The organism is Glaesserella sp. (genome assembly GCF_041817755.1).
Lineage (GTDB): Bacteria > Pseudomonadota > Gammaproteobacteria > Enterobacterales > Pasteurellaceae > Glaesserella.
The window spans coordinates 1-57,671 of sequence record NZ_JBGYBX010000056.1; the positions used below are offsets into that span (position 1 = coordinate 1).

Annotated in this window: 52 protein-coding genes, 1 tRNA gene and 1 pseudogene (1 of these 54 running past the window's edge); 19 read left to right on the forward strand and 35 right to left on the reverse strand. The window is 43.9% G+C overall.

Going from position 1 to position 57,671, the window contains the following annotated elements; translation table 11 throughout:
• Positions 1-158: 158 nt before the first annotated feature.
• From ACEYKX_RS08540 to ACEYKX_RS08570, 7 genes are all read right to left on the reverse strand, one after another.
• Complete coding sequence (locus ACEYKX_RS08540; protein WP_373768181.1) at positions 159-5,888, reverse strand: alpha-2-macroglobulin; 5,730 nt, start codon at positions 5,886-5,888, stop codon at positions 159-161.
• 116 nt (positions 5,889-6,004) lie between these two features.
• Complete coding sequence (rlmKL, locus tag ACEYKX_RS08545) at positions 6,005-8,182, reverse strand: bifunctional 23S rRNA (guanine(2069)-N(7))-methyltransferase RlmK/23S rRNA (guanine(2445)-N(2))-methyltransferase RlmL (RefSeq protein ID WP_373768182.1); 2,178 nt, start codon at positions 8,180-8,182, stop codon at positions 6,005-6,007.
• Between the two features lie 132 nt (positions 8,183-8,314).
• Positions 8,315-8,956, reverse strand: coding sequence for a glutaredoxin 2 (gene grxB / locus ACEYKX_RS08550; protein ID WP_373768183.1), 642 nt, complete (start codon positions 8,954-8,956; stop codon positions 8,315-8,317).
• A gap of 33 nt (positions 8,957-8,989) precedes the next feature.
• On the reverse strand, positions 8,990-10,108 hold the full coding sequence (locus ACEYKX_RS08555) for a Fic family protein (RefSeq protein ID WP_373768236.1): 1,119 nt from the start codon (positions 10,106-10,108) through the stop codon (positions 8,990-8,992).
• Between the two features lie 72 nt (positions 10,109-10,180).
• Positions 10,181-12,016 carry an excinuclease ABC subunit UvrC gene (gene uvrC / locus ACEYKX_RS08560; RefSeq protein ID WP_373768184.1) on the reverse strand — a complete coding sequence of 612 codons (1,836 nt, stop codon included), beginning with the start codon at positions 12,014-12,016 and terminating at the stop codon, positions 10,181-10,183.
• 42 nt (positions 12,017-12,058) lie between these two features.
• The gene (gene pgsA, locus ACEYKX_RS08565) at positions 12,059-12,607 is read right to left on the reverse strand and encodes a CDP-diacylglycerol--glycerol-3-phosphate 3-phosphatidyltransferase (protein WP_373768185.1); all 549 of its coding nucleotides are present in this window, start codon (positions 12,605-12,607) and stop codon (positions 12,059-12,061) included.
• A 135-nt stretch (positions 12,608-12,742) separates the two neighbouring features.
• Positions 12,743-13,267, reverse strand: coding sequence for a hypothetical protein (locus ACEYKX_RS08570; protein ID WP_373768186.1), 525 nt, complete (start codon positions 13,265-13,267; stop codon positions 12,743-12,745).
• A 90-nt stretch (positions 13,268-13,357) separates the two neighbouring features.
• On the opposite strand from ACEYKX_RS08570, the gene ACEYKX_RS08575 reads away from it, so the two are divergent.
• The 6 genes from ACEYKX_RS08575 (at position 13,358) to ACEYKX_RS08600 (ending at position 20,173) form a co-directional block, all read left to right on the forward strand.
• Positions 13,358-14,209, forward strand: coding sequence for a thymidylate synthase (locus ACEYKX_RS08575; protein WP_373768187.1), 852 nt, complete (start codon positions 13,358-13,360; stop codon positions 14,207-14,209).
• A gap of 159 nt (positions 14,210-14,368) precedes the next feature.
• Complete coding sequence (locus ACEYKX_RS08580; protein WP_373768188.1) at positions 14,369-15,952, forward strand: ABC transporter substrate-binding protein; 1,584 nt, start codon at positions 14,369-14,371, stop codon at positions 15,950-15,952.
• Positions 15,953-16,110: 158 nt separating this feature from the next.
• The gene (locus ACEYKX_RS08585) at positions 16,111-17,055 is read left to right on the forward strand and encodes an ABC transporter permease (protein WP_373768189.1); all 945 of its coding nucleotides are present in this window, start codon (positions 16,111-16,113) and stop codon (positions 17,053-17,055) included.
• Positions 17,052-17,834, forward strand: coding sequence for an ABC transporter permease (locus tag ACEYKX_RS08590; protein ID WP_373768190.1), 783 nt, complete (start codon positions 17,052-17,054; stop codon positions 17,832-17,834). The genes ACEYKX_RS08585 and ACEYKX_RS08590 overlap by 4 nt, the downstream gene beginning before the upstream one ends.
• A gap of 211 nt (positions 17,835-18,045) precedes the next feature.
• Positions 18,046-19,455, forward strand: coding sequence for an ABC transporter ATP-binding protein (locus ACEYKX_RS08595; RefSeq protein WP_373768191.1), 1,410 nt, complete (start codon positions 18,046-18,048; stop codon positions 19,453-19,455).
• Positions 19,456-19,465: 10 nt separating this feature from the next.
• Positions 19,466-20,173 carry a YwiC-like family protein gene (locus tag ACEYKX_RS08600; protein WP_373768192.1) on the forward strand — a complete coding sequence of 236 codons (708 nt, stop codon included), beginning with the start codon at positions 19,466-19,468 and terminating at the stop codon, positions 20,171-20,173.
• A gap of 39 nt (positions 20,174-20,212) precedes the next feature.
• On the opposite strand, the gene rluD is transcribed toward ACEYKX_RS08600, so the two are convergent.
• Positions 20,213-21,190, reverse strand: coding sequence for a 23S rRNA pseudouridine(1911/1915/1917) synthase RluD (rluD, locus tag ACEYKX_RS08605; RefSeq protein ID WP_135673027.1), 978 nt, complete (start codon positions 21,188-21,190; stop codon positions 20,213-20,215).
• 142 nt (positions 21,191-21,332) lie between these two features.
• Between rluD and bamD the strand changes: the two genes are divergently transcribed.
• Positions 21,333-22,115: an outer membrane protein assembly factor BamD gene (gene bamD, locus ACEYKX_RS08610; protein WP_373768237.1), complete on the forward strand. Its 783-nt coding sequence runs from the start codon at positions 21,333-21,335 to the stop codon at positions 22,113-22,115.
• A gap of 85 nt (positions 22,116-22,200) precedes the next feature.
• Entirely contained in the window at positions 22,201-23,235 is a 1,035-nt protein-coding gene (gene tsaD, locus ACEYKX_RS08615) for a tRNA (adenosine(37)-N6)-threonylcarbamoyltransferase complex transferase subunit TsaD (protein ID WP_373768193.1), read from the forward strand.
• A gap of 41 nt (positions 23,236-23,276) precedes the next feature.
• On the opposite strand, the gene ACEYKX_RS08620 is transcribed toward tsaD, so the two are convergent.
• From ACEYKX_RS08620 to rsxA, 11 genes are all read right to left on the reverse strand, one after another.
• Positions 23,277-24,560, reverse strand: coding sequence for an NAD(P)/FAD-dependent oxidoreductase (locus tag ACEYKX_RS08620; RefSeq protein ID WP_373768194.1), 1,284 nt, complete (start codon positions 24,558-24,560; stop codon positions 23,277-23,279).
• 343 nt (positions 24,561-24,903) lie between these two features.
• Positions 24,904-25,653, reverse strand: a complete 750-nt coding sequence (locus tag ACEYKX_RS08625) for a class I SAM-dependent methyltransferase (protein ID WP_373768195.1) — start codon at positions 25,651-25,653, stop codon at positions 24,904-24,906.
• Positions 25,654-25,674: 21 nt separating this feature from the next.
• Positions 25,675-26,625: a lauroyl-Kdo(2)-lipid IV(A) myristoyltransferase gene (gene lpxM / locus ACEYKX_RS08630; RefSeq protein ID WP_373768196.1), complete on the reverse strand. Its 951-nt coding sequence runs from the start codon at positions 26,623-26,625 to the stop codon at positions 25,675-25,677.
• Between the two features lie 9 nt (positions 26,626-26,634).
• A complete protein-coding gene (locus ACEYKX_RS08635; protein ID WP_373768197.1) occupies positions 26,635-27,327 on the reverse strand; it encodes an electron transport complex subunit E in 693 nt (230 codons plus the stop codon).
• A gap of 5 nt (positions 27,328-27,332) precedes the next feature.
• Positions 27,333-27,932 carry a sugar O-acetyltransferase gene (locus tag ACEYKX_RS08640; RefSeq protein ID WP_373768198.1) on the reverse strand — a complete coding sequence of 200 codons (600 nt, stop codon included), beginning with the start codon at positions 27,930-27,932 and terminating at the stop codon, positions 27,333-27,335.
• Positions 27,932-28,564: an electron transport complex subunit RsxG gene (gene rsxG, locus ACEYKX_RS08645; protein WP_373768199.1), complete on the reverse strand. Its 633-nt coding sequence runs from the start codon at positions 28,562-28,564 to the stop codon at positions 27,932-27,934. The genes ACEYKX_RS08640 and rsxG overlap by 1 nt, the downstream gene beginning before the upstream one ends.
• Positions 28,561-29,628 carry an electron transport complex subunit RsxD gene (rsxD, locus tag ACEYKX_RS08650; RefSeq protein ID WP_373768200.1) on the reverse strand — a complete coding sequence of 356 codons (1,068 nt, stop codon included), beginning with the start codon at positions 29,626-29,628 and terminating at the stop codon, positions 28,561-28,563. The genes rsxG and rsxD overlap by 4 nt, the downstream gene beginning before the upstream one ends.
• Positions 29,629-29,658: 30 nt before the next feature.
• The gene (locus tag ACEYKX_RS08655; RefSeq protein WP_373768201.1) at positions 29,659-30,291 is read right to left on the reverse strand and encodes a trimeric intracellular cation channel family protein; all 633 of its coding nucleotides are present in this window, start codon (positions 30,289-30,291) and stop codon (positions 29,659-29,661) included.
• 17 nt (positions 30,292-30,308) lie between these two features.
• On the reverse strand, positions 30,309-32,522 hold the full coding sequence (rsxC, locus tag ACEYKX_RS08660; RefSeq protein WP_373768202.1) for an electron transport complex subunit RsxC: 2,214 nt from the start codon (positions 32,520-32,522) through the stop codon (positions 30,309-30,311).
• On the reverse strand, positions 32,512-33,120 hold the full coding sequence (gene rsxB / locus ACEYKX_RS08665; RefSeq protein ID WP_373768203.1) for an electron transport complex subunit RsxB: 609 nt from the start codon (positions 33,118-33,120) through the stop codon (positions 32,512-32,514). Before rsxB ends, rsxC begins: the two co-directional genes overlap by 11 nt.
• Positions 33,120-33,701: an electron transport complex subunit RsxA gene (gene rsxA, locus ACEYKX_RS08670; protein WP_373768204.1), complete on the reverse strand. Its 582-nt coding sequence runs from the start codon at positions 33,699-33,701 to the stop codon at positions 33,120-33,122. Before rsxA ends, rsxB begins: the two co-directional genes overlap by 1 nt.
• A 148-nt stretch (positions 33,702-33,849) precedes the next feature.
• Between rsxA and ACEYKX_RS08675 the strand changes: the two genes are divergently transcribed.
• Positions 33,850-34,125 carry an acylphosphatase gene (locus ACEYKX_RS08675; RefSeq protein WP_373768205.1) on the forward strand — a complete coding sequence of 92 codons (276 nt, stop codon included), beginning with the start codon at positions 33,850-33,852 and terminating at the stop codon, positions 34,123-34,125.
• 113 nt (positions 34,126-34,238) lie between these two features.
• Here ACEYKX_RS08675 and ACEYKX_RS08680 read toward each other — a convergent pair whose 3' ends face one another.
• The 10 genes from ACEYKX_RS08680 to rng form a co-directional block, all read right to left on the reverse strand.
• The gene (locus ACEYKX_RS08680; RefSeq protein WP_373768206.1) at positions 34,239-34,814 is read right to left on the reverse strand and encodes a lipoprotein HlpB; all 576 of its coding nucleotides are present in this window, start codon (positions 34,812-34,814) and stop codon (positions 34,239-34,241) included.
• Between the two features lie 148 nt (positions 34,815-34,962).
• A complete protein-coding gene (locus ACEYKX_RS08685) occupies positions 34,963-36,147 on the reverse strand; it encodes an FAD-dependent monooxygenase (RefSeq protein WP_373768207.1) in 1,185 nt (394 codons plus the stop codon).
• Between the two features lies 1 nt (position 36,148).
• Positions 36,149-37,009: an RNase adapter RapZ gene (rapZ, locus tag ACEYKX_RS08690; RefSeq protein WP_373768208.1), complete on the reverse strand. Its 861-nt coding sequence runs from the start codon at positions 37,007-37,009 to the stop codon at positions 36,149-36,151.
• 2 nt (positions 37,010-37,011) lie between these two features.
• Entirely contained in the window at positions 37,012-37,551 is a 540-nt protein-coding gene (locus tag ACEYKX_RS08695) for a PTS sugar transporter subunit IIA (RefSeq protein ID WP_373768209.1), read from the reverse strand.
• Positions 37,552-37,613: 62 nt separating this feature from the next.
• On the reverse strand, positions 37,614-38,339 hold the full coding sequence (lptB, locus tag ACEYKX_RS08700; protein ID WP_373768210.1) for an LPS export ABC transporter ATP-binding protein: 726 nt from the start codon (positions 38,337-38,339) through the stop codon (positions 37,614-37,616).
• A 7-nt stretch (positions 38,340-38,346) separates the two neighbouring features.
• A complete protein-coding gene (gene lptA, locus ACEYKX_RS08705; protein ID WP_373768211.1) occupies positions 38,347-38,847 on the reverse strand; it encodes a lipopolysaccharide transport periplasmic protein LptA in 501 nt (166 codons plus the stop codon).
• A gap of 9 nt (positions 38,848-38,856) precedes the next feature.
• Positions 38,857-39,459, reverse strand: coding sequence for an LPS export ABC transporter periplasmic protein LptC (lptC, locus tag ACEYKX_RS08710; RefSeq protein ID WP_373768212.1), 603 nt, complete (start codon positions 39,457-39,459; stop codon positions 38,857-38,859).
• A gap of 128 nt (positions 39,460-39,587) precedes the next feature.
• Complete coding sequence (locus tag ACEYKX_RS08715) at positions 39,588-40,598, reverse strand: extracellular solute-binding protein (RefSeq protein ID WP_373768238.1); 1,011 nt, start codon at positions 40,596-40,598, stop codon at positions 39,588-39,590.
• Between the two features lie 207 nt (positions 40,599-40,805).
• Positions 40,806-41,846: an extracellular solute-binding protein gene (locus ACEYKX_RS08720; RefSeq protein WP_373768213.1), complete on the reverse strand. Its 1,041-nt coding sequence runs from the start codon at positions 41,844-41,846 to the stop codon at positions 40,806-40,808.
• 160 nt (positions 41,847-42,006) lie between these two features.
• Positions 42,007-43,482, reverse strand: coding sequence for a ribonuclease G (gene rng, locus ACEYKX_RS08725; RefSeq protein WP_373768214.1), 1,476 nt, complete (start codon positions 43,480-43,482; stop codon positions 42,007-42,009).
• A gap of 149 nt (positions 43,483-43,631) precedes the next feature.
• Here rng and ycaO point away from each other — a divergent pair.
• Together ycaO and ACEYKX_RS08735 are read left to right on the forward strand one after the other, a co-directional pair.
• Positions 43,632-45,378 (forward strand): annotated as a pseudogene (ycaO, locus tag ACEYKX_RS08730) (30S ribosomal protein S12 methylthiotransferase accessory factor YcaO).
• 65 nt (positions 45,379-45,443) lie between these two features.
• On the forward strand, positions 45,444-46,103 hold the full coding sequence (locus ACEYKX_RS08735) for a tetratricopeptide repeat protein (RefSeq protein ID WP_373768216.1): 660 nt from the start codon (positions 45,444-45,446) through the stop codon (positions 46,101-46,103).
• A gap of 66 nt (positions 46,104-46,169) precedes the next feature.
• On the opposite strand, the gene ACEYKX_RS08740 is transcribed toward ACEYKX_RS08735, so the two are convergent.
• Positions 46,170-46,544 carry a helix-turn-helix domain-containing protein gene (locus ACEYKX_RS08740; RefSeq protein WP_373768217.1) on the reverse strand — a complete coding sequence of 125 codons (375 nt, stop codon included), beginning with the start codon at positions 46,542-46,544 and terminating at the stop codon, positions 46,170-46,172.
• Between the two features lie 152 nt (positions 46,545-46,696).
• Here ACEYKX_RS08740 and ACEYKX_RS08745 point away from each other — a divergent pair, with 152 nt between their 5' ends.
• The 4 genes from ACEYKX_RS08745 to ACEYKX_RS08760 all read left to right on the forward strand — a co-directional run bounded on the left by ACEYKX_RS08745 (position 46,697) and on the right by ACEYKX_RS08760 (position 49,216).
• Positions 46,697-47,317, forward strand: coding sequence for a transferrin-binding protein-like solute binding protein (locus ACEYKX_RS08745; protein ID WP_373768218.1), 621 nt, complete (start codon positions 46,697-46,699; stop codon positions 47,315-47,317).
• 26 nt (positions 47,318-47,343) lie between these two features.
• A complete protein-coding gene (locus ACEYKX_RS08750; RefSeq protein ID WP_373768219.1) occupies positions 47,344-47,754 on the forward strand; it encodes a hypothetical protein in 411 nt (136 codons plus the stop codon).
• Positions 47,755-47,906: 152 nt separating this feature from the next.
• The gene (locus ACEYKX_RS08755) at positions 47,907-48,485 is read left to right on the forward strand and encodes a hypothetical protein (RefSeq protein WP_373768220.1); all 579 of its coding nucleotides are present in this window, start codon (positions 47,907-47,909) and stop codon (positions 48,483-48,485) included.
• 128 nt (positions 48,486-48,613) lie between these two features.
• Entirely contained in the window at positions 48,614-49,216 is a 603-nt protein-coding gene (locus ACEYKX_RS08760) for a Slam-dependent surface lipoprotein (RefSeq protein ID WP_373768221.1), read from the forward strand.
• A gap of 509 nt (positions 49,217-49,725) precedes the next feature.
• Here the strand turns inward: ACEYKX_RS08760 and apbC are convergent.
• From apbC to ACEYKX_RS08775, 3 genes are read right to left on the reverse strand one after another with little or no spacing between them, the layout of a single operon-like run.
• Complete coding sequence (gene apbC / locus ACEYKX_RS08765; RefSeq protein ID WP_373768222.1) at positions 49,726-50,823, reverse strand: iron-sulfur cluster carrier protein ApbC; 1,098 nt, start codon at positions 50,821-50,823, stop codon at positions 49,726-49,728.
• A gap of 9 nt (positions 50,824-50,832) precedes the next feature.
• Positions 50,833-52,350 carry a peptide ABC transporter substrate-binding protein gene (locus tag ACEYKX_RS08770; protein WP_373768223.1) on the reverse strand — a complete coding sequence of 506 codons (1,518 nt, stop codon included), beginning with the start codon at positions 52,348-52,350 and terminating at the stop codon, positions 50,833-50,835.
• Positions 52,351-52,354: 4 nt separating this feature from the next.
• Positions 52,355-53,008 carry a YchE family NAAT transporter gene (locus ACEYKX_RS08775; protein ID WP_373768224.1) on the reverse strand — a complete coding sequence of 218 codons (654 nt, stop codon included), beginning with the start codon at positions 53,006-53,008 and terminating at the stop codon, positions 52,355-52,357.
• A 133-nt stretch (positions 53,009-53,141) separates the two neighbouring features.
• Between ACEYKX_RS08775 and rsuA the strand changes: the two genes are divergently transcribed.
• The 4 genes from rsuA to leuD all read left to right on the forward strand — a co-directional run bounded on the left by rsuA (position 53,142) and on the right by leuD (position 57,323).
• Positions 53,142-53,837, forward strand: coding sequence for a 16S rRNA pseudouridine(516) synthase RsuA (gene rsuA, locus ACEYKX_RS08780; protein ID WP_373768225.1), 696 nt, complete (start codon positions 53,142-53,144; stop codon positions 53,835-53,837).
• Positions 53,834-55,051, forward strand: a complete 1,218-nt coding sequence (locus tag ACEYKX_RS08785) for a Bcr/CflA family multidrug efflux MFS transporter (RefSeq protein ID WP_373768226.1) — start codon at positions 53,834-53,836, stop codon at positions 55,049-55,051. The genes rsuA and ACEYKX_RS08785 overlap by 4 nt, the downstream gene beginning before the upstream one ends.
• Positions 55,052-55,300: 249 nt before the next feature.
• Positions 55,301-56,710 (forward strand): 3-isopropylmalate dehydratase large subunit, encoded by a 1,410-nt coding sequence (gene leuC, locus ACEYKX_RS08790; RefSeq protein ID WP_373768227.1) that lies wholly within the window; start codon positions 55,301-55,303, stop codon positions 56,708-56,710.
• Between the two features lie 10 nt (positions 56,711-56,720).
• Positions 56,721-57,323 (forward strand): 3-isopropylmalate dehydratase small subunit, encoded by a 603-nt coding sequence (gene leuD / locus ACEYKX_RS08795; protein WP_373768228.1) that lies wholly within the window; start codon positions 56,721-56,723, stop codon positions 57,321-57,323.
• 149 nt (positions 57,324-57,472) lie between these two features.
• Here leuD and ACEYKX_RS08800 read toward each other — a convergent pair.
• Both ACEYKX_RS08800 and ubiA read right to left on the reverse strand, forming a co-directional pair.
• A tRNA-Leu gene (locus tag ACEYKX_RS08800) sits at positions 57,473-57,559 on the reverse strand.
• An 87-nt stretch (positions 57,560-57,646) separates the two neighbouring features.
• Positions 57,647-57,671, reverse strand: the final stretch of a protein-coding gene (gene ubiA, locus ACEYKX_RS08805; RefSeq protein WP_373768229.1) for a 4-hydroxybenzoate octaprenyltransferase. Its footprint extends 848 nt past the window's final position; the window shows 25 of its 873 coding nt (coding positions 849-873); the start codon falls outside the window, past its right edge; its stop codon occupies positions 57,647-57,649.

Below are 57,671 nucleotides of genomic sequence, written 5' to 3' on the forward strand. Positions count from 1 at the left end.
AATATGATGAAGTTTTGCCACCTCGCGGATACCAACATCCTGCTCGATGACCAATTTGATAATGTCTAAACGAAATTGATAAGGATGGGACATAATCTGCACCTCAAATTAGGTGTCCAAGTTTTGGGGTGCAGATCATGTTGCGGTCGGTATATTCTCTAGCGGACGATTTTAATCGTACCCTGCGGTACATATTGCGCTTTAACCGTCCGGTTATACATGCTTTCCGCATAAATTGCCGGCAAATGATATTGTCCGACATTCACGGCTTTCAGCTGATAGGTCAATATCATACTTTTTTCTGTTGCCGTACCGTAATTCAACAAACGATCTTCACGAACATCCGTATGTATCGGATCCCAACGCAATAGCGGCATGATTTCATCCGGTTCACCGTTATCCGGTTCATCGTCATCCGTTTTCACTTTATTTTGCCAAATAACCTCAAAGCCGCTCGGGAAGAGATCCGTTACCACGACATCCGGCTGTATGCCGTTTAATGCACGCAACGAAACGGTCACATTGATCACATCTCCCAATTTGACTTCACTGATCTCCTGTCCGTTTTCATCCGTATAACGGCGGTGGATTTCTAATCCTTCCGATTGGGTTGAAGCTTGTTTCGGATAACCCGTTTGGCTTATTGCAAACCAGGCATTAGCCGGGCTGTTATTTTCAAAACGTACCGTACTCTCCTCGTTCAACTCGGCACAGCTGAATAACTCACTGCAACTGCTCGATAGTGTTTGACCGTTCGGTGTATTGATCGCCAATTGATGAATGCTGCCGTCATCATGTCGGGCATAGCTGTCTAACGCCAACAACATCATTGCCGAGGACAGCGTGTTATAACGTTGCGCATTCACATCTTCACGGATACGGTTCAAGACATTTTCAGAAACAGCATCCCATTGCTGCGGGAAATGACGTGCGATCAAATATAACGCCGCACTGTCTTGAATCATCGGATCACTAAAGTCGGCATATTGCCATTCGGCTTTACGCGGTTGATTCAAGCGCCGAATCACCGGATTCATCAACTGTGTTGCTTCATTTTCCTGTTTGACCAAATGATAAGCGCCCGCCAACCATGCGCTGACGATATCGCTTTGCCACTCCTCCGCTTTAACGTGTTGAGATAACTGCGAACGAATAGACATTAATGCGTTTGACGGAACCTGTCCCAAACGGGCAAGTAAGTAGGCGGAATACGCCCGCTGACGTAACATCGCCAAACTGTCACCGTCCTGAGGCATGCTTTGTTGTTCAAGCGCCGAAACTGCATTATGGTACAACCCGCCGTGACTTAACCATGCACTCGGTAATGCGATATTGTGTTCTTGCGCCTCCAATAGGAAATGAACGGTGTACGCCGTTAAGAAAAGATCGCCTTCGTCGACGTTATTCCACATCCCGAAACGACCGTCTTCCAATTGTCTGTTCGGCAACAAGCCGAATACTTTTTGCAGTGCGGCTGCGGTATCCGAATCCTCGGCTTGCGCCAATGCGTTGTTTCCTGCAGACAATACGTTGATCAACGGTTTGTAAGCCGGTTTATCCGCAAACAACAACGTTGGCATTGCCGCACTGAGAATCTGTTCCGTACAGCTATTGTCATAGTCGATCAAATAGGTGGAAACGCCTTGTACCAACGCCAATGGTGTCGGAGAGAAAAGCGCCGTTTGATAACGTGCTTGAGGATACAACTGAGTCGGAAGATCTTGATTCACCGATTCGCCCGCTTTTACCTTGCCGATACGGGTAAAGAACTGTTTAACCGCAATCGGACGCACGGATACACTCACGTTTCGAACCGTTACATCAGGTTGTTGCTGACTGTTTTGGTAAGCCGCACTAATGCGTAAATTGGCTTCGCCCAAGACATCCTTCGCTTTCACTTCAAACGTGACCGCTTTCTCACTCATTGCCGGAATATCCACGGTTTTTTCCGTTTCTCCGCTTATTTCAAGTTGAGGGTTCGCCGTTACACTGACCTTCACTTGTCGGCTTTGTCTCGTCGTGTTAGAGATGTTCACGCTGACTTGACTTTGATCATTCGGTGCAAGGGTAAGCGGTACCGTTGGCGATAAAATGAGTTCGTTTTGCACCAAGGTATTCGTTTGAGCGATACCGACCGTATCACTGTCGTCACTCACGGCAATTGCCATTACTTTCAAATTACCATTGAAGGATTCCGGAACGGTATAACTCACCGACGTTTTACCGTTCACTTCAATAATGTCGGACCAATAAGCCACCGGTTTTTCCGCTTTACGTTTAAACGGATTAGTGTTTTTACTTAACATCGCCCTTGCATATTCCGCCAGCATCATGTCGCCGCCGGTTTGGGCATATTGCATAATCAGGCTGAATTCAGGCAATACCAAATCTAAAATTTGCGACGTGCCGACTTCTAGCGCCCGTTTCGGGAAGAAGTAGCTTAACGGATCATCCTGCTTATAACGGGCCACCTGTAAGATGCCTTCATTCACCGCATAAATAATAGCTTTACCCGGTTTATCGGTTTGCAGGGAAAATTCCACCGTTTCCCCGGATTTTACCTGCTTCGGCGCTTGCAAATCCAAGGTTAAACGATGGTTATCCACATTCACGCTAAACGGTACGACACCGTAACTGAGCGGGCTGGTAAAAATATCTTTCGAATGCAAATCCCGTGAGAATTGTACGTTCACATAGCCGCTGCCTTCAAAATTCGGCGGTAATGTAATACGCTGAACGGATTGATTCGTCTCGGCTTTAAACCATTGATGCGCATAGACGCGATCCGCTTCGATCGTAATCAAGCCGCTGCCCGTATACGGCGCTTGAACGGCGATTTCAATCGTCTCGCCTTGTTGATAGGCTTTTTTATTCAAACGCAGTTTCAATTCGGTATTGCGATCCATCTCCGTACTGACGTTTTGGTTACCCACTACCGTATACGGGATTCGGCTGACTTCTTGTTCATGCTGATTGTAAATAATCAGCACAAAGTCACCACTTGTCGAGGTATCCAACGGTAGCGTGACGCCTTCAGGACGAATGGCTAACGGCTGTCGACTTTTTTCCGTTTCAACCCGTTTGCTTTCATATTGATACGCCCCGGAGTCTTGTTGTGTCAGAACGGAAACGTATTTACGCTCCATCAGCGTTGCCGTCAAATTTTCCACCGCCACTTTTTCCAACTGCGGATTAATTGCGATCAGCTCCGCTTGAGCCGTACCGTTTTGTTGCAAATACGCCAAATCTTGCCCGCTACGGTAGCCGATTAACCACGGTTGGGCGGATACCATCACCGATTGCATAGTCGATACGCTACGCCCGCTGTTCCCTTCAAAACCGTCCGCCGTGAAATACAACATTTGGACGGTATTGGTCGCATACTGATTTAAATCCAATTTAAATGTGGCTTGCCCTTGTTCATCGGTTTGTCGGCTGTCCAAATTCGTTTCATATAAAATCGGTGAATTATTACGTTGATTGTCAAAGAAGTGATAATCCGCATACTCACTGAATGTCGGCAAGGCAGAATGTAGCGCAAGCTCCGCATCGACTTGTCGTTGCTGTGCCGGTGTACCGAATAAATTGGTCAAGACCACATGAGCTTCCAAATCTTGCGGAGATAACCACGCCGATTTTTCCTGTTGATTAAAACGGGTGTTGATCTTCAATGTGTCCGGCTGGAACTCTTGAACTTGGAAGGTGGAAGAACCAATCGGCTCACCGTCTCGGGCGACATAAAGCAAGACCTCCCATTCACCGGTTTCCGCATTTTCAGGAAGCGTATAATTCAAACTGTTCAGTCCGCTTGCATCCAATTGAATGGTTTTTTCCTGCATCGGCTTACCGCTTGGTGAAATAATCATGGAATAGATAGGAATTTGAGCGACTTTATGTTGCCAATCCGCCGCTTTGATGACCATACCGATATGCACCGGTTCATTCGGACGATAAATACCGCGATCATTAAACAAATACGCTTTCAATGCAGCACGATCTTTCTCCGCCGATTGTCCGCTGACATCAAAGCGGGAATAATCCAACATCCGATCTCGATTACCTATCGGTAAAAACGATTGGTCGCCGTTAAAATCCACCAAATACATTACCGGTTCGAGCTCTTGCGAATAATGCTCCAAGTTCGGGAATAACGCCATGCCCGTTGCATCCGTTTGCATCTGCTCAATCACGGAACCGTTACGGCTGATAACTTGTATACGCGCATGCTCAATCGGTTGACCCGTTGCAACGGACTGTACAAAGACCGAGCGGGAACCGTCTGCCGCAGTTTTCGCAATAATGCCTAAATCCGTCAACACGACCAAGCGGTAATCATCAAATTGATTCAATTCATTATTACGCCAATCTTCATCCGATGAAGTATCTTTATTGCGCGAATTATTATCACCAGCCGACACTTTCACCCAAAAAATCCCTTTCTCGGACACCAATTTATCGAGTGGAATACTGTGATAATGAGATTTCCGCGGATCCGTATTGAATACATCGATGATTTGCGTTGTAAAATCGGCAATATCATCAAATTTCAACCGCCCCAGTTCCGGCTTTTGGAAATTTCCATAGTTTAAATTGGCGACATGGCGAAGCTGTTCACCTTGAACGCGTCCGACATCTACCCGAATCTGATCCAAATTGCGCGAAAGCACCGTTAATTTCTTTTCGCCGCTTAACGCCAATAACGAACCATCTCCGATAAAGCCGACATATTTCGGATAATCATAGGCGCAAAGCAGGTTGCCCTGTCGGTCTTTCAGTTGGTAGCCTCCTTGAGCGCTGAATTGATTATCCAACATGACATACGCACAGCGTTGCGGCGGAATATTGACGCGGAAATTCTGCTGTTTGGCATACGCCGTTTCCGTCGGAATTAACTCGGTTTTCAGTAATGCCGCCCGATCTAAATCCGCTTGACCGATCTTGGACACAGACCACCCTGCTTCTTGCTCGGGCAATAGATAAAGTTGTAGCCCTTTTTCAATGTCAGTCCCTTTCACCGGGTGGTTAAATGAGAAACCTAATAATTGATCAAGCGTATTATTCGACGTGTTGACATAAGAAAGCTCGTTTCGATCCACGCTTAAACTGAATTTCGTCGGTACCGCCACATCTGCCGTCAAGGCACTCTCTAAGCGGTTTGCACCGAGATAACCGCTTACCGTCGGTTGAACGGTGGTTTGAATAGACTGATTATTACCGGCTGCCAAACTGACGCTGTCGGAATTAATCCACGCCGATAAATCATTGTCGGCATAGCGAATATTAAAATTAAGCGGTGTAATGGTTTCCTGCGTATTATCCTGATGTTTTCGGACTAATTTCACCTCAATGGCTTTTTCAAATTGTTTACGATCCACCGGATGGGAAAAACGGACTTCAACCATCGATTGACGGACATGCGCCTGAACGGGATCTTGATAAAAGCGTTGTGATTGAATCTTCGCCGTAAATGCGGGAGTGGTAAAATTTTGTGTCGAAGTGACCGCTTGTGTGTAGCTTAATTTGTCGTTCAAAGCGGATTTATCCAATTTGACGCTATACTGCTGCCCCGCCACCCAGTCATCCGCCGGCGTAAACGTCAAGGTACTGTCGGTTTTCCACTCCCAACGTCCGTTCAAATTCGGTGTAATGCTCGCGCCTTCTTTCAATGGTTGTTTAACCGCTCCAATCCGCGCCGCCGCACCGCTGAATTCAATCGTCAGCGGATAAACCTTTTTGGGCGTATCAAGATAATTGGTCGGTTCTACCGCATTTAATTTCATGGTGATCGCCTGCGGATCGTCACCTTTCTGTGTGTAATACCAATAACTGCCTACGGCAACGATACCAATCCCCGCTAAGGAAATTAAAGGAAGATAAGACTTTTTCATGTAAATCACCTCACTTCATCCGAATTTGCATATTTTTGCTATTATCATACCGCTTGTTACTCTCGGCAAGACATGAATACAAAAACAGCTCTCGCAATACGAGAGCCTGTGTTTGATTAATCCCGATGTTTCACAATCCAACAATTGTGAATATGCGGATTACGCTCAAAATCCAACGGCAAGGTTTTGTGCGAAATGTTTTCCGCCGTTAATCCTAATTCAGCCAAGCCGTCAAAATCCATTTTAAAGCCACGTTTGTTGTTCGAGAACACAATCGTGCCGTTTGCCGTTAAAATGCGTTTCAACTGTTTCATTAAGGCAATATGATCACGTTGCACGTCCCAACTGTTTTCCATTCGTTTTGAATTAGAAAAGGTCGGTGGATCGACGAAAATCAGTTCAAAACGCTCACGGCAATCCGCTAACCATTGCAAGCAATCAGCCTGATGCAAGCGGTGATTTCGTAGTGAAATATTGTTTAGTTCAAGATTTTGTTCCGCCCAGTTGAGATAAGTATTTGACATATCCACAGTGGTAGTCGATTTTGCCCCATTTAATGCGGCGTGGACTGTTGCTGAACCCGTGTAGGCAAACAGATTTAAGAACGTTTTTCCCTTCGCCATTTTACCGACCATCTTACGCGTTAAGCGGTGGTCAAGGAACAAGCCTGTATCAAGGTAATCCGTCAAGTTTACCCATAGCTTCGCCCCATATTCATTCACGAAGAAATAGTCGCCTTTATTCGCCAGTTTCTCGTATTGATTAGTTCCTTTTTGACGTTGGCGAACTTTTAAGACTAATTTATTCGTTTCAACACCAGTGACATACAAAGTCGCAGATACCGCATCAAGCAAGCGTTGGCGAGCTTTGTTTTCATCAATATTTTTCGGTGCGGCATACTCTTGCACCACAATATGATCGCCATATCTATCTACCGCCAAATTATACTCAGGCAGATCCGCATCATATAAACGATAGGCATCAAGCCCTTGCTGTTTCGCCCATTTTTCGATCTTTTTGATATTTTTGGTTAAGCGATTAGCAAAATCAGGGGCAACCTGTGCGTTTTGGCTAAATTGCAGATTTTCGTCAAGATCTGACCGCTTGTCTGCATTTTCACTGATCAAATAGTTCTTCTGCACACACTCAAGCGGTCCGTTTTTGGCTTTAAATTGACGAGCCGAACGAAGGCGTAAGCAGTTCAGCAATTCAGGTTCACCACTAAAAATGGACGCATTCCAACCTGCAAACTGCTGTTTTAACCGTTGTCCAAAGACGGAATACAACGCAATTAACGCAGGGGTTGTACCTAATCGCTCACCATAAGGCGGATTACAAATTACCGTTCCCACCTGCTCTGTAATCGGATTTTTCAACGCCGACACATCGCCTTGTTGCCATTGAATTAAATCTGCCACCCCTGCATTTTTCGCATTCTGTTTTGCTTTTTGTAGCACTCGGTGATCGAGATCAAAACCGAAGAACAGCACATTGCTTCCCTCCCCCTGCTCGCGGGGGGAGGTGCCGAAGGCGGAGGGGGGCAAGATCTCACTTTCCTTAGCTTCCTGCCAAACTGTTTTCCACAGTTCGATCTGATGCCCTTTCCAACTATCAAATCCCCAGTGTATACGGTTAATTTGTGGGGCAATATTCGCTTGCATTTGAGCCGCTTCAATCAATAAAGTCCCCGAACCACACATCGGATCGACAAGTGGCGTGCCTTTTTGCCAGCCTGAACGCAACACAATCGCCGCCGCCAAGGTTTCACGTAACGGTGCTTTCCCCGTTTCTTCACGATAACCACGCATATGTAAGGCTTCACCGCTTAAGTCCAAAGAAATAATCAGCTCTTCACGGTTTAAATAGGCGTGTAAACGAATATCCGGGCGGATTTTATCCACAGTCGGACGAGCAAAACCTTTACGCTCAAAATAATCGACAATGCCGTCTTTCACTCGCATTGCACCGAATTGCGTGTTGCGAATTTCACGGTTTGTGCCGTTAAAATCCACGAAAAAGGTATCTCTTGGATCGAAAATGCTCTGCCAGTCGTAAGCAACCACAGAGGCATACAAATCGCTGTCGCTAAAAATTTTCGTATTGATTAAGGGTAATAAAATACGGGAAGCCAAGCGACTATGTAATAACGCTTGATACGCCCCTTTTAAATCAGTGGTGAAATGCACACCGCCTTGAGCCACTTTGCATTGTGCGTGCGTAATCTGCTCAAGTTCGGTTTTTAACATTTCTTCAAAACCACGTGCCGCGGTGGCGAAATAGGTTGTTTGGGTCATTGTGTTGTTGTACTGGAAAAAATTGGCAGAATTATAGCGGAAGAATGCTACAAGCGGTGAGATTTCAGCAGAAATTTGCAAAAGTTACACAAAAAGCAAACAGGATAACCGCTGGCTATCCTGTCTATTGGACTATACTGGACTGTATAAATTCACTTGGCTTAACTCCGCCATTTTCTCTACGTAGTTTTTCACCTTCGGCGGGAAGGTTAATCCTTTCACACAAGTTAAATTGCGTAGCATTGGGAATAGTACAATATCTTCTAAAGAGAGTTTGCCGTTTACGGCTTCAGGCGAAACGATAAGGTTTTCCAAAGCGGTCAGATCTTGCGTTAATTTTGCAATATATTCTGCTGAACGAGCGAGATTTTCAGCGAAATCACCGATAAATTCGGTTTTCTTCGCCACAAAATAGTCAATCGCACTTTGGGTTTTGTACTCATCTAACCCCAACTGTACAAAACGTGGCAATAATAGATGATTATAGTAACTGCCGACTTGCTTAATCCACTCATTGATTTCAGGGCGAATGTCGTCTGCAAGCAGTTTGTCACCGTAGTTTTCATCCACATATTTCACAATATCCAGACTTTCAGGCATTGCTGAGCCACCTTCTTTAACTAAAATCGGTACGACTTTTTTTCCGACTAAGCCAATAGGGGTCGGTTCATCGTCATTCAATAGGGTGATAAATTCGACATCTAGCTTTTTCAAACCGAAAATCATTCTTGCGCGGACGCAATATGGGCAATGATCGTAAATATAAAGTTTCATAGGTTTTCCTTTGTTTTTACTGTTTTGAATAGATTACAATGGTGAGATAACATAAGCAACACTACGACCGCCTTTTTCCGTTCTTTGTAAAATACCTTTGTCAACCAAGTCATTAATATCTCGAAGGGCGGTATCTCTAGAGACTTTGGTTAAACTTGCCCATTTTTGATTAGTAAGATGGCCTTCAAAATGATCTAATAATCTGTTCAGTACCTTACGTTGTCGCTCATTGAGCTCAATGGTTCGCCATGCTTGCCAATAACGATTTTTTACCAGAACTTTATCTAAGGTTTTATGGGAAGATTTTATCGCCTCGATGATCATTTGTAAAAACCAACTCAGCCAAGCGGTCAGATCACAGAGCCCTTTTTGTGTATCTTCTAACATTTCATAATAGGATGAACGATGCTGTTGAATCTGTGCGGATAAACTATAAAAACGTTGGCGGCTACTATCGGCTTTTGCTAATTGCATATCTGCAATGGCTCTTGCAATGCGTCCATTACCATCTTCAAAAGGATGTAGCGTTAAAAACCAAAGATGTGCAATCGCTGCTTTTAAGAAAGGATCGAGAGGTTGTTCTTGGTTAATCCAGTTTAGGAAACGGGTTATTTCCGTTTCTAAACATTCGGCTGGGGGGGCTTGAAAATGAACTTTTTCCTTTCCATAGCTTCCGTATACGACTTGCATCACTCCCTCACCATCATCTCTAAATTGCCCTACGCAAATTTTTCTGATACCGCTGTAACCTGTTGGGAAAAGTGCCGCATGCCAACCAAATAGACGAGTTTTATTTAATGGCTCCTGATAGGAAGTGACGGCATCAAGTAACATTTCTACGACACCTTCCACATGGCGATCTGCTGGGGGTAAAGCTCCGCTCTCTATACCTAAACGTTTTGCCAAAGATGAACGAACTGATTGTACATTAAGTATTTCGCCTTCTATTTCGCTGCTTTTTACAATACTTTCAGTTAAAAATTGCAGATTGGTTTGCTCACGCTCTAACATACCTAGATCTAACATTCTGCCAAGTAATAATCCTTGTTGATAATGAGCTTCTGTCAGTAAAGGGGAAAGTGTGTGAAGATCAAACCGCCAGTTCGTCCAATCAGGCTGCTGCCAAATGTAAGTGTAGTTTAAGTGATTCATCAGGCGATTACCTTGCTTATTTGCCTTAAAAATTAAGGCGAATAATAGCATTATTCGCCTGATGGGTGCAATTTAACCATTATGTAATGTATCAAAAATCGTTTCCGCAAGGGAAGCGGAAATCCCCGGTACAGACTGAATTTCTTCTAAAGTCGCGGCTTTCACCCCTTGCATACCGCCAAGATATTTCAGCAAGGCTTGGCGGCGTTTGGCTCCAACGCCGGCGATTGACTCTAAACCGCTTTCGGTAAAGGCTTTTTGCCGTTTTTTACGGTGTCCGCTAATGGCGTGGTTATGGGATTCATCACGGATATGCTGAATTAAATGTAACGCAGGGCTGTCAGGCGGTAAGTGGATTTCCTTGTCCCATTTGCTGATCAGTAAGGTTTCTAACCCTGCTTTACGTTCTACGCCTTTTGCCACACCGATAAGTAACGGTTTGGATTTATCCCATTCCACCTTGAGATTGGCAAAGGTGTCTAACGCTCGGTTTAACTGCCCTTTTCCGCCGTCAATAAAGATAATATCGGGGATTTTTTCAGGCGGAAGCGGTTTATCGTAACGTTTGAGCAGGGCTTGTTCCATTGCGGCATAATCATCGCCCCCTGTAATCCCTTCAATATTGAAACGGCGATAGTCGGATTTTAGCGGTCCGTTTTCATCAAATACTACACAAGAAGCGACCGTTTGTTCGCCCATCGTGTGACTGATGTCAAAACATTCCATTCTTGCAATTTTTGGTAAAGAAAGCACCGCTTGTAAGGCTTCATAACGGGTTTGAATACGAGCATCTTGCTTGAGTTGTAAGGTCAATGCTGCCATTGCATTCGTTTTGGCAAGCGCAAGATAACGGCTTTTTTCACCACGCACCTTATCGGTAATACTCACTTTATGCCCTGCTTGTTCCGACAATACCTTTTCTAAGGCTTCCACTTCGCTCACAGGGTGATCGATAATGATTTGGTGCGGAATGGTGCGATGTTGGTTCATCTGCAAATAAAACTGCCCGATAAAAGTGTCGCTCAATTCGGCAAGTTCCGTATGGTTCGGTACTTTGGGGAAGTAGCTTCGACTACCTAACACTTTTCCTTGTCGCACAAACAGAATATGTACGCAAGCAATACCGTGTTGATAGGCAATCGAAATAATATCGAGATCGTCCAAACGTTCGTTCGAGACAAATTGCTTTTCAGTGACCGCTCGCACCTGCTGAATTTGATCTCGAAAACGGGCAGCCGCTTCAAAATCCAACTCTTCCGCAGCCTTTTCCATTTTATTGATCAAATGTTCGATCACTTGCTGATCTTTTCCTTGTAAGAACAAGCGGACATATTCCACCTGTTGATCGTATTCTTGTTGGGAATAAACCCCTTCAACGCAAGGGGCAAGGCAACGCCCGATTTGATATTGTAAACAAGGACGAGAACGATTTTTGTAGTAGCTGTCTTCACATTGGCGGATCGGAAACAGTTTTTGTAGCAGATTTAAGGTTTCTCGCACCGCCCCAGCATTTGGGTAAGGTCCAAAATATTCCCCTGCAATTTTTTTGCTCCCCCGAAAACTGGCTAAACGTGGGTGTTGGTGTTGGGTGAGCAAAATATAAGGGTAAGATTTATCATCACGAAGCAATACATTATATTTTGGCTGATTTTCCTTAATGTAATTATGTTCCAATAGTAAGGCTTCGGTTTCCGAATGGGTAATGGTGGTATCAATATGAGCAATTTGCGACACCAAGGCTTCGGTTTTTCGGCTGGCAAGATTGCTACGAAAATAGCTGGACAGGCGTTTTTTTAAATCTTTTGCTTTGCCGACATAGATAATCGTGCCCTTCTCGTCATACATACGATAAACACCGGGGTTATGTGGTGTATCGGCAAGAAATTGTTTGGAATCGAATTTTGACATAATCAACATTTCCCCCTTTGAAAAAGGGGGAGTAAGGGGGATTTAAGATTTTAATAAGCTGCCTTTAGATGCTTTCAAATATTGCAACATCGACCAAATGGTTAAAATCGCAGCGATATAAAGCAAGGCAAACGCAGTATATTCCATCCACGGTGCTTGTCGCCATAACAAACCGCCCAACGCCAACATCTGTGCAGTGGTTTTCACTTTCCCCCAAATAGACACCGCAACACTTGCACGTTCACCTAACTCAGCCATCCATTCACGCAACGCCGAAATAATAATTTCACGCGCAATCATGATGCCTGCCGGAATACTGATCCACCAAGTATGGTAATATTCGACCACAGACACCAATGCAATCGCAACTAAGACTTTATCTGCCACAGGATCTAAAAATGCCCCTAGGCGGGTAGTTTGGTTTAATTTTCTGGCAAGAAAACCATCAAACCAATCCGTAATGGACGCAATAAAAAAAATGAAGGTCGTAATTTCGGGAGAATATTGAATCGGTAAGTAAAACGACACGATAAAGAGCGGAATGAGCGCAACTCTGAATAGCGTCAAATAAGTGGGGATATTGAGTTTCATTTTGTACGTCTGCTGAAGGAAAACCTGAGCGCATTTTATTAAATGCCGATTGAATAAGAAAGAGACAAGCGGTCGGATCCAAAGAATTTTTTGCAAAATTTTTTCCTAAACCGACCGCTTGTTATGTGAGCTCAATTATTTCTTCGCTTTTTTCGCATCTTGCTCAACTTGTTTCACGCATAAATGCAAAATCTGCTCCGCGCCGTCACTGATGTATTTATCATCACGTACCTTGCCTTTTTGTAAATCCAGCATAGCATCGTGAATACCTTGCGTGATACTGACGGAATGCACAAAAGACCAACAAGACGGGCTTAAGCGGTTGGCGTTCGCTTGTAATTCCGCCGCATAAAGTACGCCGCTGTAATAAGCGTAAACATCATGATCCAACATCCGATTCAACAAGCTTGCCCGAATTTGTTCAATCGGTAAATTCACTTTCTTATTAAACCAGTCGTCCACACCGTGCATAAAAGAATCGATGTCATAGCTTTCATTTACTCTGTCTAAATAAGTTTGCGCTGTGGCACCATATCCGATAGCATAGGATTTTTGATCGACTTCAGCATCCGGAATACGCTTCCAGCCGCCTTTGCTGCTACAAGATGCAATAACAAATAATGCGGAAACGATAAAAAGAGATTTTAGTAACGATTTCATGATGTACTCCTTCTTTCTCTTCGTGATAAAAATTTAGTACAATTTTATCAAATAACGCACTAAATTACTTCAAACATTTTAAGGATCACCATGAAACAATATCTTAATCTATGTCAACGTATTGTCGAACAAGGAAAATGGATCGAAAACGAACGCACTGGTAAGCGTTGTTTGACCGTGATTAACGCCGATTTAACCTACGATGTGGCAAAGGGTGAATTTCCCCTTGTGACTACACGCAAAAGTTTTTGGAAAGCGGCGATTGCGGAATTACTTGGTTATATCCGTGGTTATGATAATGCTGCGGATTTCCGTCAGCTTGGTACAAAATCGTGGGATGCAAATGCCAATGAAAATGCGGCTTGGCTGGCGAATCCACATCGCAAAGGCGAAGATGATATGGGACTGGTTTATGGTGCGGTCGGACGAAACTTCCCGAAAGTTGGCGGTGGTAGCGTCGATTTATTGCGTCAAATCGTTGATGATCTGAAACGTGGTGTCGATAATCGTGGTGAGATTTATACTTTCTATCACCCTGGGGCTTTCCATTTAGGCTGCCTACGCCCGTGTTTACACAGTCATCATTTTTCATTGCTGGACGGCACGCTTTATTTGAACAGTACACAACGTTCTGCCGATGTGCCACTCGGTTTAAACTGGAATATGATCCAATGTTACACTTTTCTTGCGTTAATGGCACAAATTACAGGACACCAAGCAGGACAAGCGTTCCATAAAATTGTGAATGCGCATATTTATGAAGATCAGCTGGAATTGATGCGAGATGTGCAACTAAAACGTACTCCGTTTAAAGCCCCGACACTCAAAATCAATCCGGATATTAAATCTCTAGAAGATTTGGAAACTTGGGTGACATTGGCGGATTTTGAAGTCGAAGGCTACGAATTTCATCCAAGTATTCAATATCCTTTCTCAGTATAATTCACTCGGGGCAAATCGTAATTTGCCCCTTTCTTTTACTGCAAGCGGTCTATTTTTTCACTTTTTTTGCAAAATTGTTAATATCCCACTATTTTTTTATGGAATTTATGGCACAATACACGCCTTTTTAAAAACCATTATTATTTTAAGGATATAACAATGAAAAAATTCCTCACCCCATTTTTAGTCGGCGGCATTGTCGCCCTTGCAGTACATTACTTTCAAGCTGATAAAGCGACTGCTGCTGAAACGGCAAAACCTACCGAACCTGTCACTCAAGCAAAGCAAAATGAGGAATTAACTCTTGCAACCGTTGTTGCCCCTTGGGAAATCAATAGCCTTGATCCGAACCAGACAGGGGTGATTTTTCAACGTATGAATTTAGCGGAAACCTTAGTGGAAGCGAATTTACAAGGGGAACTCGTTGCAGGGTTGGCGACAGAATGGAATAGCAATGATGATGCAACCCTTTGGACCTTTAAACTCCGTCCGAATGTCACTTTCCACAATGGGCAACCTTTGACGGCACAAGCGGTGGCAAACAGCTTAAATATTGCATTGGCTAAACCGGGAATGTTGCAAAAAGCCTTTATTAAAGATATTCAAGCGGTCAGCCCGACAGAAATTCAAATTGGTTTAACCAAATCTTTTGTGCCGTTTCCATCTTTTTTAACACACTACACTGCGATTATTCTTGCCCCTGAAAGTTATAACGACAAAGGGGAAGTGACCCAAGTGATCGGCACGGGGGCGTTTAAAGCGACCAAAATTGAAGCACCACAAAAATTGGAAGCGGTACGTTTTGAGCAGTATTGGGGCAATAAGCCGAAACTGGCTCAAGCGAACTACCTTGCAAGTAGCCGTAGTGAAACCCGAATGTTAATGGCACAAAGCGATAAATCTGCGTTGGTGTTTAACCTTGATACCGCCAGTGTTGAGCGTTTGAAAACCGATCCGAATTTGAATTTAACCAGTGTATCTATTGCTCGTACAATTCAGCTTAAAATGGACGTGGCAAAACCGTTCTTTAATGATTTAGCGGTGCGTAAAGCCTTAAGTGAAGCAATTGATCGTAAAGCGATTGCGGAATATGTGTTAAAAATCGAAGGGGGCGAAGCGGATCAAATTCTGCCGAAAGCCTTTGCGGAATGGCGAATTGATACAACAACGGCAAAACCTGATCTTGCAAAAATCAAAGCAGATCTGACCGCTCGTGGTTATGAATTTAATAGCGAAGGTAAGCTGACCAAAGACGGCAAACCGTTTAGTTTCACCTTACGCACTTTCTCTGATCGCCCTGAATTGCCGATGATTGCGACGATTTTGCAAGCCCAGTGGAAACAGATTGGCGTTGATGTGAATGTGTCCGTCGGTAACTTCAGTGAAATCCCTGCCGGACATCAAGACGGCAGTTTAGAGATGGCTCTTTATGCGTTAAATTATGGCAAAACCTTAGATCCTTTTGGCGTGATCGTGCAGGATTATGCCAAAACAGGAAGCGATTGGGGTGTGATGAATTGGCAAAATGCGACATTAGACAATGCCTTAACCCAGCTTGAAACAGAACGTGATCCGCAAAAAGCGAAAGCGTTAAAACAAACCGTGAGTCAAATTATCCACGATGAACTGCCGATTATTCCTGTGGTGTACTATCAACAAAATGTGGTGGCACATAAAGACGTGAAAAATGTGACACTAGATCCTTTTGAAAGACGCTTCTTTTTGGAATTGTTGAGTAAGTAGATAGTTGGTCTCGGGTTTATCTTGCTGCTGGCGCGAGCGTCTCGCTCGTGCCAACTTACAAGCGCTCCGATTTTAATAAAATTTTGCAAATTGAGGCACGAGCGAGACGCTCGCGCCAGCAAAATATCAATGAATACCATAATATAAAAAGGATCCCCGTGCTTTCTATTTTATTCAGACGACTATCCCAAATCCTGTTGGTGATTTGGTCGGTCGGGACTTTGACTTTTATTTTAACTCGGCAGCTGTCGGGCGATATGGCATATCGTATTGCGGCAAGTCGCTATGGTTATGATCAAACCGATGCTGCTGCAGCAGAAATGGTGCGAGCAGAACTTGGGTTGGATCAACCTTGGTGGCAAACCTACGGCAGTTGGTTAGCGGATTTAGTGCAGTTTAACTTAGGTAAATCGTTAGTCACAGGCGACAGCGTTTGGCACGAAATTGAACATCAATTCGGGCATACTTTTAGTCTCGCCGTGATAGCCTTACTGTTAGCCTTGCTGATCGGCCCCACCTTAGGCGTATTGTCGGCGCGTAAACCAAACGGCGTATTTGACCGCTTGACCTTAGTCTTAAGCAGTCTATTCCGTGCCGTGCCGGCTTTTATCATTGCGATTGGGTTGATTACGCTCTTTTCTGTTCAGTTGAAATGGCTACCTGCAGGCGGATACGGCACGGCATTGCATTTTGTCTTGCCTGCACTTACTTTGGCGATAGGGTTAAGTGCCGTTTCGGTGCGTGTGACACGTCAAGCGATGGTGCAGGTGATGCAATCCGATTACTATCAATTTGCTCAACTCAAAGGTTTAAGTCGTTGGCAGACCTTTGTGCGACACGGGATCCCGAATATCGCCGTGCCGGTGATTGCTTATCATAGTGTACAACTGGTTTACCTGGTTGAAGGAGTGGTGATTGTCGAAAGCCTTTTTGCTTGGCCGGGAAGCGGACACGCCTTAGTTCACGCCATCATTGCACGAGATGTGCCGATGATACAAGGTACGGCATTAGTGATGGGGGGATTATTTGTGGTACTCAATATGCTCGCCGATCTACTTAATGCGTGGATTGATCCGCGTATTCGTGAAGGGGGAACAGTATGAAATTAACCGTTGGACAACGTTGCGGAGCCTTGTTACTGCTACTGTTACTCGCCACTGCATTTTTACAGCCTTATTTCTACCCGATGGATATTGGTTTTCAAGATCTCAGCAATATGTTGGCAAGCCCTGACGCAGAAAGTTGGTTTGGCACCGATCATTTAGGGCGAGATATGTTTGCCCGTCTTGCCTCTGCCATTCGCCTTTCATTCGGTTTATCGCTGTTTAGCGTCGCTTGTGCATTGGTGGCAGGCTTGTTATTCGGTATTCTGGCTGGATTATTCGGTGGTTGGTTAGATCGCCTGTTTAGCTTTATCTGCGATTTGGTGATGGCATTACCGGGTTTATTGCTGATTTTGTTGTTTGCTTCGCTTTCCCCTGGTTCATTTTGGACACTCTATTTAGGCATTGCCTTAGTGATTTGGGTTGAATTTTTCCGTGTTATTAGGGCGATCACCAGTACCCTTGCCTCCAGCTCAGAACTGCAATCTTCTCGTTTGATGGGAATGCCTTGGTTTTATTGCATTAAACGTCACCTATTTCCCCGTTTATTGCCGATGGTTGCCACATTAACCGCATTTTCAATCGGCAATGCGATTTTAGCCCTTGCAACACTCGGCTTTGTCAGCGTGGGATTGCGACCGCCTACGGCTGAATTAGGGCTGATGATGACGGAGCTGTTCCCCTATTACTATCAAGCCCCACTGATTTTCCTGCAACCTGTGATTGCTGTGTTCCTATTGGTATTTAGCTTGCAGTTGTTGGCGGGGAAGGTGAAGTAAGGAAGTGTTCCCCTCTTTAGCAAAGAGGGGTTAGGGGAGATTTGGCAGACGATAAATCAAGTGAGAGAGTTATTAGAGGCACTTGTATGCTTCTACTATCTTCTGAATTACTTATTTTCTTCGCTATAACTTCTGACAAATCTCCCCCTGCCCCTCTTTACTAAAGAGGGGAGATGTTTTATTAACACCCAACATAAAAAAGAGATATACCGTGTCATTACTCAAAATAACCAACGTCACTGTTCAAACACTCGATGGCATTGAGCTGGTCGAGCCGATCAGCTTTTGTCTTGAACGTGGCAAAAACATCACCATTTTAGGCGAAACAGGATCAGGAAAAAGCCTGTTAATTCAAGCGATTATGGGAGCTTTACCGCAAGGCTTAACCGCAAGCGGTGAGATTGTGGTGGAAAATTGCAAAATAGACGGGCAATCCGACCGCTTGCAATCTCTTTGGGGCAAAACCTTAGTGATGCTCCCCCAAGAACCACGCCGTTCATTAAATCCACTGATGCGAATTAGCCGACAACTGTGGGAAAGTTTTCGTTTTGTCGCTGGTTTAAGCCAAAAAAATGCGGAAAAAGCGAGCGAGATTTCTTTAACTCAACTGGGTTTATCTCAAGCTCAACAACGCTATCCACACCAACTTTCGGGCGGTATGGCACAAAGAGCTTCCTTTGCGATAGCGACCGCATCAGGAGGGAAAATTCTGCTTGCCGATGAACCAACTAAAGGACTTGATCCGAATAGCAAAGCGGAAGTGATTAACTTGCTGAAACAAGCCTATGAAACAGGCGGTGGCTTACTGACGATCACTCACGATATTGAAGTGGCGACCGCTCTCGGTGGCTATATTTTTGTTATGAAAAAAGGCAAATTGATCGAACAAGGCGAAGCGGAACAACTGCTGAGCCAACCGCAAGATCCTTATACTCAAGCCTTAATCGGTGCAGATCCGCAACATTGGCAACCTTTGGCTGATTTGCAACATTCTACGCCCAAAACACCGCTTGTTTCTGTCAAAAATTTAACGGTCGCACGGGGAACAAGAACGCTGTTCAAACAGCTTTCCTTTGATTTACACCAAGGCGAAATTTTAGGCATTGTCGGATACAGTGGCATAGGCAAAAGCACCCTTGCCGACGTACTTTGCGGACTACTTAAACCGCAATCCGGCGAAGTGATTTGGCATAGCCACAGCCATAAAAAACATCAAGTGCTGAAATTGTATCAAGATCCGCCCGAAGCCTTTGCACCGAATGTGAGCTTACAACAACTATTGGACGATGTGATCGAGCATCATCAGCTCGACCGTTCACAAATTCCAGCGTTATTAACACAGCTCGCACTGTCGCCTGACATTCTGCAACGCAACGCCGATAACGTATCGGGTGGCGAGTTGCAACGGGTTGCAATTTTGCGTGCCTTGTTACTTGAGCCTGTGCTACTGTTTGCCGATGAAGTGACTTCTCGTTTAGATCCGATCACCCAACAAGAAACGATCAAATTGCTGATTGAACAATGTAGAGCGAGAAACTGCGGGTTAATTATTGTCAGCCACGATCCGTTTTTGATTGAACGAAGTTGTGATAAAGTGATTAATCTTGAAAACTATCTCTAAATCACTGACTATGTTCAAAGAAAAACCGATCATTTCAAATCAGCACGGCGCTTTAGTCATGGCGTTCGCGCCTTTTCTTTACGGCATTTTTGAAAGCCATTGGGTAACGGCACATCTTTGGCTAGGGCTAAGCTGGCTGTTTATTTATCTCTTTTCTTATCCGTTTTTAGCCATTTTCAGTAAGAAAAATAACGAGAAATATAAACGTTGGACGCTAATTTATGCGCTCATCAGTGCCCTTTTTGCCTTTCCTCTGCTATTAACTCAATTTTCCGTTTTGCAATTTTTATTGCCGATCTTACCGCTTGTTGCGGTGCAAATTCATTATGCAAAACAGAAAGATGAACGCAATTTAATGAACGACATCGCCGGAATTTTAACCTTCGGCGTAATCGGTATGGCAAGTTTCTATTTGGCAACTCAACAATATAATTTTGCAATCCTACTCCACCCTACGCTGTTTTTTATTGCGACAACCTTCTATGTTAAAAGCGTAGCAAGGGAGAGGAAAAATCCCCGTTATCGCCAACTCAGTTTAGCCGTGCATATTGTCTTGGGGTTAAGCTATGTGGCAATGGGCGATTACGGCATTGCCTTTGCTTATTTGATTGGCTTGCTACGCGCCGTGATTGTGCCGAAGCAAAATTTAAACATTAAACAGGTGGGGATGTTGGAATTTGCAGTTGTGGCTGTCTTTGTACTGGGGCTTTGTGTTTAAAGGCGGACACAACAGTCCGCCCTACAAGCACATTTAATTTTAGTAATCCAACTCGTCTTTATGCAACTGATAGTCTGCTTTGAGCGCATGGATTAATTCGACAAAATCATCCGGTAACGGCGCATGCCATTCCATTAATTCACCGGTAATCGGATGATGCAAACGCAACATAGCGGCGTGTAACGCTTGGCGTTTGAAATTACGCAATACGTCCAAAAACTCCGGTGTTGCCCCTTTCGGTGGGCGTGGGCGACCTCCATACAGTTGATCGCCTAACAACGGATGGGCAATATGCGCCATGTGAACACGAATCTGGTGAGTTCTGCCCGTTTCCAAACGCAAGCGCAAACGCGTGTAATTACGGAAACGTTCCATAATGCGATAATGGGTGACGGCAGGCTTACCCATTGGGTGTACCGCCATGGCTGTACGTTTGGTCGGATGGCGCGCCATCGGTTCGTCCACTTTTCCGCCTTGGGTCATAATGCCGCTGGCAACCGCTTCATATTCACGGGTAATTTCACGTTTTTGTAACGCAGTCACTAAATGGGTTTGTGCCGGAATCGTTTTAGCCACCACCATTAACCCCGTCGTGTCTTTGTCTAAACGATGCACAATACCCGCACGTGGCACTTCTGCTATTTGCGGATAATGATGTAATAAGGCATTCAGCACCGTGCCGTCAGGATTGCCCGCCCCAGGGTGAACCACTAAATCTACTGGCTTATTGATCACTAAAATATCATCATCTTCATAGACAATATTTAACGGAATGTCTTGCGGTTCAAATCGCACCTCCTCTTCGACTTCCGCCTGAATTTCGATCAATTCTCCGCCAAAGACTTTTTCACGTGCTTTGTTCACAATTTTGCCGTTCACGGACACCTGATCATTTTCGATCCAAACTTTGATGCGTGAACGGGAATAGTCAGGGAATAATTGCGCAAGGGCTTGGTCTAATCTTGCCCCTAATAAATCTGAAGTCACTTCAGTTTGTAAAGTAATTTGTTGAGTCATTAATGATAAAATTCCAAATTATGTTTTCTTATTGATTGATGTCCTATAAAATAGCACCATTTTTTGCATGAACTTTGCAAACGGTGCCGAGTCGAAAGGCATTGTACATGAATTCGCAACACTTTTTACAGGTAAAATCATTATGCGTAAATTAACATCTCTTGCTTCAGTTATTTTAGCAAGCCTTATTCTTGCCGGTTGTTCCAACTCTTCTAAGAAAAGCGAATTTGACGGCATTCCTGCGCAAGATCTTTATAATCAAGGACAAACCTATTTACAAAAAGGTGATTACAATAATGCTATCCGTCACTTGGAAGCGGTTGATACCCGCGCTCAAGACGGTACTTACGGTGAACAAATTCAACTCAGCTTGATTTATGCCCAATATAAATTGGGCGAATATTACAAAGCATTGGATGCCGCCGAACGTTTTGCTCGCGCCTATCCTGACAGTACCAGTATGGATTATGTTTTTTACCTTGCTGCACTCAGCAATACCCGTTTGGCAGATAACTGGATCCAAGATTTCTTTGGCGTTAACGATGCCGGCAGAGCGGTTGAAAATGTGCGTAATGCTTATGGTAACTTCCAAACCATTGTTCAACGTTATCCGTACAGCCAATATGCTCAAGACGCACAACATTGGATGGTATATCTGAAAGATCGTCTTGCCAGACATGAATTGGGCATTGCCGAGTTCTACATGGAACGCGATGCCTATGTTGCCGTAGTAAACCGCGTGGAAGAAATGCTTCGCTTCCATCCTGACAGCCAAGCCACCAATAATGCGTTACCGCTTTTAAAACAGTCTTTCGAGGCTATGGGGATTCAAAGCTCCGCACAAAAAGTCGCCGCATTGATTGAAGCAAACAAAGACAAAACCTTCCCTGAAATTAACAAACCGTCGTACGGCGAACAATTCTGACAAGCGGTCTGTTTTAGGCAAAATTTTACCATTTTTTGAAGGGGCGGAATTCGCCCCTTTCCCATTTTATGTTGAGTACGGCATTATGCGAATTTTAGGAATCGAAACCTCTTGCGATGAAACCGGTGTGGCGATTTATGACGAAACAAAAGGACTCATTGCCAACCAACTTTACAGCCAAATTGATATGCACGCCGATTACGGCGGTGTCGTGCCGGAACTGGCTTCCCGCGATCATATCCGTAAAACCTTACCGCTGATTCAAGCGGCATTAAAAGAAGCGAATTTGACGACCGCCGATATCGACGGTGTCGCTTATACGGCAGGCCCGGGGCTGGTGGGCGCATTATTGGTCGGATCGACTATTGCCCGCTCTTTAGCTTATGCGTGGAATGTACCGGCACTGGGCGTCCATCACATGGAGGGGCACTTACTTGCCCCGATGTTAGAAGAAAATGCCCCTGAATTTCCGTTTGTGGCATTACTCATATCCGGAGGGCATACCCAGCTCGTGGATGTAAAAAATATCGGCGAATATGAATTATTAGGCGAATCAATTGATGATGCAGCGGGTGAAGCCTTTGATAAAACCGCCAAATTACTTGGTTTGGATTATCCGGGCGGAGCGGCTTTAGCAAAACTTGCCGAAAACGGCACGCCGAACCGTTTTGTGTTTCCCCGACCGATGACAGATCGCCCGGGATTGGATTTCAGTTTTTCCGGGCTCAAAACGTTTGCGGCAAATACGATTAACGCTAGTTTAAACGCACAAGGCGAGCTTGATCAACAAACCCGTTGTGATATTGCCCATGCTTTCCAACAAGCGGTGATTGAAACGCTTATCATCAAATGTCGCAGAGCATTGCAGCAAACCGGCTATAAACGCTTGGTTATCGCCGGTGGCGTGAGTGCCAATAAACAACTTCGTCATGATTTAGCCGAATTGATGAAACAAATCGGCGGTGAGGTATTCTATCCGCGACCACAATTCTGCACCGATAACGGCGCCATGATTGCCTATGCAGGATTTCTCCGTTTGAAAAACGGCGAACACACCGATTTATCCATCAGTGTGAAGCCACGTTGGCCAATGACGGAACTTCCGCCTATAGCTCGATAAGATAAACAAAAGGCGGAATAACTATCCGCCTTTTTTCTTGATTAATGCAACTTCATTGTTGGTCTTAAGAAGCGATTGATACGCCCTACCAGCATAATCAAACCGGTTTTCACGCAGCCGTGCAATGCGACCTGGTGCATCCGATATAATGAAAGGTATGCCATACGTGCAATCGATCCCTCAATAAACATGGAGCCTTTGGTTAAATTTCCCATTAGACTACCGACCGTACCGAAGCGGGAAAACGACACTAATGATCCTTTATCGTCAAAGACGAAACGTTTCAACGGTTTGCCTTCCAATTGCGCAATTAAATTTTTACCGCACACGGTCGCCATTTGATGTGCCGACTGGGCACGAGGCGGAACCGGTTTACCGTTTGCCTGCATTAAAAAAGCGCAATCACCGATAACATAAACGGAATCGTCCGTTAAGGTTTGAAGCGTATCTCTCACCGCAATTTGGTTGATTCGATTCGTCTCAAAGCCGAAATTTTTCGTTATTTCGGGCGCTTTGACTCCCGCCGCCCATACCATTAAATCCGCTTTGAAATTCTCATCATATTTGGTTACTAACCCGTCTGCCGTTGCCCGGATAACCGGCGTATTCGTCAGCACATCCACACCCAATGCTCGCAATTCCTTAATTGCCGACGCAGAAACACGCTCCGGCAGCGCAGGTAATAAACGCTCTCCCGCTTCCAATAAGGTCACTTTCAAACTGGTATTATCCAATTTACCGTAACCGTAAGAATTTAAATGTTTCACTGCATTATACAACTCGGCTGACAATTCAATCCCCGTTGCACCGCCGCCTACTACGGCAATATGCACTTCTTTTTCGTTGTTGTTGGAGAATTTTAAGAATAATTCCATCATGCGCTCATGAAATAGTTTCGCTTGCTCCGAGCTATCGAGAAAAATGCAATGCTCCGCTACTCCCGGTGTATTGAAATCATTAGAGCGGCTACCAATCGCAATAACCAATTTGTCGTAGTGAATTTTACGCTCCGCCACCAACAATTCATTTTCCGCGTTGTAAATCGGTGCCAAAACAACCGTCTTTGCATCAGGGTTGACGGCGGTCAGAGTGCCTTGCTGATATTCAAAATGGTGGTTCTTGGCGTGCGCACGATAGCTTAATGCATCCGTACCATCATCTAATGAACCGGTTGCCACTTCGTGTAACAACGGCTTCCATAAATGGCTAATATTTTTATCAATTAAGATAATATGCGCTTTCTGTTTTTTACCGAGTTTGTTACCTAAATATGTCGCTAATTCCAAGCCACCGGCACCACTTCCGACAATCACGATCGTTTCCATAATTTTCCCCGAAAAGTTGACTAAGATCAAAATAATCACAGTGAATTGTAGAGTGTTAACGTAGAAAGTCTAGCGAATTTAGAAATTATTTTTAATACAAAAAAAATAGCCGATTTGAGAAGTTTTGCACAGGCTGACATTGTCAATAGATAAAATCGAAAAAAATTCAATTTTTTTTCTTTAAAATCCCTAGAAAAAACATAACACATTGATTTTATTGAATAAGTTATTTTATATCCAATTGTAAAGGAGAGCGGAAAACCCCATGTATCATCAAGGTTTTCGAATGTTTAAAAAAAGTAATCCACAAAGTTATCCACAGGCTGTGTGGATAGAAAAAGCCTTATTTTTTCACTGATTTTATGAACAGTAATGAGGGGCGGTGGCGAAGATCTTTAAACTCGTCGTACCATTCCGGTTGACCGGCAAGCATAGGTTCTTCCACTTGCTCAATAGTGAAATTGCCTTGAATAAGGGTATTTAAAATCGTGGCGGTAGTGCGGTGGTAAGTTTTAAAGGATTGCTGAAACCAATTACGATCACGCTCACCTTCATCACGGTAATAATTTAAGCGATATGCGACTTGTTGTTTATTGATTTTTTCCCAACGCTCACCTTCTTTAAAACAGGTCACAATCGGGTGTTCTTGCGAGAAAATCAGTTGTCCTTGTGGTTTCAATTTTGCAGAAATCTGCGTTAATAAGGCGGATAAATCTTTTATGTAATGAAAAGCAAAAGAGCTGGTGACTAGATCAAAATCGCTTTCTGCTATGCTGGATAGGGCTTCCATCGGCAAGCAATAAAAGCGGTAAGCGGTCGGATCAACCCCGTTTTTTGCAAAATCTTTTTCAGCTTGTTCAAGCATAGATTGAGATAAATCTAAGCCTACAACCTGTTTCGCACCCAGTGCCATATAATGCAACAAATGCCCACCAGCCCCACAACCTAAATCCAGCACTTTTTTTCCGTTCAGATCAGGTAAAAGCGAAAACATCGTGGGCTTTTCCACCACTTCATTTAGGCTTATCGGGTTTTCACGCAGTTTAAGATAGCGTTCAAAGAAAATCGGGTTGTCGTAAATACTAGCCGTCATTTGCAAAAAATCTCTCAAATCCTACCGCTTGTAAATATCTTCACCATCACGGCGGGTTTTTAAAATACGCAAGATCCAGACATATTGCTCCGGATTCTTCGGCACAAAGTACTCAATCACTTCATTCATTTGTCGAGCGGATTGCAGTTCATCACCAGCAAATTCAAGAGGGGGTAAAATTTCAATTTGATATACGCCTTTTTCCGCATTGTAAATCGGGAACATTGGGATCACGACCGCATTTGCCACACGAGCCATTTTCGCCAACCCCGGCAATGTCGCTTTTTCGGTCGCAAAAAACGGTACATACACGCTTAACTCTTCACCAAAATCTTCATCGGGTAAAAAATAACCTAAATTACCTTTACGCACATCATTTAAAAACGGTTTAATCCCATTTTGACGGGTGTGCATTTTACCGCCGAAGCGTTCGCGGGTACGATTCCAAAGCCAATCGACAAGGGGATTATGATGCGGGTGATACATTGATACCATCGGCATTCCATAGGTATGCATAATAATCCCCGACGCATCAATCGACCACGTGTGGGGCACAAGTAAAATCACGTTTTTACCGTTCGCTCTCGCTTCTCGTACAATATCCAAACCTGAAAATTCACTGCGCTTTTGAATATGATCGACGGGACGTAAGGCAATTTCACCAATGCCTAACATCGTTTGAGCTACGGTAATAAACATTTTTTCAATCACATCTGACCGCTTTTCTTCCGACCAATCAGGAAAACAGTAGCGTAAATTAGTATCCGCTCGATGATATTGCTTTTTCCCTTTCAGTTTTTTAGTGACAATTTTTCCGACCCAAGTCGCCAACTTATCACGCCAACGAAATGGCACATAAGCCAAAATCACTAATCCCAAAATACCCAGCCAAATTCCCCAATATTTCGGGTGTAAAAAGGCTTTTTGGAACTGATGTTGATAACCTACTCGATATGTTTCTCGCTCTGACATTCTTTTGCCCTATTTCTTACGGTCGATAATATTTTTCACTGCCAAAATCAAACCCAAGCCAATAAACGCCCCCGGCGGTAAAATAGCTAATAGCAAGCCTGAATCTAAATGAAGCAGATCCATTCTTAACGATTTTGCCCAACTGCCTAGCAATAAATCCAAGCCGTCAAACAGTGTGCCGTTACCGATAATTTCTCGTATCGCCCCAAGCACCACAAGGCTTAACGTCATCCCCAGCCCCATTGCAAAACCGTCAAAAGCCGAATGGGCGACACTGTTTTTTGACGCAAAGGCTTCCGCCCGACCAATCACGATACAGTTTGTCACAATCAACGGGACGAAAATCCCCAACGATTGATATACCGGAAACGCAAAGGCATTCATTAACAACTGAATGGTTGTCACCGCCGTAGCAATAATCATTACATAAATCGGGATACGAATATCGTGCGGAATCACCTTGCGGAATATCGACACGATGGTATTCGTTATCGTCAATACCAATAACGTTGCCAAGCCTAAACCTAACGCATTGGTAACATTATTGGATACCGCCAACAAGGGACACAGACCAAGTAACTGAACTAATGTTGAGTTATTTGTCCATAGCCCTTGCATAAAAAGGGTTTTCCAAATCGAAGGCGCTTCCGCTCTTGATTCAGTATCGATTTGGATAATCGGAATTTGCTGTTCTGTTGCCATAATTATTACTCAAATCGTTTTTCTTTAAAGTAAAATATATTGTCCCGCTCATCAATCTCACGCAGCACCCGACAAGGGTTGCCGACGGCGATGCAATTATCGGGAATGTCTTTTGTTACCACACTTCCCGCACCGATCACGACATTGTTACCAATGGTTACATTCGGCATCACAACGGAATTCCCCCCGATCCAAACATTATTTCCAATGGTAATCGGCATTGCAAATTCAATGCCACTATTGCGTTTTTCCGCATCAATCGGGTGAGTTGCCGTGAATAATGAAACATTAGGGGCAAACATCACATTATCACCAATGGTAATCTTGGCACAATCCAACATCGTACAGTTATAATTCGCATAGAAATGCTTTCCTAACGAAATGTTATAACCATAATCACAACGGAAAGGCATCTCAATATGAAAATCGTCCTGCTCACGACGAAATAACTGTTTTAACAGTAATATCCGTTCTGCAAGCCTACTTGGTTTAAGTTGAGCTAACTCAAAACATAAATCCTGTGCAGTTATTCTATCTTGTTTCAATTTTGGGTCAGCAGGATCATAAAGTTGTCCGCTAATCATTTTTTGATATTCACTTTGCATTATCGACAACTCTCAAATTGTTCAAGCATCTCTGGCTTTTGCTTTAACTGAGTAATCACCCATTTTGCACTTTGGCGAACATTATTCACCACTGCTCTAGGCGTAATGGTCGCACCTGTAAACTGATCGAAGGTACCGCCGTCTTTTTTTACCGCCCATTCACCTTCATTCTCTAAGCTAAATTTGCGGTTGGTAAAGCTGTAAATCCAATCATCAATTCGGGTTTCAATTTTATCCCCCAGCCCAGGGGTTTCTTTATGGGCAAGGGTTCGCACGCCTAATACCGTTCCGTCAGGTTGAATACCCATCAACAGCACGATATTGCCCGAATAGCCGTCCGGGGCGGTGGCTTGAATAGCGTAAGCGGTCAGATCCGAGCCTTTTTTTGCCATATAGATTTTATTTAAAAACGGGGCTTCAGGAAGTTTAACCACTTTGCAGGTTGCCAATAAATCATTATCAAAATGCACTTGTGGCACAACTTCTATCAATAATTGTCGTTGCTGTTCTGCCGTAACCGCATCAATTCGACTTTTAGTCAGCAGATAAACGCCCGTTGAAACCGCCGTACAGAGTAACGCTATTGCCCCTAAAATCAGGGCGTAACGTGTGGTAATCACTGATGTTTTCATTGTTTCCGTCCTAATTTTGTACCGTATAAACGGGGTTGAGTATAGTGGTCGATTAACGGCACACAGATGTTTGCCAACAAGACCGCAAACGCCACGCCGTCAGGATAATTGCCATAATAACGGATTAAATAAACCAACAAACCGACCAACGCCCCGAAAATCAGTTTACCTTTTGGCGTAATCGAAGCGGTGACAGGATCAGTCGCAATAAAAAACGCACCGAACATCATCGCCCCACTAAATAACTGTGCTTGAGCCGTCCAACGAGCCGTTTCCGACACAAAATCTGTCGCAAAGCTCAATACAGCAAAAGTCCCTAACATTGCCATAGGAATTTGCCAATGAATAATTCGCTTATAAATCAATAACAAACCGCCAAGCAAAAAGGCTAAATTCACTTGCCCCCAACCGCCGATCAGCACATCAGCAAAGAGTTTCTCTAACTGAATACCTAAGGTCACATTATCTTTAATGCTATTCATCGCCTGTTTTGAGCCGTCTAACACCGTGGCAGACGACACACCATCGACACTTTGAATAAGTTGATGAACACTAAAACCGTCCGTGGTGACATTCGCAAAAATCAGCGAAAAACTATCCGCTAACGTTGGCGGTTCGTTCAACAACGCCAACGGTGGCAACCACGCCGTCATCTGCACAGGGAATGAAACCAACAACAACGCATAGCCAATCATCGCAGGGTTAAATAAATTCTGCCCCAAACCGCCATAAACGTGCTTTGCCAGCAACAACGCCACAATCACGCCAATCACAATCACCCAATAAGGTGCATAAGGCGGAATTGCCATTGCTAAAATCAATGCGGTTAAAATCCCCGACAAATCCGCCAAATAGAAAGCGGTCGCTTTACCACGCAATTTTGCAACGGCAATTTCAATCACCACCGCCAAGCCAATCGCCAAGATCGCCTGAATTAACACCCCATAACCAAAGAAATACCACTGTACTACCAACGCAGGCAACATCGCCCCAATCACCCACAGCATAAAATTTGCCGTCAGGTTGTTGGAGTGCGTATGGGGGGAACTGATCATTTTAAACATCAAATGTTTCCTTTATATCGTCTAAATTTGCTAAATCTTCGGCAAATGCATATTAAATTTAATCGTGAGCATTCGGATTGCAATTACCGTCGTTACCGTTGCCACATCAATCCAATTACTTTCAAACCCGGCATCACGGAACAAAATAAAAATAATACCGCCAACAAGACTTGCGGTTACATACACTTCTTTTTGTAAAATAATCGGCACTTCGTTGCGTAAAATATCCCGAATAAGCCCACCAAAACAGCCTGTCACACCACCTAAGGCGACACAAATTAACGGGTGCAAACCAAAATCCAGCCCTTTTTGCACACCAATTACGGTAAATACGCCCAAGCCAATCGCATCAAAAATCAACAAGCCTTTTTTCCAATAATCACGGTCGATCTGATTTCTCAAAATCGCCACAATCACCACCGCCACCGAAATCATCAACACATAAATCGGCTGTTTCATCCAAAACACAGGGGTACTGCCGATCATCACATCTCGCAAAGTTCCACCGCCCACGCCCGTTACAAAAGCTAACACAAACATACCGAAAATATCCATTTTGTGCTGGCGTGCCGCAATCGCCCCTGAAATCGCAAAAACAATCGTACCAATCAAGTCTTGAATAAACAAAAACGACCACGGAAATGGGGGGAATAATTCGTTCATTTATGTTCCTTTTATGATTATAGGTTTTGTTGTTGAGCCTCTTTTTTCGCTTTTGCCCTTGCAATTGCCGCTGCAACTGCTGCCTTGCGTGGATCTTCTACAACTTCAACTTTTGCAAAATTTTCGTCAGAAGTGACCGTTTGTTGTGCTTCTTTTTTGGCTTTTGCTCTCGCTAGCGCTGCCGCGACTGCCGCTTTGCGTGGATCTTCTGCGACTTCAGCTTTTGCAGAATTTTCTTCTGAAGTCACCGCTTGTTGAGCTTCTTTCTTCGCTTTTGCTCTGGCTAAGGCTGCTGCAACAGCCGCTTTTCTTGGGTCTTCTGCAACTTCAGATTTTGCAATATTTTCATCGGAAACCGCCGCTTGTTGAGCTTCTTTCTTCGCTTTTGCTCTGGCTAAGGCTGCTGCAACAGCCGCTTTTCTAGGATCTTCCGCAACTTCAGCTTTTGCAACATTTTCATCGGAAACCGTCGCTTGTTGAGCGTCTTTCTTCGCTTTCGCTCTGGCTAAGGCTGCTGCAACAGCCGCTTTTCTAGGATCTTCCGCAACTTCAGCTTTTGCAACATTTTCATCGGAAACCGCCGCTTGCTGTGCGTCTTCTGCCTGTTTTGCTAACCGTCTTGCCTTACGTTGTGCCATCAATTCGCGGTTATCCGGTTCACCGTTGGCTTTGGTTTGAACAGGGGTAGTCGCTTCTGCTTTTTTCGCTTTTAAGCGTTCAAGTGCCGCTTTAACCGGGTCTTCACCTTGACTATTTGCCACTTCTTCACGACGTTTTTCTGCGGCTTGTTGAATACGTGCCGTGCGAGCTTCTTTCTCTTTATTTAAACGTGCTTCACGCGCTTCAAAACGGATCTTCGCTTCTTCCGCCTGTTTTGCTTTTTGATCGACTTCTTTGATCTTGGCTTTTTCTTGGCGGAAATATTGGATTAGCGGAATATAACTCGGACAAACATAGGCACACACACCGCACTCTATACAAGCATCTAAATGGTATTCCTTTGATTTATCATGATCTTCCGCACGGGCAAACCAATAAAGTTGTTGCGGTAACAAACCCACAGGGCAAACATCAGAACAGCTTGAACAGCGAATACAGTTTCGCTCTGGTTCTGGCGGTGCATATTCAAAGTGATCAGGGGCGATAATACAGTTTGCCGTTTTGGTTATCGGCGATTGTAGTGACGGCAGAATAAAGCCCATCATCGGTCCGCCCAAAAAGACAGGGAAACGTTCGTCCGCTTGATAATCCACCTGTTCAAGCAAATGCAAAATCGGCGTACCGAGCCTTGCCCACACGTTGCCTTTGTTGCGAATTTTATCGCCCGTCAGCGTCACCACTCGCTCAATTAACGGCTCATCATCCATTACCGCACGTTTTACGGCAAAGGCTGTGCCGACATTGTGCATCACAATGCCCATCTCGATAGTCCGTTTGCCTTGCGGAATTTCCAGCCCTGTCAGTACTTGCACCAACTGATCGCTTGCCCCCGACGGATATTTAGTTGGGATAACACGCAGGCTAATGTCATTCGCTCCTTTTAATGCTTTTTCAATGGCTTTAATTGCTTTCGATTTATTATCTTCAATGGCGATCACCACTTCTTCAGGGCGAAGCACATAGCGTAAAATCCGCACACCTTCGATCATCTCATCGGCGTAATCTTGCATTAAACGATCATCACAAGTGATATAAGGCTCGCACTCTGCACCGTTAATAATCAATAACTTACAGCGTTTATCGGCAAAATGTAATTTATGTGATGTCGGGAATACCGCACCGCCTAAACCTGCGATCCCGGCTTGGTAAACTTTCTGAATAATCTGATCGCTTGTTAGGCTTAAAAAATCATCAATCGGCTGACGCTCGATCCACTTATCTTCGCCGTCCGTTTCAATCACAATGGTTAATTCAGGTAAGCCCGATGGGTGTGACGAAACGTGGGGCTGAATAGCGACCACTTTTCCCGAAGTCGGGCTGTGAACAGGCAGTTGGCGATAGTTATCCCCTTTCGTCAGGGCTTGCCCTTTCAGCACCAAATCCCCTTGCTGAACAATCACTTCCCCAGCTGTTCCCGAATGTTGCAATACAGGAACATAGAAAAATTTTGGCAGATGTAACGAACGGATCGGCTTTTGGTTCGACTGCTTTTTCATTTCAGGCGGGTGGATACCACCGGGGAAATCCCATAATTTCCCTTCACGAATACGGCTTAATACATCAGCTTGCATTACTTCCCCCAACCACAATTTTCTTTTCAACTTCAGTGGTATTCACAATCGGGATCACCAAATTCGCATCAAATTTCCAGTTCCAGTTTTGTGTCGTTTGTTTCACTTTTATCATTTCAATACAATCAGTCGGGCAAGGGGCAACACAGAGTTCGCACCCTGTACAAAAATCGGCAATCACCGTGTGCATCGCTTTGTTTGTCCCGATAATCGCATCAACAGGGCAAGCGGCGATACATTTGGTACAACCGATACACAGTTCTTCGTGAATATACGCCACCTTCGCCACAGGCTCTTCGCCTGATGTTTCAGGCACATCAACCCCAAGTAACTCAGCGATTTTCACCACCGTCGCTTGCCCACCCGGGATACATTTCGTAATGTCGTCGCCGTTCGCCACCGCTTCCGCATAGGGCTTACAACCAGGGTAGCCACATTGCCCGCATTGGCTTTGTGGTAACAAGGCATCGATCTGTTCAACAATTGGATCGGCTTCAACTTTCAACTTAACCGACGAATAGCCCAACATCGCCCCAAAAACCAAGGCAATCGCTGCAATCGCAAGTAAAATATAGAGAATAATGGAATGATCGAACATTAGATTTTTACCAAACCTGTAAAGCCCATAAAGGCTAACGACATCAACCCTGCGGTAATTAACGCAATGGACGCACCTTGAAAGGCTCTAGGCACATCTGCCGCTACTAACCGTTCACGCAAAGCTGAAAAAAGCACTAAAACTAATGAAAACCCTGCCGCCGCACCGAAGCCGTAAAGCACAGACTGCACAAGATTATTAGATAAATTCACATTCAACAACGCCACCCCTAATACCGCACAGTTGGTAGTAATCAGTGGCAAATAGATACCCAGTAAACGATAAAGAGTCGGGCTGGTTTTATGTACGATCATTTCGGTTAATTGCACAATCACCGCAATCACCAAAATAAAGACCAAGGTGCGTAAAAACTGAGCTTCAAGGGGAACAAGCAGATAGCTTTCCACTAAATAAGCGGCAAGGGAAGCGACCGTCAAAACAAAGGTCGTCGCCATACCCATACCGATAGCCGTTTCAACCTTTTTCGACACGCCCATAAACGGACAAAGCCCCAAGAATTTCACAAGCACAAAGTTATTGATTAACGCCGTACTGATAATTAACAGAATATGCTCAACCATTTAACCCACGAATTTATCATCAGAAAATCTAAAAAATGTCGTGTATTATCGGCTTTTTTGCTGTAATGAACAACCGAATTTCGTTAACATAGGTTACAAGCGGTCTGATTTTCCTAAAAATTTGCAAACAGCTATCGAAGGAGGAACAATGCAATCCAAACAATTTTTTATCTACGGCTTAGTGCAAGGTGTCGGCTTTCGTTTTTTCACTTGGCAAACAGCCAATAAAATCGGCGTGGTCGGTTCGGTACGAAATTGCAGTGACGGCAGTGTCGAAGTGATCGCCCAAGGTTCGGAAGAACAAATCGCAAGATTGCGTGAATGGTTACAACATGGTCCCCGCTCGGCAAGGGTGGAACGAGTGATTGAAATGGATTATAAAGGTGATAAAGTTTTTGAAGATTTTGATGTATACCACTATTAACCATGAAATAAGCTTAGTAGACAAAATATCTTTTGTCCACTAAACCACCTATTTGGATATTTAAAAAGGTTAGTATTTTTCCCCACTAACCTTTTTACATTCATCACAAGAAATTATTTTTGACCGAATTTTTGTTGTAATTCAGCTTGTAATTTCTGTAAATCCGCACCGGATTGCATTAACTGTTGGGTTTTGTCTTGAATCACTTTTTGTACGTCTGTCGCACTCGGGTTTGCCATCGCTTTTACAGATTCTGCGATTAATTCGTTAGACAATGTTAATGTTTCTTTGGTCTTTGCTTTAAATGCATTGACATCTGCATTTTTGATTTCTAACGCATCTAAGCTTTTCAAGACTTCATCTACTTTAGTCGTGAAGGTTTTTAATGCTTCTTCAATTTGCGCTTTATCTTGGCTTGCTAATTTTTGCTGTAACTCAGCTTGGAAACCGGCCAAAGCTTTCTCTTGAGAAAGATTCCAATCAACAATTTTTTTGAAATCTTCAGCACCTTGTTGATCTGCCTCTACCGGAGCCGCTTCTGTTTTTGCCGCTTCCGCAGCAGGTGCTTGTTGAGCTGCAGGCGCTGATTCCGCTTTTGGTGCTTCTGCCGGTTTATTTGCAGGTTTATCACAAGCTGTTAAGAAAATGGCGAATAGTGCTGTCGCACTGATTTTGGTAAATTTGTTCATTGAACATTCCTCGAATAGTTAAGAGTAAAGAAATAACAAACCTCACATACGTAAGGCACGACATATTGTACTGCTAATAGACTTGATGAAGGAAAATTTGTTCATTTAAACTCAGCACAATCGGTTTACATGAACAAAAAACAACCAATCATACCCCAATTGCCTGAGCGATTAACATTTTTTTTACGAAATTATTTTGATTTGTCACGCTTAAACCGACGCCACGTACTAGTTTCTTCAGTGGGTGATCACCGGAAAAAAGCTGCTTCAGCCCTTCCATGGCGGTCAAAATTTTCACCGCTTCAACTTTACGGACTCGTTCGAATTGGCGTAAATGGCGGTAATGCCCGATATCGAGGCCTGAAGCCAAGTTACGTTTAAGCTCTTCCGCTAACGTAAATGCATCGGCAAAACCTAAATTAACACCCAGGCCGGCCAGCGGGTGAATCGTATGTGCCGCATCGCCGATTAACGCAATACGATCTTGCACAAAATTACGCGCATAACGGGCTACAAGCGGGTAGATCGCACGAGAACTTTGCAATTCACACAACCCAAGTCGGTTGTCGAAAGCGATAGTTAATTGCCAATTGAAGGTTTCGGCATCACAATCAAGCAACTTTTCGGCTTTTTCAGGCGGTAATGACCATACGATAGAACAATGCTGTTCATCATGAAGCGGCAGAAACGCCAATATGCTGTCAGGGGCAAAAATCTGGCGCGCCGTTTTAACGTGTGGTTCCGCCGTTTTGACATTACAAACCAACGCCGTATGTTGGTAATCACGGCTAATTAACGGAATGTGCGTTTGACGTCTCACCCAAGAATTCGCGCCGTCTGCGCCGACAACCAATCGGGTTGAAAGCATTTCGCCGTTTTCCAATGTTAAAAAGGCTCCATTATCGCTGATGCCTAATGTTTTCGGTGAACTTAAAATGATCTCAACATTGTTTTGTCGACTGATTTTTTCCCACAGTGCCGCTTGAATTTGTTCGTTTTCCACGATGAAACCCAGATGTGACAAACCAAGCTGCTTAATCGTTGAGTCATTGTTGTCAAAATGAATGTTGGCAAAACTGTCTTTTTCCCACACATACATTTGATCATAAGGCGAAAGACGCTCACTCGGGATGGCTTGCCAAGCGCCGATTCGGGTCAATAGATTTTGGCTGGTGAAGTTAATGGCGCTGACACGATTGGAAAGACGGTCGGGGTCAATTTGTGGAGACGATTTTTCAATGAGTTTTATCCGACAATCGCTTTCTGCAAGTAATCCTGCCAACGTCAATCCGACCATACCTCCGCCGATAATCACAATGTCTGCTGTTTTCATATTAAATACTTCTATGATGATATTCTAAGCTACGATGTCTGATCTGAACATCTTTTCCTCGGCTGGCGAAATACTGCCCTAACTGTTCGGCAATAAAGACAGAGCGGTGCTTCCCTCCGGTGCATCCGATAGCAATGGTCAAATAGCTTCGATTGTTTTTTTCTAACGCCGGTAACCACATTTCCAAATAATTACGGGTATGGTAAATAAAATTATGTACTTCGGTTTGACGCTCTAAAAACTCAATCACCGGTTGTTCCAACCCTGTCATTGGTCGAAGTTCAGGATTCCAATGCGGATTCGGCAAGAATCGTACGTCAAAGACATAATCGGCATCCGCCGGTACACCGTATTTAAAACCGAAGGATTCCACAATAATTTTTAGTGCCTTATCCGATGAACCGTGCAATAACCCCCGTAAACTTTCGGCTAATTCATGGGAAGAAATATGCGTCGTATCAATGATATAGTTGGCTTGTTGGATCAGCGGTTCAAGTAAGCTGCTTTCGTGATCAATCGCACTCTCTAACGATAAATTCAGATTTGATAACGGATGTAAACGACGGGAATCGCTATAGCGACGAATTAAGGCGTTACGTTCACAATCCAAGAAAATCAATTTGGTAGTAATGTCTTTCGGTAACTGGGCTAAGATAGTTTCCAATGCGTTCGGATCATCCGGCAAATTGCGGATATCCAAGCTGACCACGGCTGAGCGATCGGAAGTCGCCAAAAACTCGGCAAGTTGGGGAATCAGGGGTAACGGAATATTGTCCACACAATAATACCCGACATCTTCTAAAGCACGTAAGGCAACCGATTTACCTGAGCCTGATCGCCCACTGATAATAATTAACTCCATACCTATTCCTCCTTAGTAGATTTCGCTTCCTCAATAAGTTGTTGGTGCTCCGCATACTCCAACACCTGCCATATTTCTGCTGAAGACTTGGCGGCACGAAGATGCTTTAACACATTTTTATCGCTTAATTGTTGTGCAATTGACGGTAAACAATCCTTATAACGTTCACAACTATTTTCCGGAAATAATACGGCATAAATAAGATCCACGTCTTTGTTGTCGTTTGCGTCAAAATCAATCGGAGTTTCCAATTGCAAAAAGACGGCTATCGGCTCGTCCAATGCCACCCCGAGCGTTATAGGTAGCTTCGTATGAGGTAATGCTACACCGTTGTTGATTGCCGTCGTTCCTAATTTTTCCCGTTTGAACAGCTCTGAAAAACATTCTATCGGACACACTTGGTTACTTTTATCCTGTGGAAAATGTTGATTGATATAGTCCGCGACTACTTTGCCAATCAATTCCAGCGCACGTTTTTTACTGGACAGTAAAACACCCTGATAGACATTTTCGGGAGATAAAAATGCTGTAAGTTTCATCATTCTTCTGTCTACAAGCGGTCTGTTTTGCAAAAAATGTTGCAAATCGCACCGCTTGTTAAAAGTTAAAGTTTAAATTGATCACCTAAGTAAACGCGTTTAACGTCCGGATTATTTAACACCTCTTCCGGCGTTCCGCTGGCGATCATTTGCCCGCTACCGACGATGTAAGCCCGTTCGCAGACATCTAATGTTTCGCGAACGTTATGATCGGTAATTAACACCCCTAATCCCCTTTCTTTCAGATTTACGATAATTTTTTTGATATCGATAACCGAAATGGGATCAACCCCGGCAAAGGGTTCGTCAAGTAAAATAAACTGCGGATTGGCAGCCAATGCTCGGGCAATTTCCACCCGACGACGCTCACCGCCCGACAGAGATTGTCCAAGACTATGGCGAATATGTTCAATATGGAATTCTTCAATCAATTCATCGGCTCGCGCTTTACGTTGTAAGTCGTCCAAATCTTTTCGGATCTGCAACACCGCCATCAAATTATCGTAAACGCTTAATCGGCGGAAAATGGATGCTTCCTGTGGTAAATAACCGATACCTTGTTTTGCCCGATCATGCATAGGCAACACACTGATATCCGAATCATCAATACGAATTTTACCTTGATCATGACGAACCAACCCGACAACCATGTAAAACGTCGTGGTTTTACCCGCGCCGTTCGGTCCGAGCAAGCCGACAATTTCGCCCGCCTTCACATTCAAACTGACATCTTTAACGACTTGGCGGTTTTTATAACTTTTCGCTAAGTGTTCTGCATAAAGCGTTGGCATTTTCGACCTACTTTTTATTCTGTAATTGAGTTGGAATGAGAACGGTATTGACACGCGCTTTGCCGCCACCGGACGCTTTTAATTGTTGCTTTTTAACATCGTAAGTGATTTTTTCAGCTTTAATCGCACTATCCATCTGCTTCAGTTCCGCATTACCGATAAGTGTTAAAAATTCGGTTCCTAAATCATAATGGACACTGTTTGCTTTTCCGTTGACCGGCTTGCCGTCATCTAACGTTTGTTGGAACGTTACCGGAGCACCTGACGCATCGATCGTTTCTTTTTTGCCCTCTCGGCGTGTGATAGTCACTTTGGATGCATGGACTTTGATTGAGCCTTGCGTAATCACGACATTATCACTGAATGTAACAATGTTATTCTCCATATCGAGGGACTGGCTGCCGGAATCAATATTAATCGGCTGATCCGTATCACCTTTTAAAGCATGCGCAGAAAAACTGACACTGAACAATGTCGTGAGAAAAATTGATTTCATTATAAATTTCATTCTCTATCCTTACTCGGTTGAATCACTGACTTTTTTATCAGCCGGTCTAATTACTGTAGGTTCAATATATGTTTTGACATCTTTCGTCAGGGTGGCGACTTGTTTTTTTAAGTTTCCCGTTAATCCGGTACCGGTAGTCGTAAATCCCATACCGTTAGATTTGACGATACTTTGGGAGAATATATCCTGCGTATTTAAATCGACGGACAGTGAATCGGTTTCGATTTTTTGCAAACGGGAAGTCGGATCCAAACTTTCAATCTTCACGTGCCCTTTTAAATTAAGCATTTTATCCTTGGTGACTTCCGCATAATCCGCCGTGACTTTCCATTGTTTAAATGCCGTCTCTTTATCAAACAAATTCAGTAACGGTTTAAAAAATTCCGTACGCTCCGTCTCTTCGTAACGTTTAATCTCTTTCGCTTCGGCAAAATATTGCGGTTTTCCGGTAAGATCATAGACCGTGGTAGTCATCTGTTGACCAACATATTCGGGTTCACCTTCTTTTTTAATAAGGGACAATCCGATAGTATCCGATGTTTGTTGACTGTAATACCAGCCCCCCAACACTGCAACGATCAAGATTAAAATAATATTTAAACGTATGTTCATAGCGTCTCTTATACACAGATATAGTGTTGAATCATATCATAAATTTCAATGGCAATATAGAACGAAAATTCTCGGAAAAGTTTTACCGCAACATAAAAAAAGCCCCGATGATTCGAGGCTTTTTAACATTATTTTGCGGCTTTTAACTCTTGATAATATTTTTCATAAAGCTCTATCGCATCACCGACATCGACTTGCCAATCGCTTCTCTCAATCACATCTTGTCGAATAAAGACTGCAGGATCGTCAACCAATTCTTTCGGAAGCAATTTTAATGCATTTATATTAGAAGTCGGATAACCGATGGCTTCCGTCAATTTTACGGCAACAGGAGCTGACAACATATAATTAATCAGTTTATATGCGCCTTCGGGATTCTTTGCCGTGACCGGAATGGCTAAGTTATCAATCCAAAGCGGTGTACCTTCTTTCGGATATACCATGTTAATCTTTGCCCCTTCATTTTTCGCAATACGCACCGAGCCGTTCCATAACATGCCGATATCCACTTCTCCCGAAATAAACGAACTCGCCGGATTATCCGAAGTAAATGCCAAGACATTCGGACGCAATTTTAGTAATTCTTCGTAAGCTGCTCTAATGATTTTCGGATCTTGCGTATTCGGATCTTGTCCCATTTTCAATAAAGCAATATTAAACGTTTCACGCGGATCATCCAATAACTGCAATTTATTTTTAAATTCCGGCTTCCACAAATCGCCCCAAGATTGGAACTTCGCCGGGTCTTGTGTTTCGGTGTTGTAGGCGATTCCCGTTGCGCCGAATAACTGCGGGATAGAGTATTTATTCCCTTTATCAAACGGACGATCCAACATTTTCGGATCCAATTCACTCAATACCGGTAACTTACTGTGATCCAACTCCATCAACATCCCTTCTCGCGCCATTTTAGAGACAAAATAGCTTGTTGGAGCAATCACATCGTAGCCGCCGTTTTTGCCCATCGTTTTCAGTTTGGCATACATGGTTTCATTGGATTCAAGGCTCGATACAATCACCTTAATACCGGTTTGTTTTGTAAAATCATCCAATAATCCTTCCGGCACATATTCAGACCAGGTATACAGATAAACCGTATTGTTGTCTGCCATAGCGACATGAGAGGAAAACATCATCATTCCGGATAAAACGACAGCCCATTTTTTCATTTTCGAGTCTCCAAATAAGGGAGTTGGCGCATTGGTTATACACTTTTGTTATAACCACTTACCACATTGTGGCGTTTCGGATTCTAGGTTAATTAAAGGGAAATGCAAGAAAATTTACTGTGAGCTCACAATAAAAAAACCCTAAGAACGCGCTTAGGGTTTTCAATCAATAAAAAATTATTTTGCCGCTTTTAACTCTTGATAATATTTTTCATAGAGTTCGATTGCATCACCGACATCATCCTGCCAATGGCTTTTTTGCAACACTTCGGACGTAGGGTAAATTGCCGGATCTTCGGTAATTTCTTTTGGTAATTTTTCCAACGCTTTGACGTTTGATGTCGGATAACCGATTTCTAACGTTAATTTTTCAGCTACCGGTGCACTTAATAAGTAGTTGATTAACTTGTGAGCACCATCCGGGTTTTTCGCATTAGACGGAATCGCTAAGTTATCCACCCACAGCACAGGCCCCTCTTTCGGGAATACCATATCAACCGGTGCTTGTTCTTTTTTCGCAATACGAATCGAACCGTTCCATAATTGACCCAATTCAACTTCACCTGCAATAAATGAGTTAGCCGGGTTGTCTGAACTAAATGCCAACACGTTCGGGCGTAACTTTAATAGCTCTTCATAAGCCGCTTTGATGACAGCCGGATCTTTGGTATTCGGATCTTGACCTAATTTTAATAATGCAATGTTAAACACTTCACGCGCATCGTCTAATAATTGAACTTTACCTTTGTACTCCGGCTTCCATAAATCACCCCAAGAACTGAAATCGCTACCTTGGAATGAACCGGTATTATAAGCAATACCCGGAGCGCCTAATAATTGCGGTAAAGAGTATTTATTACCTTTATCGTAAGGCTTGTCTAACCAATCTTTGTTAAGATCCGCAATGACAGGTAATTTACTGTGATCAAGCTCCATTAACATACCTTCACGCGCCATTTTTGACACGAAATAGTTTGTCGGGGCAATAACATCATAACCACCGTCTTTACCCTGAATTTTTAATTTTGCATACATGGTTTCATTTGATTCAAGGGTTGAAACGACGACTTTAATACCGGTTTCTTTCGTAAACTCTTCTAATAAACCTTCTGGCACATACTCCGTCCAAGTGTAAAGGTGTACGGTTTCATTTGCCAACGCACTGTTTGCACTTAACATCACCATACCAGAAGTGAATGCGACAGCCCATTTTTTCATTAATGTGTTCTCCTAAATGAGTAAAAAAAGAAGATTTGGATCACTCCAACAAATACCTGCCTTTCGCATGAAAGACGGGGGGCATTCTAAGCCCCCCCCCCTACATTTTGCAACAAATTTATTGCAAATTCGTTCATTTTTTAAGCTGACAGCCTAAATTCTACATCACAACGACATCAAATTGATCTTGGTGATAGTAAGGTTCAATTTTGATTTCCACTTTCTTACCGATAAACACTTCCAATTCCGCTAAAAGCGCATGGGATTCTTCATGAATTAAATATTCCGCCACATTGCGGGATGCATACACCACATAACGTTCCGAACGATATAAATGATGAACTCGAACAACCTCACGCATAATCTCATAACAGACCGTTTCAACTGACTTGATCGTCCCCCTGCCTTTACAAGAGGCACAATCACAGCACAATACCCGCTCAAGGCTTTCACGGGTACGTTTACGGGTCATTTCAACCAAGCCCAATTGGGTAAAGCCGTTCACATTGGTTTTTACTCGATCGCCTTTTAATGCCAACTCTAAAGATTCCAATACACGTTCACGATGCTCTTCTTCCAACATATCAATAAAATCGATGATGATAATACCGCCGAGATTGCGTAATTGCAGCTGATGAGCAATCGCTTGCGTTGCCTCAATGTTGGTATTAAAAATCGTATGCGCCAGATTTCGATGACCGACAAACGCCCCCGTATTGATGTCAATGGTTGTCATCGCTTCCGTCTGCTCAATAATCAAATAACCGCCCGATTTTAAATCCACCCGTTTATCCAACGCTTTTTGGATACCGTCTTCCACCCGATACACGTCAAACAGTGGCTGAGAACCGCTATATAAACTGACACTCTCCGCCAATTCGGGCATAAATTCACTCAAAAACTCCTTCACCTGCTCGTAAGTCATTTTCGAATCAATCTGAATGGACTTAATGTGAGTACCGACGAAATCACGCAACACGCGTTGCGCTAACGCCAACTCACCGTACAACATAGATTTTGCGGGATATTTTCCTTTACGTTCTAACACTTTCCGCCATAAACGTTTTAAAAACATCGCATCTTGTTCAAGGCTTTCTTCACTGACCTCTTCCGCCGCTGTCCGAACGATAAAGCCGCCAAGCTCGTCACAGTAAGGTTCCACCAACGCTTTCAGGCGGTTACGTTCTTCCTCACTTTCAATCCGTTGAGACACGCCGACATGGCTGTTTTCCGGCATAAAGACCAAATAACGTGAAGGCAGCGTGATATCTGTCGTTAAACGCGCTCCTTTGGTACCCAGAGGATCTTTCACAACCTGCACAACAATATCCTGCCCTTCGCGTACCAACTCACTGATATTTTTTACCACGAATTGTTTTTTCTCGTTCTCATCGACACATTCGGTGTGAGACACAATATCGGATGCATGTAAAAACGCCGCTTTTTCCAACCCGATATCCACAAAAGCCGATTGCATCCCCGGCAAGACACGGGTCACGCGTCCTTTATAAATATTGCCGACAATCCCACGTTTGGCCTCACGCTCAATGTGGACTTCTTTTAAAATCCCGTTTTCGACTAACGCCACACGGGTTTCACTGGGTGTGACGTTGACTAATAATTCTGCACAATTCATTTGAATCTTTATATTTAATTGAAAAATTGACGAATTTTACCTAAACAAGCGGTCAGTTTGTTAACTTTTTTTGCAAAAAGTGATCTCTCCTTTGATTTACGGCAAGAATTTGATAGTCTGCACGCCATTTTGTGCAAAGAGAAAAAACCATGACTGAAAAAACCTTTATTACGGGTAAAGATGCAGCCCTTGAAGAGAGTATCGAAAAATTCCAGACGAAATTAAAAGACTTAGGCTTTAATATTGAAGAAGCCTCGTGGCTCAACCCTGTGCCGAATGTATGGTCGGTGCATATTCGTGATGCAGACTGCCCACAATGTTTCTCAAACGGTAAAGGGGCAAGTAAAAAAGCAGCGTTAGCGTCTGCGTTAGGGGAGTATTTTGAACGTTTATCGACCAATTATTTCTGGGCGGATTTCTATTTAGGCAAAGAGATTGCCGAAGGCAAATTTGTTCACTATCCAAGTGAAAAATGGTTTGAAATTGAAGATGAAGAAACTTTACCGGAAGGCATTTTAGATCCGTTCTTGCGTGATTATTTCGACCCTCACGGCGATTTAACCCCTGATTTATTGATCGATTTACAATCGGGCAATGCAGATCGTGGTATCGTGGCGTTGCCTTATACCCGTCAATCCGACGGTCAAACGGTCTATATTCCGCAAAGTATTATCGGTAACTTATTCGTATCGAACGGTATGTCTGCGGGTAACACCAAAAACGAAGCCCGTGTGCAAGGCTTATCGGAAGTGTTTGAGCGTTTTGTAAAAAAACCGCATTATTACAGAAGCGATCAGTCTGCCTGAAATTCCACAAAGTGTGATTGACGGCTACCCGACAATCAAAGCCTCTATCGAAAAATTAGAACAAGAAGGCTTCCCGATCCTCTGCTACGATGCGTCATTAGGCGGTGAGTTCCCTGTGATTTGTGTGATTTTACTCAATCCGAACAACGGCACCTGCTTTGCCTCTTTCGGTGCACACCCGAACTTCCAAGTGGCGTTTGAGCGTACTGTCACCGAATTATTACAAGGTCGTAGCTTAAAAGATTTAGATGTTTTCGCACCGCCTTCGTTTAATAATGAAGATGTAGCGGATCACGCTAACCTTGAAACTCACTTCATTGACTCAAGCGGTCTGATTTCGTGGGATCTTTTCAAATCCGAAGCGGATTATGATTTCGTTCACTGGGATTTTTCAGGCACAACCGAACAAGAATTTGCCAACTTAATGGCAATCTTCAATAAGCATAAACAAGAAGTTTATATTATGGATTACGAGCATTTAGGCGTTTACGCTTGCCGTATTCTTGCCCCAGGTATGTCAAACATCTATCCGTCAGACGACCTAATTTATGCAAACAACAATATGGGAATGGAATGGCGTGAGATTTTGCTCGACTTGCCATATTTCCACCACGATCAAGACACCTACCAAGAGTTACTGGACGAGTTGGACGAACAAAGCATTGACGATATGACCCGTGTGCGTGAGTTTATTGGCGTGGTGGCAGAGAAAGGCTCAGCCTTACAAACCTTGCGTATTGGCGAGTTAAAATCAATGTTACACCTTGCTTTAGGTAACCTTGAAGAAGCGTTAGATTGGGCAAACTGGACAGCCAATATGAATGCCTCCGTCTTCTCAGCAGAACGCAATAACTACTACCGCTGTTTGATTCAGTCGATTGAGTTGTTCTTAGATGAAGGACGTGAACCGGAACAATACCGTATGCTATTTAACAAAATGTACGGCAAAGAAGCGGTGGACTTTGCGTGGTCTGCGGTACAAGGCGGTAACCCGTTCCACGGCTTAAACGGTTCAGATGAAAGCCTTGAAAATATGCAGGCTCATCAAAAACTGTTGGCGGCTTACCGTAAATTGCAACAGGTGAAATAAGTTACGCGACCTCGGGCGCACGAGCGCCCGAATTTTCTTTTCTATAATGAAAACGGAGTTGCTACATGAATAAATTGATCAGCGTGTCACTCACTCTCCTCTCTGCGACCGCCGCCTTTGCCGAAAGTCATTTTGAAAAGGGAAGCCGTCTGCTTATCACATATAATTCGGATTACCGCAAAGCTTTTCACGCATTTAAGCAGTCGTGCGAACAAGATAAAAGCCCGTCCGGCTGTTACATGGTTGCCGAAATGTATGCACGAGGCTGGGGAGAAAATTATGACGACGATCCCGGTCGCGATAAAGCCGACGAATTATATCAGCGGGCTTGTGACATGGGCGAAATGCACGCTTGTTACGAGCGGGGCGAACGCGTTGAAACTTCATATGATATCGATGGTAAAAATTATGAGCACGCCCGCCGCTATTTTGAAAAAGCCTGTGAAGCCAACGTCATCAAAGCCTGCCTACGATTAGCCAATTATTACGGTGCCGGTATCGGCGGGCTACCGATTGATCTGCAAAAGGAAATGGCATTACTAAATAAAGCCTGCTACTCCTCGGAGCCGTATTATTCAATAGGCTGTCTTACCCTCGGCGCAATGTATGAAGAAGGCCGGACCGTTCCGAAAGATCTTCAAAAAGCCAAGCGGTTCTATGGCATGGCGTGTGACGATAACGAAGCCGAAGGCTGTGACAGATACAAAGCGCTTCATCAACCATAACCGCTCCGCCCTTGAGTATTTTGCAAAATAATTGCCGAATCGTACCGCTTGTCGCCACAGTTCGGCTTATTTATTCATCGAATCCAAAAAATTAATCAAATTCCGCTTTTGCTCATTGTTTAATTTTGCCCAATGGTAGTCCAAACGTTGCTTTAACGCATCGTTTCGAATCGGCACATAATGCTCCTTATCCGAAAACGTCAGATTATCCGCTTTACTGTCGGCAAAAAACCAACTGATAGGCGTATCTAAAATCACGGCAATATTGACCAAATGGGAAACATTCATTTTCGTCGCGCCACGCTCATAACGTGAAAACTGTTGTTGCGACACCCCGATTTGCTCCGCCAGCACCTCCGCACTCAATCCGACCTCTTTACGTCGTTGTACGATTCTCTTCCCGATTGCCAAATCCACATCCGTTGCTACAAATTTCGTCATTTTTGCCACTCATCAAACATTTACTCAATGAGTGATATTTTTTGTTATTTATACTCTTGTTTTTATTTCTATAGAATTGTATATTTATTAAAATACTCAATCAGAGAGTATTAACAACTTTACTTAACATTACTTTTAACCTAAGGAGACCCATGATGAAACGTTTACACATAACATCCATTGTGTTGATTGCCGGCATTCTTTCCGCCTGTGGCGGCGGTGGTGGCGGTGGTGGCACGGCTGAAACACCTGACGGAAAAAAATTTGACTTAGAAATTAGCGCTAAAGGAACGGTGGAAGGAAATACGCCCGAAGGAAGATTATTCGGACAAAACAATGCCGACTCATTTTACGGTGTATGGCGTAATGATGCCAAAACCTTGCGGGAACTTCGCTATCAAGGCACCGAAGCCACCAATATTCCGACTTCGGGCGTTGCCACCTACAAAGGGGATGCAGTTTGGATAAGCGGGTACGACAACTCCTTCCAAAAAGGCGGGAATACCACCCTGAAGGTTGATTTTGATGAAAAAACCGTTAACGGAAAAATCACCTTCTCTATATTTAACGGCGATGAATTCAGACGTGATATCACCTTGCATACAGGTTCACTGTCCGGAGCCTCGTTCGCAGGGCGAGCCAGCGTACTCGGTAACAGTGGCGGTCAATACCAAGGAGCCTTATTCGGAGATGGCGCCAAAGAAGCCGCCGGTTTGGTGCAATTTAAAAATAACAGCAGCTTAGATGTCAGCTTCGGCGGTAAAAAACAATAATTCAATCACTATTTGGAGATCTTACGATGAAAAAATTACTTTCTATCCTTACTTTAACTTCTGTTCTTTCACTCACGGGCTGTGCCACTATTCTTGGCGACAAAACGCAATCGTTACCGATCAGCACAACGCCTGAAGGTGCGCATTTTAAAATCATTGATGAAACAGGGAAAACCGTTCATGAAGGTACCACGCCGGCAACCGTCACATTACCAAAACATGACGGCAGCTATTTCGGCAAAAAAACCTATTCCGTTACGTTCGATAAAGAAGGTTACCAAACCGCAACATACCCGTTATCCACTTCACCCAATGCAAAATATATCTTGGGGAATTTCATTTTCGGAGGCTTAGTCGGCTGGTTAATCGTCGATCCGCTTAACGGCGGCATGTATGATATTCATCCTGCCTCAGTATCCAAAACCTTAAACCAATAATCTACGTAAAAACTCAAGAGAACTTCTCTTGAGTTTTTCTCTTCCTTAATGGCACAGGTAGCCATGCTGAGACCTAGATATTGATAAAGACTATTTAAAATTTACTATAAATCCAAAAACTTAAATATATTATATAGTTAGAGAACCACGTTATGAGAAAAACACTTCTAGCAACTACAACACCATTTTTTTTAGCCGGTTGTTTAAGTACTAACATATATACCAATAATAATTTTCAACAAATTAAACAGGAAAATTTGCAACAACCTAAATATCCTATTCCTGTGAGAATTGAGGCTCAACTTATGCGTAATGATGAAGTGTTACATAATTATCAACAAAAAATTCAAAATGATTTTGAAAATGCATTTACTAGAACAAAGGTTATAGTTATAGATGAAAATTCAGATAAAAAAATTAAAGCTACACTTAATAATATTGCAAATATAGCACAAGCCATCGTTGATTCTCAGGTCAATAGCTTGACCTTAGGATTGATAGGTCAAACTGCAATAGATAATTATCAATTTGTATGCAATTATTCAGAAAACGGCAAAAGATTATCAACTAAAACTTATCAACATCAATTAGTAACTACTCTTGGCAATGAAGATGTTCCTAAAGGTAACTTTACTTGGCATGCAAACTTTGGCACTGCAGTAGAGATGATTATTCAAGATTTAACAAATAATTGTGTTGCTGATTTACAAGGAAAAGGGTATTTGAAATAGCCTATAATTATGTAATGTTTCCAACAGTCTATTGCAAACAATACGATTTTGCAAATCCCGATTTCCTTTTCAATTCATCATACTATAATACCCACACTGTTTGACTTCTTATAAGGATTAAAAAAACCATGAAAACGTTCAAACTTATTTCTCTAATGGCGTCGACGATTTTTATTACGGCTTGCGGTGGTGGCGGTTCGGGGAATGCACATACGCCTGACGGCGATAAAATTAATCTTACGCTGTCGCCGAAAGGCATTATTGAACTGTATACCGAAGAAGGACGCTTATTCGGTCGAAACAGCAACCATTCATTCTACGGGGTATGGTTAAGGGATGACGCAACGCAAAAAGACTACCGTTACCAAGGTACAAAAGCGACCTCTCACGACATCCCGAAAGCCGGTGTATATACCTATATCGGCGAGGCGGTATGGATGGACGGAGCCAATCATTTTAAGCACGGCGGAATCACTACGCTATATGTTGACTTTGAAGAGAAGAAAGTGAACGGCAGTATTTTATTTTCCGATGAGCGCTCTCGAAAAGACATTTCACTCAATCGCGGCACCCTATCGGGAGTCGATTTCAACGGTACGGCAACCTCGGACGGCATTAACGGCAACTATGAAGGCGCGCTATTCGGACCGAGCGCCAAAGAGGCAGCCGGCTTTGTTCGCTTTGAAAGCAATCCGAATCTAAACGTCGCCTTCGGCGGTCAAAAACAGTAACCACGACAGGTATTCTACCTATACACAAGCGGTACGATTCTGCAAAATTTTTGCAAGATCGTACCGCTTGTTATTTTTACCTATGGCACTATCATTTTAAAAAACGGCGTTGTATATTTACGTTAAATCGGCTTTGATAATTAAAACCAAAAGGAGAATCACTGTGTTTGAAAGAATATTACGTTCATTTACATCTTTTCTGTTGCATTTATTTGCTTTAGTTGTTATGGGGGGGGGTAAGCACTGCCGTCGGATTATTGGTTGAAAGACCGGCTGTCGCTTATTTTGCTTGGGGTATCGGCGGGCTTGGCTGTCTTGCTATCTTATATTCACTTTGGATCAGCTTCATCGAAGATTATTAGCGTTTGTCGTTTTTATCAACGTTCCCGTATATTATTCAATAAACGCCCCTCTTTAGAAAAGAGGGGGAATGTTTAAACCTTACTGCATACTTTCCTATGACACAAGCGGTCAGTTTTACGCTGAAATTTGCAAAAAGCACGCAATGACTATTTCACTTCCCGAATCATGATTTCTGACGGGATGACGCTTCCCTGCCAATATAATTCGGCGGCGACTTTTGCCGCTAACTCGCGATAAGCCTGGCTGATTTCATGCTCCGGAGCGGCGATAACCGTCGGTGTGCCGTTATCCAAGTCTTCACGCAAGCGAATGTGTAACGGCAATTGCCCTAAGACTTGAGTGTGATATTTTTCCGCCACTTTAGCCGCGCCGCCTGAGCCGAAAATGTGTTCATGGTGTCCGCAATTGGCGCAAATGTGTACGCTCATGTTTTCAATAATCCCCAACACCGGAACGGAAACCCGTTCAAACATGGCGATGCCTTTGACGGCATCCAGTAATGCAATATCTTGCGGTGTGGTGACAACCAACGCACCGGTGACCGGAATTTGTTGCGATAAGGTCAGTTGAATATCACCTGTCCCCGGCGGCATATCAATCACCAAGTAATCCAATTCGTTCCACCAAGTCTCTTGTAACAGTTGGCTTAATGCGCTACTTGCCATCGGACCGCGCCAAATGGTGGCGTTGTTTGCCTCCATTAAATAGCCGATGGAATTGGATTGCAAGCCGTGCGCTTCAATCGGCGTGATGTGTTTGTTATCCGGTGATGTCGGACGTTGATCCGCCGCACCTAACATATGCGGAATAGACGGCCCGTAGATATCCGCATCCAAAATCCCGACGCGCGCGCCTTGCGCTTTGAGCGCCAATGCCAAATTGACGGAAGTGGTCGATTTACCGACACCGCCTTTACCGGATGTGACGGCAATGATATTTTTCACGCCATTGACCGCCGGATGGTTATTTGCCCGCTTCAAGGTGGCGATTTGGTACGTCAATACCCATTTCACGTTTGTCGCCTGAGCGGCTTGTTTGAGCGCTGCGTCGGTTTCGGCTTGCAGTGCTTCAAATCCGCTGTTCCAAGCGAACGGCATCACCAATTCTATGCGTAGAACTCCTGCGCCGAGTTCCGCTTTTTTAAACGCATTTAAGCTTATTAAATCTTTTTGTAACGTCGGGTGTGTAAACGCTTGTAAAATTCGTTTAATTTCAGCCAGTTGCTGTTCATTCAATTGATTCATTGTTTATCCTTATTCTTGTCGATATAAATCTTTGCTGTAAATCACTTCGCTGGAATTATTCAGGTGAATTCCGCGAATGGTCGGTTCCAACGCAAGCTTGCGTTGATATTGAAATAACGGCAGCACAGCAACATCATACTCTAACTGGTTAACAATATTGAGAATAAGTTGATCGCGTTGTGCCTTGGTCAGTAATTCTTTGTGTAATTGCTCCAGCTGTTTGTCTACCGTTTCATTTTTGTAGCCGCTTTTGTTATCCAAACTGGCGGAATGAAATTGATTTAAAAACAGTAGCGGATCATCATAATCGGCACACCAGCCCGATCGAATAAGCTGAAATGCTTTTTGTTGTCGTTGTTCCAGCAGTTGCTGCCATGTGACCGGTTGCAAACTGACGCGAAACAAATCCGATTGCCCTAACGTCCGCCCGATTCGCTGAGCAATGTGGCTGTGCTGCCCTTGATCATCATAAGTGAGGCTGATTTTAATCGGATTACCCGCTTCGACACCAAGCTGATGTAGTAATTGTTCCGAACTGACGGTTGAAAGTTGGCGCTCTTGTTCCGGTAACATCGATTTCGGTAGCACCAAATGCGTCGGTATGCCTAGGTTTTGGCTGATTTCCGCCGGGGAAAGCATTGCCCGAATGGCTTGGCGGACTTCCCGTTTGCGTATGATCGGATCAGCAAAATTGAATTCATAAAAATACGTACATAAACGCGGCATTGTAATTTGGAGAAGAGGACTGTTTTCCGACGGGTTTTCAATGACATCAATATGCGTCGGCATAGCGCCTAAATTCAAGCGGTGATAGCTGACTTGTTGAAACGATGTTTCCGCTAATACGGCTTGAAGATCGATACGATCCGCTGTTTTCGCCACCATTTTATAACTGCCGTTACTCACTAACAACGAGTCGCTTGTCGGTTTGTTCCCCTGATAAGTCGGTAACAACGCCACATGGGTTAACATTCTTGGCAATTGAAAATTCGGTTGTTCCAGTTGAATTTGTAAAGTTTGGTTATTTAGTGCGCGAAGCCCCAACTCCGTTACCGGCTTTTCCCCTGCAATGACGGCTTTGGCATTTTCAATACCCATGTAAATAAGATAAGGTGCCAGAGGAGAAGCTTGTTGCGGATCGCCTAGACGTTGCCAGCTGGCGACGAAATCATGAGCATTCACGTTCTCCCCGTTAGACCAAGACAAATCGTCATTTAAAATAAAACGCCAGCTTTTTCCGTCTTCGCTAACCCATTCTTTTGCCACGGCAGGCACACTTTCCCCTTTGGCATTAAACGCAATTAAGCCGACCAACATATCGCGCAATAATGCGCCTTCTGCGGCACTTTGCACAAAATGCGGATCCAACTGCCAACTTGTTGTATAAATCGCACGGCGAAGTTCTCGTTCCGGTAGTTGCACCGTTTTTTTATCGTTCGTCAGCGGTGCCGTAATTTCGTCACAACCGCTCAATAACGCCAGACATACAACAACTTTTGTGATTTTTTTCAGTAAAGAAACGATCATACCTTTAATTTATTGCAGTAAGCCCCGGAAATAAATTACTTAACCCGGCGACAATAATTTCAATCCCTAATGCCATCAAAATCAATCCCATGATACGGGTCACGACATTAGAGCCGGTTTTGCCTAATTTTTTCACCAACGGCGCAGAAAAACGGAATAACACATAACAAATCGTGGCAAATAAAATAATCGCGAGACTAAATCCGATATAATCTACCCAAGAATGATAACGGGTTCCCCACACAATCGTCGAACCTATTGCCCCTGGTCCCGCCATAATCGGCATCGCCAACGGTACAACACCGATATTTTCATATTCGGTGACATCCTCATTTTTCTCTTCTTTATTCTGTTTATGTTCACCAAGTTTACCGCTAATCATCGTCATTGCGATACTGACGATCAAAATTCCTCCCGCAACGCGAAACGAATTTAAGGAAATACTGAACGCATCCAAAATCACTTTGCCGAAATACAGACTGACCAGCAAAATAATGCCGACGGATACAGAAGTGATCAAATTCGTACGGTTACGATCCGCCTCATATTGATGGGCGGTCATACTAAAGAAAATCGGCAACGTGCCGAACGGGTTAACAATCGCAAAAAGACCGATAAAAAACTGCAAATAGATTGCAAAATTAATTACTTTTTCCACAAGGTAGCTCAAAAAATATCGCTAAAATTTATGACGTATTATACTTGGGAATATCACAAAAGGCTTGCAAAAATTTACAACGGAGCCGGTTAAATGGATCTATAATATCTTTTTAACCACCCAATAAGATACTATGCGTTTAGACAAATTTATTGCCGAAAATACCGGACTGACCCGCTCTCAAGCAGGTAAGGCATTACGCGCCGGACAAGTGACTGTCAACGGCATCGTTGAGAAAAACAGTGCGTTAAAAATCAGCGCTCAAGACGAGGTTTGCTTTGACGGCGAACCGCTCACTTGGACGGAAGCCGGGCAATATTTCATGCTCTACAAACCACAACACTGCGTTTGTTCTCATGATGAAGGCGATTACCCTACCGTTTTCCGCTTTTTTGATCCTCCGCTCAACAGCAAACTGCATTGTGCCGGACGTTTGGATGCGGATACCACGGGATTAGTCCTGTTGACCGATGACGGACAATGGTCGCACCGTATTACCTCTCCAAAGCATCACTGTGAAAAAACCTATCTAGTGACTCTTGCCGATCCCGTTGAAGATTTTTATACCGATAAACTGGCTGAAGGCATTTTATTGCGCGGCGAAAAGACCCCGACCAAACCGGCGAAGTTGGAAATATTAGATGATTACAATGTCAACCTTACCATCAGCGAAGGACGTTATCATCAAGTCAAACGAATGTTCGCCGCACTCGGCAATAAGGTAGAAGCCCTACATCGTTGGCGTATCGGTAATGTTATCCTTGATGAAACACTGGAAGAAGGCGAATTCAGAATGTTAACCCCGGAAGAAATAGCGAGTTTTAAATGAATCCATCCACTAGACCCAACGGCTTTTTTATTATTATTTTAGGGCTGCTTTCCATGCTTCCGCCTTTGGCAATCGATATGTATCTGCCGTCATTTCTCGATATTGCGAAAGATCTGAGCGTTTCTCAGGAAAAGGTTCAAACAACCCTTGCCATTTTCACTTTCGGCTTCGCCATTGGTCAGCTCTTTTGGGGACCGATTGCAGACAGCTTCGGACGCAAGCCGATCATTTTACTCGGATTGAGCGGCGGGGCAGTCGCCTCCTTTTTTCTGACCCAAGTCATTACGATTGAAAACTTCTACCTTTGGCGCTTGGTACAAGGCTTATTCGGTGCGGCTCCCGCCGTCGTACTCGGCGCATTGGTCAGAGATTTATTCGAACGCAATCAATTTGCCCGCATGATGTCCACCATTATGATCATCACCATGGTTGCACCGCTGCTTGCACCGATTGCCGGCGGATATATTGCCAAATGGTTCCACTGGCACACCATTTTCCATCTGCTCATGATCATGGGGATCCTGTGCGTCATCTTGGTCAGTATCCGTATCCCCGAAACCTTAAAGCCTGAAAACCGCCTACCGCTAAATTTCGGTAAAGTCCTCAACAGCTTTACGCAACTGATTTCACATAAAGCCACCCTCGGCTACGTATTAGTCGGCGGACTTTCTTTTGCGGGCATGTTTAGTTTTTTAACGTCAGGTTCGTTGGTTTACATCGGATTGTACGGTGTATCCTCAGAGCATTTCGGCTATTTTTTCATGCTGAACATTATTGTGATGACGATCATGACCTTCGTCAACGGGCGCTTAGTCATGAAGATCGGCTCTGAAAATATGTTACGTATCGGTTTGAGCTTACAACTACTCGCCGGCATTTGGTTAGCGGTATCCGCCATCTTTCAACTCGGTTTATGGAGTATGGCGCTCGGCGTTGCCCTTTTCGTTGGCATGGGACCGACCGTGGGCAGTAATGCATCGGCAGCTATTTTGGATCGTTACCCGCAAATGGCGGGGACGGCAAATGCCGTTGCCGGAACGGCACGATTCGGTATCGGTTCGATTATCGGCGCAGGCTTATCCCATATCCCGTTAGCAACGGAACGCCCGATGTTGTTTACGATGGCGCTATGTTCTATCGGCTCCGTCGCCTGCTATTACTTTTTGTCTTATCACCGTCAGGAACCTGAAACTGAGGAAATCCCTCAGAAATAAAAACTTGACCGATCCGCACCTGTAAAATGAAATAAATTCAGCATTTTATACTTTATACCGTTAAATTTAGGTAATTTTTTACTGATTTATCAGCATAAAAACACGGAATCGGCACAAAAATAGCATTTTACTTTCATTTTAAGAGCAGTTATATTCCTTTGTCAGTGATACAAGCGGTGGGATTTGCAAATTATTTTACGGATCTCACCGCTTGTTGATTCAGATTTATCTTTAGAGTTGGAAACCATTATGAAAAAAACCCTATACGAAAAATTATTTGATGCCCATGTGGTGCATGAAGAAGCCGGCGAAACCCCGATTCTTTATATTAACCGCCACCTGATTCATGAAGTGACCAGTCCTCAAGCTTTTGACGGCTTGCGTGTCGCCAATCGCCAAGTCCGCCAAGTTGAAAAAACATTCGGCACAATGGATCACAGCATTTCCACTCAAGTACGTGATGTCAGTAAACTGGAAGGTCAAGCCAAAATCCAAGTATTGGAACTGGAAAAAAACTGTCAATCCACCGGTATTTCCTTATTTGACATGAATACCAAAGAACAAGGCATCGTGCATGTGATGGGACCGGAACAGGGACTCACTTTGCCGGGCATGACAATTGTTTGCGGCGACTCGCACACTGCAACGCATGGGGCGTTTGGTGCATTGGCGTTCGGTATCGGCACCTCCGAAGTGGAACACGTCCTTGCGACCCAAACCTTAAAACAGGCTCGGGCAAAAAATATGAAAATCGAAGTCCGTGGTAAAGTCGCGCCGGGTATTACCGCAAAAGATATCGTGCTTGCCATTATTGGTAAAACCACCATGGCGGGCGGTACCGGACACGTCGTAGAGTTCTGCGGCGAAGCCATTCGTGATTTATCGATGGAAGGTCGCATGACCGTGTGTAACATGGCTATCGAATTGGGGGCAAAAGCCGGTTTAATCGCACCGGATGAAACTACGTTTGCATACTTAAAAGATCGCCCTCATGCACCGAAAGGAAAAGATTGGGACGATGCCGTTGCATATTGGAAAACCTTAAAAAGCGATGAAGGCGCCGAATTTGATACGGTCGTTACTCTAGACGCAAAAGAAATTTCACCGCAAGTGACTTGGGGAACGAACCCGGGACAGGTGATCGGCATCGATCAAGTTATTCCGAATCCTGCCGATATGGCGGATCCTGTGCAGCGCGCTTCCGCCGAAAAAGCACTGGCATATATTGGTTTAACACCAAACACGGATTTCAAAAACGTCCCGGTCGATCAAGTATTCATCGGCTCTTGTACCAATTCCCGTATTGAAGATTTACGCGCCGCCGCTGCCGTGATGAAAGGACGCAAAAAAGCCGACAACGTAAAACGCGTACTCGTCGTGCCGGGTTCCGGTTTGGTTAAAGAACAAGCGGAAAAAGAAGGTTTGGATAAAATCTTTATTGAAGCCGGGGCAGAATGGCGTAACCCGGGATGCTCTATGTGCTTAGGCATGAATGACGACCGTCTGGGCGAGTGGGAACGCTGCGCATCAACCAGCAACCGTAATTTTGAAGGACGTCAAGGGCGTAACGGACGTACCCATTTGGTCAGTCCGGCAATGGCCGCCGCCGCCGCCGTTTTCGGCAAATTTGTTGACATTCGTCATCTAGACTTAAATTAAGGAACTCATCATGGCAGGTTTTAAACAACTCTCCGGTTTAGTGGTACCGCTTGATGCGGCAAATGTCGATACCGATGCAATTATTCCGAAGCAATTTCTCCAAGCGATTACCCGTGTCGGTTTCGGCAAACATTTATTCCATGAATGGCGTTATTTGGATGTTGAAGGAACGCAGCCCAACCCTGAATTTGTGTTGAATTATCCTCAATATCAAGGTGCCACCATTCTGTTGGCGCGTAAAAATTTAGGTTGCGGCTCCTCCCGTGAACATGCGCCATGGGCATTGGCGGACTATGGTTTTAAAGCCATGATCGCCCCGAGTTTCGCCGATATCTTTTACAACAACAGCTTAAACAACCATATGTTGCCGATTCGTCTGAGCGAAGAGGAAGTGGAAGAAATTTTCCAATGGGTGTGGGCGAATGAAGGCAAACCGATTCACATTGATTTAGAAGCGATGACTGTGACAGTCGGTGAAAAAATCTATCACTTCGAGTTGGATGAATTCCGCCGCCACTGCCTGTTAAACGGCTTGGATAATATCGGTTTAACTCTACAATACGAAGACAAAATTGCAGAGTACGAAAGTAAAATTCCGGCATTTTTACGCTGATACGAACGAAAAACGCATACGGTTTGATCAATCGTATGCGTTTATTTGTTATGCAACCAACACACAAGCGGTCAGTTTCGACCAAACTTTTGCAATTGATCGACAATAAAAACCCCAAATGGATTATTCCTTTGGGGTTTAATTTAATATGGTGCCAGCGGTCGGACTCGAACCGACACGCTTTTAAGGGCGGCGGATTTTGAATCCGCTGCGTCTACCGATTTCGCCACGCTGGCAATCGAATGGCGCAGATTATAGAAATCTGCGCGTTATTATGCAAGCAAAAATCATCGGATTTCAATTGGTTGCTTTTATTTTCAACACTACGCGGTATAAATGCCGATTAAA

Bases quoted from the DNA above. Each gene is read 5' to 3' on its own strand.
- ACEYKX_RS08540 (WP_373768181.1), bottom strand. From the start codon at position 5,888: ATGAAAAAGTCTTATCTTCCTTTAATTTCCTTAGCGGGGATTGGTATC.
- rlmKL (WP_373768182.1), bottom strand. From the start codon at position 8,182: ATGACCCAAACAACCTATTTCGCCACCGCGGCACGTGGTTTTGAAGAA.
- grxB (WP_373768183.1), bottom strand. From the start codon at position 8,956: ATGAAACTTTATATTTACGATCATTGCCCATATTGCGTCCGCGCAAGA.
- ACEYKX_RS08555 (WP_373768236.1), bottom strand. From the start codon at position 10,108: ATGAATCACTTAAACTACACTTACATTTGGCAGCAGCCTGATTGGACG.
- uvrC (WP_373768184.1), bottom strand. From the start codon at position 12,016: ATGTCAAAATTCGATTCCAAACAATTTCTTGCCGATACACCACATAAC.
- pgsA (WP_373768185.1), bottom strand. From the start codon at position 12,607: ATGAAACTCAATATCCCCACTTATTTGACGCTATTCAGAGTTGCGCTC.
- ACEYKX_RS08570 (WP_373768186.1), bottom strand. From the start codon at position 13,267: ATGAAATCGTTACTAAAATCTCTTTTTATCGTTTCCGCATTATTTGTT.
- ACEYKX_RS08575 (WP_373768187.1), top strand. From the start codon at position 13,358: ATGAAACAATATCTTAATCTATGTCAACGTATTGTCGAACAAGGAAAA.
- ACEYKX_RS08580 (WP_373768188.1), top strand. From the start codon at position 14,369: ATGAAAAAATTCCTCACCCCATTTTTAGTCGGCGGCATTGTCGCCCTT.
- ACEYKX_RS08590 (WP_373768190.1), top strand. From the start codon at position 17,052: ATGAAATTAACCGTTGGACAACGTTGCGGAGCCTTGTTACTGCTACTG.
- ACEYKX_RS08600 (WP_373768192.1), top strand. From the start codon at position 19,466: ATGTTCAAAGAAAAACCGATCATTTCAAATCAGCACGGCGCTTTAGTC.
- rluD (WP_135673027.1), bottom strand. From the start codon at position 21,190: ATGACTCAACAAATTACTTTACAAACTGAAGTGACTTCAGATTTATTA.
- bamD (WP_373768237.1), top strand. From the start codon at position 21,333: ATGCGTAAATTAACATCTCTTGCTTCAGTTATTTTAGCAAGCCTTATT.
- tsaD (WP_373768193.1), top strand. From the start codon at position 22,201: ATGCGAATTTTAGGAATCGAAACCTCTTGCGATGAAACCGGTGTGGCG.
- ACEYKX_RS08620 (WP_373768194.1), bottom strand. From the start codon at position 24,560: ATGGAAACGATCGTGATTGTCGGAAGTGGTGCCGGTGGCTTGGAATTA.
- ACEYKX_RS08625 (WP_373768195.1), bottom strand. From the start codon at position 25,653: ATGACGGCTAGTATTTACGACAACCCGATTTTCTTTGAACGCTATCTT.
- lpxM (WP_373768196.1), bottom strand. From the start codon at position 26,625: ATGTCAGAGCGAGAAACATATCGAGTAGGTTATCAACATCAGTTCCAA.
- ACEYKX_RS08635 (WP_373768197.1), bottom strand. From the start codon at position 27,327: ATGGCAACAGAACAGCAAATTCCGATTATCCAAATCGATACTGAATCA.
- ACEYKX_RS08640 (WP_373768198.1), bottom strand. From the start codon at position 27,932: ATGCAAAGTGAATATCAAAAAATGATTAGCGGACAACTTTATGATCCT.
- rsxG (WP_373768199.1), bottom strand. From the start codon at position 28,564: ATGAAAACATCAGTGATTACCACACGTTACGCCCTGATTTTAGGGGCA.
- rsxD (WP_373768200.1), bottom strand. From the start codon at position 29,628: ATGTTTAAAATGATCAGTTCCCCCCATACGCACTCCAACAACCTGACG.
- ACEYKX_RS08655 (WP_373768201.1), bottom strand. From the start codon at position 30,291: ATGAACGAATTATTCCCCCCATTTCCGTGGTCGTTTTTGTTTATTCAA.
- rsxC (WP_373768202.1), bottom strand. From the start codon at position 32,522: ATGCAAGCTGATGTATTAAGCCGTATTCGTGAAGGGAAATTATGGGAT.
- rsxB (WP_373768203.1), bottom strand. From the start codon at position 33,120: ATGTTCGATCATTCCATTATTCTCTATATTTTACTTGCGATTGCAGCG.
- rsxA (WP_373768204.1), bottom strand. From the start codon at position 33,701: ATGGTTGAGCATATTCTGTTAATTATCAGTACGGCGTTAATCAATAAC.
- ACEYKX_RS08675 (WP_373768205.1), top strand. From the start codon at position 33,850: ATGCAATCCAAACAATTTTTTATCTACGGCTTAGTGCAAGGTGTCGGC.
- ACEYKX_RS08680 (WP_373768206.1), bottom strand. From the start codon at position 34,814: ATGAACAAATTTACCAAAATCAGTGCGACAGCACTATTCGCCATTTTC.
- ACEYKX_RS08685 (WP_373768207.1), bottom strand. From the start codon at position 36,147: ATGAAAACAGCAGACATTGTGATTATCGGCGGAGGTATGGTCGGATTG.
- rapZ (WP_373768208.1), bottom strand. From the start codon at position 37,009: ATGGAGTTAATTATTATCAGTGGGCGATCAGGCTCAGGTAAATCGGTT.
- ACEYKX_RS08695 (WP_373768209.1), bottom strand. From the start codon at position 37,551: ATGATGAAACTTACAGCATTTTTATCTCCCGAAAATGTCTATCAGGGT.
- lptB (WP_373768210.1), bottom strand. From the start codon at position 38,339: ATGCCAACGCTTTATGCAGAACACTTAGCGAAAAGTTATAAAAACCGC.
- lptA (WP_373768211.1), bottom strand. From the start codon at position 38,847: ATGAAATTTATAATGAAATCAATTTTTCTCACGACATTGTTCAGTGTC.
- lptC (WP_373768212.1), bottom strand. From the start codon at position 39,459: ATGAACATACGTTTAAATATTATTTTAATCTTGATCGTTGCAGTGTTG.
- ACEYKX_RS08715 (WP_373768238.1), bottom strand. From the start codon at position 40,598: ATGATGATGTTTTCCTCTCATGTCGCTATGGCAGACAACAATACGGTT.
- ACEYKX_RS08720 (WP_373768213.1), bottom strand. From the start codon at position 41,846: ATGAAAAAATGGGCTGTCGCATTCACTTCTGGTATGGTGATGTTAAGT.
- rng (WP_373768214.1), bottom strand. From the start codon at position 43,482: ATGAATTGTGCAGAATTATTAGTCAACGTCACACCCAGTGAAACCCGT.
- ACEYKX_RS08735 (WP_373768216.1), top strand. From the start codon at position 45,444: ATGAATAAATTGATCAGCGTGTCACTCACTCTCCTCTCTGCGACCGCC.
- ACEYKX_RS08740 (WP_373768217.1), bottom strand. From the start codon at position 46,544: ATGACGAAATTTGTAGCAACGGATGTGGATTTGGCAATCGGGAAGAGA.
- ACEYKX_RS08745 (WP_373768218.1), top strand. From the start codon at position 46,697: ATGATGAAACGTTTACACATAACATCCATTGTGTTGATTGCCGGCATT.
- ACEYKX_RS08750 (WP_373768219.1), top strand. From the start codon at position 47,344: ATGAAAAAATTACTTTCTATCCTTACTTTAACTTCTGTTCTTTCACTC.
- ACEYKX_RS08755 (WP_373768220.1), top strand. From the start codon at position 47,907: ATGAGAAAAACACTTCTAGCAACTACAACACCATTTTTTTTAGCCGGT.
- ACEYKX_RS08760 (WP_373768221.1), top strand. From the start codon at position 48,614: ATGAAAACGTTCAAACTTATTTCTCTAATGGCGTCGACGATTTTTATT.
- apbC (WP_373768222.1), bottom strand. From the start codon at position 50,823: ATGAATCAATTGAATGAACAGCAACTGGCTGAAATTAAACGAATTTTA.
- ACEYKX_RS08770 (WP_373768223.1), bottom strand. From the start codon at position 52,350: ATGATCGTTTCTTTACTGAAAAAAATCACAAAAGTTGTTGTATGTCTG.
- rsuA (WP_373768225.1), top strand. From the start codon at position 53,142: ATGCGTTTAGACAAATTTATTGCCGAAAATACCGGACTGACCCGCTCT.
- ACEYKX_RS08785 (WP_373768226.1), top strand. From the start codon at position 53,834: ATGAATCCATCCACTAGACCCAACGGCTTTTTTATTATTATTTTAGGG.
- leuC (WP_373768227.1), top strand. From the start codon at position 55,301: ATGAAAAAAACCCTATACGAAAAATTATTTGATGCCCATGTGGTGCAT.
- leuD (WP_373768228.1), top strand. From the start codon at position 56,721: ATGGCAGGTTTTAAACAACTCTCCGGTTTAGTGGTACCGCTTGATGCG.